The 57,671-nt window shown below is 51.1% G+C and carries 41 protein-coding genes and 1 other RNA gene (1 of these 42 running past the window's edge); 24 read left to right on the top strand and 18 right to left on the bottom strand.

From position 1 onward, the window contains the following. The 6 genes from B7989_RS09670 to B7989_RS09645 form a co-directional block, all read left to right on the top strand. Positions 1-881, top strand: the 3' portion of a protein-coding gene (locus B7989_RS09670) for a beta-ketoacyl synthase (protein WP_088628303.1). 316 nt of this gene lie to the left of the window's left edge; the window shows 881 of its 1,197 coding nt (coding positions 317-1,197); the start codon falls outside the window, past its left edge; it ends in the stop codon at positions 879-881. An 18-nt stretch (positions 882-899) separates the two neighbouring features. Next, positions 900-1,106: a hypothetical protein gene (locus B7989_RS09665; RefSeq protein WP_088628302.1), complete on the top strand. Its 207-nt coding sequence runs from the start codon at positions 900-902 to the stop codon at positions 1,104-1,106. Between the two features lie 112 nt (positions 1,107-1,218). Further along, entirely contained in the window at positions 1,219-2,997 is a 1,779-nt protein-coding gene (locus B7989_RS09660; RefSeq protein WP_088628301.1) for a hypothetical protein, read from the top strand. A 129-nt stretch (positions 2,998-3,126) separates the two neighbouring features. Further along, positions 3,127-4,371 (top strand): endo-1,4-beta-xylanase, encoded by a 1,245-nt coding sequence (locus B7989_RS09655; protein WP_088628300.1) that lies wholly within the window; start codon positions 3,127-3,129, stop codon positions 4,369-4,371. Positions 4,372-4,508: 137 nt separating this feature from the next. Further along, on the top strand, positions 4,509-5,600 hold the full coding sequence (gene leuB, locus B7989_RS09650; RefSeq protein ID WP_073321933.1) for a 3-isopropylmalate dehydrogenase: 1,092 nt from the start codon (positions 4,509-4,511) through the stop codon (positions 5,598-5,600). Beyond that, positions 5,600-6,091 (top strand): 8-oxo-dGTP diphosphatase, encoded by a 492-nt coding sequence (locus tag B7989_RS09645; RefSeq protein WP_088628299.1) that lies wholly within the window; start codon positions 5,600-5,602, stop codon positions 6,089-6,091. Before leuB ends, B7989_RS09645 begins: the two co-directional genes overlap by 1 nt. Positions 6,092-6,272: 181 nt before the next feature. Here the strand turns inward: B7989_RS09645 and lptE are convergent, their stop codons facing one another. Together lptE and B7989_RS09635 are read right to left on the bottom strand one after the other, a co-directional pair. Beyond that, positions 6,273-6,770, bottom strand: coding sequence for an LPS assembly lipoprotein LptE (gene lptE, locus B7989_RS09640; RefSeq protein ID WP_233144352.1), 498 nt, complete (start codon positions 6,768-6,770; stop codon positions 6,273-6,275). Between the two features lie 78 nt (positions 6,771-6,848). Beyond that, complete coding sequence (locus B7989_RS09635; RefSeq protein WP_088628297.1) at positions 6,849-7,994, bottom strand: PHB depolymerase family esterase; 1,146 nt, start codon at positions 7,992-7,994, stop codon at positions 6,849-6,851. A gap of 211 nt (positions 7,995-8,205) precedes the next feature. Here B7989_RS09635 and serS point away from each other — a divergent pair, with 211 nt between their 5' ends. The 4 genes from serS to B7989_RS09615 all read left to right on the top strand — a co-directional run bounded on the left by serS (position 8,206) and on the right by B7989_RS09615 (position 12,932). Then, positions 8,206-9,492 (top strand): serine--tRNA ligase, encoded by a 1,287-nt coding sequence (gene serS / locus B7989_RS09630; RefSeq protein WP_088628296.1) that lies wholly within the window; start codon positions 8,206-8,208, stop codon positions 9,490-9,492. 336 nt (positions 9,493-9,828) lie between these two features. Continuing rightward, positions 9,829-11,184, top strand: coding sequence for a hypothetical protein (locus tag B7989_RS09625; protein ID WP_088628295.1), 1,356 nt, complete (start codon positions 9,829-9,831; stop codon positions 11,182-11,184). Positions 11,185-11,194: 10 nt separating this feature from the next. Beyond that, the gene (locus tag B7989_RS09620; RefSeq protein WP_088628294.1) at positions 11,195-11,611 is read left to right on the top strand and encodes a hypothetical protein; all 417 of its coding nucleotides are present in this window, start codon (positions 11,195-11,197) and stop codon (positions 11,609-11,611) included. Between the two features lie 76 nt (positions 11,612-11,687). Next, a complete protein-coding gene (locus B7989_RS09615; protein ID WP_088628438.1) occupies positions 11,688-12,932 on the top strand; it encodes a nucleoside recognition domain-containing protein in 1,245 nt (414 codons plus the stop codon). A gap of 7 nt (positions 12,933-12,939) precedes the next feature. Here the strand turns inward: B7989_RS09615 and B7989_RS09610 are convergent, their stop codons facing one another. Next, a complete protein-coding gene (locus B7989_RS09610; protein WP_088628293.1) occupies positions 12,940-13,908 on the bottom strand; it encodes a calcium/sodium antiporter in 969 nt (322 codons plus the stop codon). A 3-nt stretch (positions 13,909-13,911) separates the two neighbouring features. Beyond that, positions 13,912-14,955, bottom strand: coding sequence for an outer membrane beta-barrel protein (locus B7989_RS09605; RefSeq protein WP_088628292.1), 1,044 nt, complete (start codon positions 14,953-14,955; stop codon positions 13,912-13,914). Positions 14,956-15,089: 134 nt separating this feature from the next. Between B7989_RS09605 and B7989_RS09600 the strand changes: the two genes are divergently transcribed. Both B7989_RS09600 and guaA read left to right on the top strand, forming a co-directional pair. Continuing rightward, positions 15,090-16,556 carry a M17 family metallopeptidase gene (locus B7989_RS09600; protein ID WP_088628291.1) on the top strand — a complete coding sequence of 489 codons (1,467 nt, stop codon included), beginning with the start codon at positions 15,090-15,092 and terminating at the stop codon, positions 16,554-16,556. 20 nt (positions 16,557-16,576) lie between these two features. Beyond that, positions 16,577-18,412 (top strand): glutamine-hydrolyzing GMP synthase, encoded by a 1,836-nt coding sequence (guaA, locus tag B7989_RS09595; RefSeq protein WP_088628290.1) that lies wholly within the window; start codon positions 16,577-16,579, stop codon positions 18,410-18,412. Positions 18,413-18,480: 68 nt separating this feature from the next. Here the strand turns inward: guaA and B7989_RS09590 are convergent, their stop codons facing one another. The 4 genes from B7989_RS09590 to B7989_RS09575 all read right to left on the bottom strand — a co-directional run bounded on the left by B7989_RS09590 (position 18,481) and on the right by B7989_RS09575 (position 25,684). Then, positions 18,481-21,354: a DEAD/DEAH box helicase family protein gene (locus tag B7989_RS09590; protein ID WP_088628289.1), complete on the bottom strand. Its 2,874-nt coding sequence runs from the start codon at positions 21,352-21,354 to the stop codon at positions 18,481-18,483. A gap of 47 nt (positions 21,355-21,401) precedes the next feature. Continuing rightward, the gene (locus B7989_RS09585) at positions 21,402-22,766 is read right to left on the bottom strand and encodes an ATP-binding protein (RefSeq protein ID WP_088628437.1); all 1,365 of its coding nucleotides are present in this window, start codon (positions 22,764-22,766) and stop codon (positions 21,402-21,404) included. A gap of 129 nt (positions 22,767-22,895) precedes the next feature. After that, complete coding sequence (locus tag B7989_RS09580) at positions 22,896-24,005, bottom strand: restriction endonuclease subunit S (RefSeq protein WP_088628288.1); 1,110 nt, start codon at positions 24,003-24,005, stop codon at positions 22,896-22,898. Positions 24,006-24,190: 185 nt separating this feature from the next. After that, complete coding sequence (locus B7989_RS09575) at positions 24,191-25,684, bottom strand: class I SAM-dependent DNA methyltransferase (protein ID WP_088628287.1); 1,494 nt, start codon at positions 25,682-25,684, stop codon at positions 24,191-24,193. 135 nt (positions 25,685-25,819) lie between these two features. Between B7989_RS09575 and B7989_RS09570 the strand changes: the two genes are divergently transcribed. From B7989_RS09570 to B7989_RS09555, 4 genes are all read left to right on the top strand, one after another. After that, positions 25,820-26,419: a TIGR01440 family protein gene (locus tag B7989_RS09570; protein WP_088628286.1), complete on the top strand. Its 600-nt coding sequence runs from the start codon at positions 25,820-25,822 to the stop codon at positions 26,417-26,419. Positions 26,420-26,754: 335 nt separating this feature from the next. Next, on the top strand, positions 26,755-28,347 hold the full coding sequence (locus B7989_RS09565) for an EAL domain-containing protein (RefSeq protein ID WP_158212890.1): 1,593 nt from the start codon (positions 26,755-26,757) through the stop codon (positions 28,345-28,347). A 127-nt stretch (positions 28,348-28,474) separates the two neighbouring features. Then, entirely contained in the window at positions 28,475-28,681 is a 207-nt protein-coding gene (locus B7989_RS09560; protein ID WP_073054201.1) for a hypothetical protein, read from the top strand. A 101-nt stretch (positions 28,682-28,782) separates the two neighbouring features. Further along, positions 28,783-29,274 (top strand): phosphatidylglycerophosphatase A, encoded by a 492-nt coding sequence (locus B7989_RS09555; RefSeq protein ID WP_233144364.1) that lies wholly within the window; start codon positions 28,783-28,785, stop codon positions 29,272-29,274. A 63-nt stretch (positions 29,275-29,337) separates the two neighbouring features. Here B7989_RS09555 and purB read toward each other — a convergent pair whose 3' ends face one another. Continuing rightward, positions 29,338-30,780: an adenylosuccinate lyase gene (gene purB, locus B7989_RS09550; protein ID WP_088628283.1), complete on the bottom strand. Its 1,443-nt coding sequence runs from the start codon at positions 30,778-30,780 to the stop codon at positions 29,338-29,340. Positions 30,781-30,824: 44 nt separating this feature from the next. Beyond that, the gene (locus B7989_RS09545) at positions 30,825-32,300 is read right to left on the bottom strand and encodes a BamA/TamA family outer membrane protein (protein WP_088628282.1); all 1,476 of its coding nucleotides are present in this window, start codon (positions 32,298-32,300) and stop codon (positions 30,825-30,827) included. Between the two features lie 55 nt (positions 32,301-32,355). On the opposite strand from B7989_RS09545, the gene B7989_RS09540 reads away from it, so the two are divergent. The 5 genes from B7989_RS09540 to B7989_RS09520 all read left to right on the top strand — a co-directional run bounded on the left by B7989_RS09540 (position 32,356) and on the right by B7989_RS09520 (position 40,127). Beyond that, positions 32,356-34,782 carry an MMPL family transporter gene (locus tag B7989_RS09540; RefSeq protein ID WP_088628281.1) on the top strand — a complete coding sequence of 809 codons (2,427 nt, stop codon included), beginning with the start codon at positions 32,356-32,358 and terminating at the stop codon, positions 34,780-34,782. Further along, the gene (locus tag B7989_RS09535) at positions 34,754-35,947 is read left to right on the top strand and encodes a pyridoxal phosphate-dependent aminotransferase (protein ID WP_088628280.1); all 1,194 of its coding nucleotides are present in this window, start codon (positions 34,754-34,756) and stop codon (positions 35,945-35,947) included. The genes B7989_RS09540 and B7989_RS09535 overlap by 29 nt, the downstream gene beginning before the upstream one ends. Before the next feature lie 100 nt (positions 35,948-36,047). Beyond that, entirely contained in the window at positions 36,048-38,138 is a 2,091-nt protein-coding gene (locus B7989_RS09530; protein ID WP_088628279.1) for an ATP-binding cassette domain-containing protein, read from the top strand. After that, a complete protein-coding gene (locus B7989_RS09525) occupies positions 38,135-39,640 on the top strand; it encodes a serine/threonine-protein kinase (protein ID WP_088628278.1) in 1,506 nt (501 codons plus the stop codon). Before B7989_RS09530 ends, B7989_RS09525 begins: the two co-directional genes overlap by 4 nt. A gap of 91 nt (positions 39,641-39,731) precedes the next feature. Further along, the gene (locus B7989_RS09520) at positions 39,732-40,127 is read left to right on the top strand and encodes a YraN family protein (RefSeq protein WP_088628277.1); all 396 of its coding nucleotides are present in this window, start codon (positions 39,732-39,734) and stop codon (positions 40,125-40,127) included. 61 nt (positions 40,128-40,188) lie between these two features. Here B7989_RS09520 and B7989_RS09515 read toward each other — a convergent pair whose 3' ends face one another. Together B7989_RS09515 and B7989_RS09510 are read right to left on the bottom strand one after the other, a co-directional pair. After that, a complete protein-coding gene (locus B7989_RS09515; RefSeq protein WP_088628276.1) occupies positions 40,189-40,623 on the bottom strand; it encodes a PIN domain-containing protein in 435 nt (144 codons plus the stop codon). Beyond that, on the bottom strand, positions 40,616-41,671 hold the full coding sequence (locus tag B7989_RS09510; protein WP_233144350.1) for a hypothetical protein: 1,056 nt from the start codon (positions 41,669-41,671) through the stop codon (positions 40,616-40,618). The genes B7989_RS09515 and B7989_RS09510 overlap by 8 nt, the downstream gene beginning before the upstream one ends. A gap of 147 nt (positions 41,672-41,818) precedes the next feature. Between B7989_RS09510 and B7989_RS09505 the strand changes: the two genes are divergently transcribed. Further along, positions 41,819-43,456: a hypothetical protein gene (locus B7989_RS09505; protein ID WP_088628274.1), complete on the top strand. Its 1,638-nt coding sequence runs from the start codon at positions 41,819-41,821 to the stop codon at positions 43,454-43,456. A gap of 72 nt (positions 43,457-43,528) precedes the next feature. Here B7989_RS09505 and B7989_RS09500 read toward each other — a convergent pair whose 3' ends face one another. Next, the gene (locus B7989_RS09500) at positions 43,529-43,726 is read right to left on the bottom strand and encodes a hypothetical protein (protein WP_088628273.1); all 198 of its coding nucleotides are present in this window, start codon (positions 43,724-43,726) and stop codon (positions 43,529-43,531) included. Between the two features lie 122 nt (positions 43,727-43,848). Here B7989_RS09500 and B7989_RS09495 point away from each other — a divergent pair, with 122 nt between their 5' ends. After that, positions 43,849-44,589 carry a TatD family hydrolase gene (locus tag B7989_RS09495; protein WP_088628272.1) on the top strand — a complete coding sequence of 247 codons (741 nt, stop codon included), beginning with the start codon at positions 43,849-43,851 and terminating at the stop codon, positions 44,587-44,589. A 10-nt stretch (positions 44,590-44,599) separates the two neighbouring features. On the opposite strand, the gene mfd is transcribed toward B7989_RS09495, so the two are convergent. Then, positions 44,600-47,977 carry a transcription-repair coupling factor gene (gene mfd, locus B7989_RS09490; RefSeq protein WP_233144349.1) on the bottom strand — a complete coding sequence of 1,126 codons (3,378 nt, stop codon included), beginning with the start codon at positions 47,975-47,977 and terminating at the stop codon, positions 44,600-44,602. A 22-nt stretch (positions 47,978-47,999) separates the two neighbouring features. Further along, on the bottom strand, positions 48,000-51,083 hold the full coding sequence (locus B7989_RS09485; RefSeq protein ID WP_088628271.1) for an FISUMP domain-containing protein: 3,084 nt from the start codon (positions 51,081-51,083) through the stop codon (positions 48,000-48,002). A 340-nt stretch (positions 51,084-51,423) separates the two neighbouring features. Between B7989_RS09485 and ssrA the strand changes: the two genes are divergently transcribed. Continuing rightward, positions 51,424-51,783, top strand: a transfer-messenger RNA (tmRNA) gene (gene ssrA / locus B7989_RS09480). Positions 51,784-51,839: 56 nt separating this feature from the next. Here ssrA and B7989_RS14000 read toward each other — a convergent pair. The 3 genes from B7989_RS14000 to B7989_RS13995 form a co-directional block, all read right to left on the bottom strand. Further along, complete coding sequence (locus B7989_RS14000; protein WP_158212889.1) at positions 51,840-52,010, bottom strand: hypothetical protein; 171 nt, start codon at positions 52,008-52,010, stop codon at positions 51,840-51,842. Further along, positions 51,994-52,125 carry a hypothetical protein gene (locus B7989_RS14250; protein ID WP_255406421.1) on the bottom strand — a complete coding sequence of 44 codons (132 nt, stop codon included), beginning with the start codon at positions 52,123-52,125 and terminating at the stop codon, positions 51,994-51,996. Before B7989_RS14250 ends, B7989_RS14000 begins: the two co-directional genes overlap by 17 nt. Before the next feature lie 8 nt (positions 52,126-52,133). Beyond that, on the bottom strand, positions 52,134-57,671 hold a 5,538-nt coding region (locus B7989_RS13995), incomplete at its 5' end, for a hypothetical protein (protein ID WP_088628270.1).

Raw genomic sequence — 57,671 nt, 5'->3', positions numbered from 1 at the left:
CGATGGACGCCGAAGACATCCTGATGGCCCACAACACGGTAAAGGAAGGCCGACGTCTCCATCCGTCATCGAACCCCAAATCGATGGCCAACGCCGTGCCCGCCTGGATTTCAATCCTGTTCGGAATTCACGGGCGTTCCCAAGTCATTTCGACCGCCTGCGCATCGGGAACGGACGCCATCGGCGCCGCATACGAACACATTTGCATGGGCAAAGCCAAGATGGCCGTCTGCGGTGGCGCAGACCAGATGAGTTGCAGTTCGGAACTCTTCTTCCGTTCCTTTGACGTACTCGGCGCCTTGACCCATTCGCCCGATGGTTACCCTCGCCCGTTTTCCGAGGAACGCAGCGGATTCCTGTTCAGCGAAGGCGGAGCCTGCGTGCTGATTCTCGAAGAATATGAATCGGCCGTGGCACGCGGAGCAAGAATCTATGCCGAAATCACGGATTTTCAAGCTTGCTGCGACGCCTATCATATCGTAAAAATGCCCGAAAACCCCGAGCAAGTCATATCGATGTTCAAAAACATGGTCCAGGGCAAAACGATCGACTATTACAACGCCCACGGAACGGCAACACCCGTCAATGACCAGATGGAAGCCACCGCTTTGCGGGAGGTATTCGGTTCGGAACTCGGCCACATTCTCGTGAACGCCACCAAGAGCATGACCGGACACGCCATCGGTACTTCCGGCGCTTTGGAGGCTGCCGTAACAGCTTATTCCATCAAGAATGGAATTGTTCACGGAAATATGATCGGAACACCGATGGAAGGCCTAAACCTTCCTCGAGAAACGCAAAAATGCGAAATTCACCGCGCAATTACGGCATCATTCGGTTTCGGTGGACACAATTCCGCCCTGATGCTCGAAAAAATCTAAAAACAAGGAAAACAAACTATGACGCTTGCTGAATTCAACGCCCTTTTGGAAAAATACAATGTAAAGCCCCAAGCCGAACCGACCGAAGACTTGCCCGTCGTTAAGTTGGGAATCGACTCCTTCGACATTTTGATGATTATCGGCGATTTGGAAGAATCTACCGGAAAAACACTCAACCTTTCGCTGGATTGCACTATCGGCGAGCTCTTAAGCAAGCTTGACTAACAAACTCCATTCAACTTTACTCCCTAACAAACGATTTATTCTGGCGTAAACAGATTTGACGCCTCGCTAAATTCTAGATATATTTGAACAAAATATAAAAGCAGAGGCTAAAATGAAAAAAATTTCATTCCTTTTGTTTCCTGCACTCACTGCAGCCGCTTTTTTCGTTGCCTGTAGCGACGACGACTCTTCTAGCCGCAAGGTGATTACCGAAGTCAACTCGATTTACGAACTCGGAATTTGCGGAGAAGACAACCAAGGCGATACCGTCTACGCCAAAAAAGAAGACGCCCAGTATTACTGCGACGACGCGAACTGGATTCCCGTTGCCACCAAGGAATCGACAGGTTCCTCAAGTTCGTCTAGCCAAAAAGCAAGTTCCTCGTCCATGACCAAGGCGGAACTCGATAAATTTACCGAATTGTGCAAGGCTTCCGGCGGCAAGGTAAAAGACGGTGCCTGCTCCTGTAAAAACGAGCTCTGCGACGTCGGTGCTGTCTGTAACACCATCACGGGCATCTGCGGCAACCAGAGCAAACCAACTGACATAGACTCCACCGCCAGTTCTTCCTCGACCGCGACCACATTCGCCGACTTGTGCAAGGCATCTGGCGGTACGGCAAAAGACGGGGCTTGCGTCTGCGACGAAGTCTCCTGCGACGAAGGCGTTCTCTGCAACACCAAGAGCAAGGAATGTGCGAACAAGGACGCTGTTGAAATCGAGTGCGACGACAGCTACAAGAGTACATGCTCCGACAGCCCTGCAAGCATCGGCATTGTCAAGGAATGCGTGAAGGGAATCGTCGTGAACCGCTCGTGCGGCACGGTCTCTTGCAACGAAAAGGGCACGGACTGCGGCGAATGCCTCAATGACGTACAGACCTGTGCCGAGGACAAGAACTTCAAGGCGACGGTCACCCGCTGCGAAAAGGGCAAGAAAGTAAATGAAAGTTGTGACGGAAAATCCTGTGACCCGCGCGACAACGGTTGCGGCGAGTGCACGAACTACGAACACACATGCACCAACGATGACGAAGGAAAGGGAACCGTCTACGAGTGCGTCGCCGGCGAAGCCAAGAAGGCCGTTTCCATATGCGGCAACAAGTCGTGCCGTACCGACAAGGCCATCTGCGGCGAGTGCCTGAACGGCGAACTGAGGTGCGACAACGACATCAACAACAACGCCATCATGTACAGGTGCGTCGACGGGCAATGGGAACGGCTCCATAACAAGTTCGACCCGCTCGACAAGGACAATTACAAATGTCCCGTCGCTTGTAGAGAGGGCACCGATCCACAGAAGATGGAAATCGAATGCGACATAGACCAATGTTCTGATTGTGATCCATGCTGGGGTGAACCAATGGTGGGAGCTCCCTCCAATCCGAATCCCTGCTACAACGAGGAACGTTGCAAACAAATTCTCAAGGATGAAGACCCCGCCTACCCTCCGTTCAGGGATTTCGAAACGAAAAATAAATGGAAGGCCCTGATTCCCGAAGAAAAAATGGCCGTGAAGACCGTTACAGGATACAACTGGAAAGACTATACCCACACAGACGTTAATGACCGAGTGGGGCCTTTCGAGTTTGACCTTACAAACGAGACGCGCCGCGTATCGTGCAACGCCTTGGGAACCTACTTCGGCAAATGCCACAACACCCTGCAGACCTGCATTAACAAGGCTTATCACACTGGGGGATTCATGGTGGTCTGCGCTAACGGTGAACTTATCGACGAAGAGAAGGAAGGAGACGGAATCGCTTGCAATTGCGAAATAACAACTAACAACGCCGAGGGATGTTGTTACACCAGAAGTGCCTGCTTCAAGCAAACCAACTGGTCTAGGGACCGCTGCGCTAAGCCCCAGAGCACCGCTGCCGACGAATAATTTCAAAGCCAAAACAAGCAGAAAGGAACCGCAAGGTTCCTTTTTTGCATATTGACGTATTGTCCACGATAAACGGCGCCGCCCTGGGAATTTATCCCTAAAGGGAATATATGTTTATAATGGATAGCTATGACTTCTCGAATTTTAAAAATTGTCGCTCTTGCACTTTTATACGCATTTACGGGTGTATTTGCCGGCCCCGGCCTGGCCGACGGTGCCGCCAAATTTGTCGGCAACATTCCGGTTGATGGCGAAGTTCCGTCTGATTTCGCGAAATACTGGAACCAGATTACCCCTGAATACGAATGCCTGTGGGTTCAAATTGAAAAAAATCGTGGCGAATTCGACTTTTCCAAGTGCGATGCGATTTACAACTGGGCAAAAGAGAACGGAGTCCTATTCAAGTTCAACACACTCGTATGGGGCTCACGCTACCCAGGTTGGGTCAGTCAACTTAATGTTGAAGAAACCAAGGATGCCATTACCGCCTGGTTTGATGCTGTCGCGGAGCATTACCCCGACCTAGAAATGATCGATGTGGTAACCGAGGCTGGCCGATCAGCGACAAACCAGTACCACTCTGGATTCGGTAGAGGCAATCTCTTTATCGATGCCCTAGGCGGTGACAACGATGGCGACTACAATTTCGTCACTACGGCCTTCAAGATGGCTCGCGAGCGCTGGCCCAAGGCGATCCTCATTTACAACGACTACAATACGTTCCAATGGCAAAGAGATGTCGGAATAAATCTTATCAATACCATCAAAAAGAACGGTGCGCCAGTCGACGGCTACGGAATGAAAGGACATGATTTAATGGCTATGGGCTCCAGCCCGACAAACTGTCTCAACTTCAATATCCTAAAAAAATACCTACAAGAAATTATAGACAGTACGCAGATTTCATTGTTCATTACCGAATACGATATTGCGACTTTGGACGATGAAATTCAGAAAAGATGCTATTCAGAACAAATCCCCCTCTTCATGGAAGAGGAGCATATTGCTGGCATTACCCTTTGGGGCTATATCTACGGCAAGACATGGGCATCTTGCAACGCAAGGGAACAAGGGTGTTCCGGCATTATCAGGGATGGCATAGACCGCCCGGCAATGACCTGGCTCAAGGAGTATTTCAATTTTCAGGAAGATAGCACAACTGCAATCAATGGCAGAGTCCATCTGCAGGCAAATACCCTTCAGGCATACGACGTGTTTGACCTGAACGGCAACCGCCTCGGCCGCCTGCGCGCCTACACCATGGACGACGCCGTTTCAGTGCTCCAGAATACAAGCGACATCAAGAACCAAGGTATCTACATGCTCCGCTCCGTGAAGAACGGCTCAGTAAAGCAAGTGCTGATTGCACGATAGAAGCATTTTTTCTACATTGGCGCTCTTTCAGAGCGCAGATAGTGCGGCTCGGTCATATCAAAACAATAAATTGTTTTGCCGCGACTCTCACCATTTACTATCTTTGCCTTGGTCAAAATTTAAACCAAGGAATAACAATGAGCAAGAATTACAAGATTGCAGTGCTTCCGGGCGACGGTATCGGCCCCGAAGTGATGAAAGAAGCTGTCCGCGTGCTGGACGTCGTTTCTAAGAAGTTCGGTTTCGACGTGAACGCCGAATGGGCAAACGTCGGTGGTGCCGCATACGACGAAAGCGGTTCCCCGCTGCCGGAAAGCACCCTCAAGCTGGGCGAAGCTTCTGACTGTATTCTTTTCGGTTCCGTGGGTGGCCCGAAGTGGGAACACCTCCCCCCGAACCTGCAGCCGGAACGCGGTGCACTCCTCCCGCTCCGTAAGCACTTCAAGCTTTTCTGCAACCTCCGCCCGGCCCGCGTCTATAAGGAACTCGCTGGCGCATGCCCGCTCCGCGCCGATATCGTTGGCGACGGCTTCAACATCCTCACCGTCCGCGAACTGACGGGTGACGTTTACTTTGGCCAGCCGAAGGGCCGCGAAGGCGTTCCGGGCTCCAAGGAAGAAATCGGTTTCGACACCATGAAGTACAGCCGCTACGAAGTCGAACGCATTGCCCGCTTCGCTTTCGACGCCGCCATGCTCCGCAACAAGAAGGTTGCCTCCATCGACAAGGCCAACGTGCTCACCACGAGCGTGCTCTGGCGCGAAGTCGTGAACGAAGTCATCAAGGACTATCCGGAACTGACTCTCGAACACCTCTACGTCGATAACGCAGCCATGCAGCTCCTGAAGCGCCCGCGTGAATTCGACGTGCTCCTTTGCCCGAACCTCTTCGGCGACATCCTCACCGACGAATGCGCAATGCTCACCGGTTCCATGGGCCTCCTCCCGTCCGCTTCTATCGCCGAAGGAAGCTTCGGTCTGTACGAACCGGCCGGTGGTTCCGCTCCGGACATCGCTGGCAAGGGTATCGCTAACCCGCTCGCCCAGATCCTCTCCGTGGCATTGATGCTTCGCTACACCTTCAAGGAAGAAGAAGCGGCCAAGGCTATCGAAGCGGCTTGCGAAAAGGTCATCGCTCAGGGCTTCCGCACTGGCGATATCTACCAGGAAGGCTGCACCAAGGTCGGCACGACCGGCATGGGCGACGCTATCATCAAGGCATTGGGTTAATGCTCAACACAACCCTCTGCTACATCGAACAAGACGGCAAGTACTTGCTGCTCCACCGCGTCAAGAAGAAAAACGACATCAACAAGGACAAGTGGATCGGCATTGGCGGCAAGTTCGAGGAATGGGAATCTCCCGAGGACTGTATCAAGCGCGAGGCTCTCGAAGAAACGGGCCTCACGCTGATTCGCCCGAAGTACAGAGGGATTGTCACCTTCATTAGCGACGGCATGGACCAGACCGAGTTCATGCACCTGTTCACGGCAACCGAATTTACCGGCACGCTCAAGGACTGCGACGAAGGCACGCTCGAATGGGTACCCAAGGAAAACGTGGCCAAACTCCCCCACTGGGACGGCGACCTGATATTCCTGGCGTTACTTGAAAGGGGCGAGCCTTTCTTTTCGCTCAAGCTGACCTACAAGGGCAGCTCCTTGACCGAAGCCCTGCTGAACGAGGAACCCGTGACTGTGAGCGATGTCACTCAAGGCTGATTGAGCCCTTTAAAAAACGGGTAAAAAAGTTACATTTGGGCTCGTTGAAAGTTTGTAAGTCTTTGTGAAAAAATATTTTACGTTATAGTTTAGAACTATTAACATAAAAAGTTCTATTTTATTAATACTCCAAACCAACCCCTAGCACCGCCAGCGACTCGTTCAAAGGCGGTGTATTTTTTTACCACTTTGCCAATGCATTTGTGATAATCAGGTCTTGGAGTTTTTCGATGGCACGGGCCTGGCCATGGCGGTCTTCGGTCTCGTTCGCCTGGACGTCGTAGGTGCCTTCGGCACTCAGCGACTTGGATTCGTAAATCACCTTATCCTTCACGTTGTCGTAGAACTTGACACTCACGCGGATTGTCACGCGGTAGGTTTCGACATCGCTATTGCTGTTGTAGTTTTCAGGCTTGTTCGTATAGCTCAAGAGAGTCATCTCGAAGTCTGCCGTGGCATCACCGGTTACAAGACGCACGCCGCCAGCATTCTTGCGGAACATTTCGACTACGCCTTCGCGAATGTTGTTGGCTAGCACCGGGTCAAGAGTCTTGTCTTCGACTTCGTGAATCTTGACCGTCTTGATATGGCTCGGAAGCGTGGATGCCGTAAAGCTGTAGCAACCACTCAGGAGCCCCACAAACAGGGTGACCGCGACTAAACAAAGTATACGAGACACGTTCCTTGAAAACATACTGCAAATTTAAAAAAAACACTCCCAGAGGGAGTGCCTTTTAGTCATCAATTACACAAATTCTTAGAGCGCGGTTTTGAAAGTCCTGGAACCGACCTTCACTATGTACACGCCCCTGGCTCCGGTATATACCTTCTGCACGTTCCCGATACCGCGGGTTGTACGGACGATATGGCCGAGGCTGTTGAACACCGTGATGGACTTGCCCTGGGCATTCGAAACCATGATGCTGTTGTCAGAAGAATTGTAGACAGAGATCGACGCCAAGCTTGCATCTAAGGCCAAAGCTTCGGTTCCTTCGCTAGAAGACGACTGCTTATGGGATTCGCTGCTAGAAGACTTCGGAGCTTCAGACGACGAAGAAGCAATTTCGCTAGAAGAGGATTCCGGTTCAGGCTTTTCGCTAATAAGGCCGTTTACATCCCACTGCTTGATGAAGTTCCAGATATCGGAAACATCGGCCTTGGAGGGACTATGCTGACGGCCCTCGAGCTTCAGGTGCTTCACATAGATACCATTTTCGCAGGGGCCCCAAGTGTAAAGCGTAGCCCTGTTCTCGCTATTCGGGTGGTTGCTCTCAACTTCCGCCTGAGACGGGCACTTGAACTGGTCGCGGTAATTCTTCAGGTTGTTTTCGAGACCATCATAGCCCACCACGTTGTCGCTGGTTCCGTGAGTATGGAAAATAGGCACTGGACGCTGAGCCGTGCCGGCACCCATCATCAGGTAGCCGGAGCAGGGAGCAAAGGCAGCAATCTTGTCGGCTATCTTACCCATGGCATGGTAAGATAGCATACCGCCCATGGAGAAGCCCGACATGTACACGCGCTTTTTGTCGATTTTGTAGTCGTTGGCCAACTGGTCGATAATCTGCGTAATCCATTTGGTATCCTGGTCACCGCCGATATCCCAGGTACTGTAACCCGTTGCGCCCTTGGGATAGGCTACAACAAAGCCCGCCGTATCGGCAACGGCTTCCCAGTGGGTATTGGACTGCTGATAACTGGGGTCCTGGTCCATGCCGTGGAACGACATGAGCAACGGACTATTGTCGGCGATACCGGACGGAGCATAGACGTAGACATCTCGGCCCGAAACAGACACCTTTTTATAGTCATTGATGGATTTTCCACCACCACCGTTGCCCCAGCCGCCCCATTGGGCAAAAGACATCGACACTGCTGCCAAAATTGGTAACAAGTATTTCATTATTCACTCCCTATGTATATGATACCTAGGGATAATATATACCGAAAAAATAGGATTAAAACATTCCACAATCCAATTGTGTTGTTGCAAAAGACAACACAGAAAATTAATTTGCACTCCTTTTTTCTGCATTTTGAAATCCGAATTTCGAAATCAGAATCCCGAATTAACTATCTTTTCCGCGTAAAATTTTTATCATCCGAGGCATAAAATGCTTGACATCAAGAAAATCCGTGAAAATCCGGAATACTACATTGCTGAAACCGAAAAGAAATATACGACCGTAAGCCTTCGTGACGTGCTGGCTGTCGATAACGAACGCCGCCCGCTCCTCACCGAAGTCGAACGCCTCAAGAGCGAACGCAACGCCCAGTCCAAGCGCATTGGCGAACTCAAGAAGAAGGGCGAAAACGCCGACGAAGCCCAGGCCGCCACGCGCGAACTCGGCAACAAGATCGACGAACTCGACAAGAAGCTCAAGGAACTCGACTACAAGCAGACCGAAATGCTCATGCACGTGCCGAACATCGCCCCGCGTTCTCCGGAAGGCAAGGACAGCTCGGACAACGTTGTTGAAAAGGACGGCCCGATTCCCGCCGACTACTACACCAAGAACGATGACTTCGCCCGCGTGGACCACAAGACCTTGGGCGAACGCCTCGGCATTTTTGACTTTGAACGTGGCGCCAAGATTTCCGGTTCCGGCTTCCCGGTTTACCGCGGCTGGGGCTCTCGCCTTGAACGCGCCCTCATCCAGTTCTTCCTCGACGAACACATGAAGAACGGCTTCGAAGAATTCACTCCGCCGTACCTGGTGACCCGCAATACCATGCGCGGCACGGGCCAGCTCCCGAAGTTCGAAGAAGACATGTACCGCTGCGACAAGGACGACGACCTGTTCCTCATCCCGACCGCCGAAGTGCCGCTGACCAACCTTTATGCCGGCGAAGTGATTCCGGAATCTGAACTTCCGAAGCGCATTTGCGCCTACTCCGCCTGCTTCCGCCGCGAAGCTGGTAGCTACGGTAAGGACACCCGCGGTCTTCTCCGCTTGCACCAGTTCAACAAGGTCGAAATGGTTTACTTCGCCCATCCGGATCGCAGCTACGAAGACCACGAAGAACTCACCCGCTTCGGTGAAAAGCTTCTCGAAAAGCTCGGCCTCCCCTACCACCGTCTCGCCCTCTGTAAGGGTGACCTCGGTTTCGGAGCAGCCAAGTGCTACGACCTCGAAGTTTACGCGCCGGTCGAAAAGAAATGGCTCGAAGTCAGCTCCTGCTCCAACTTCGAAGACTACCAGGCTCGCCGCGCCAACATCAAGACCAAAATCGGCGGCAAGAACGTCTACGTTCACACGCTGAACGGTTCTGGCCTCGCCACACCGCGCGTGATGGTCGGTATCTGCGACAACTACCAGCAGAAAGACGGCTCCCTCAAGATCCCCGAAGTGCTGCGTCCGTACATGGGTGGGCTTGAGGTTATTGAACCGAAAGCCTAACCATGAGTGAAGATTTTTAGAATAAAAATCTGAGTGCGAGGTTTCGTAAGAAACCTCGCTTGCTCGTTAGGGTGGAATGGAAGTGATCGAACCGAAAAACTAGTTTTACGTGAGCCACAAGCGACTGATTCAATTCAGTCGTGGTGGCGAGAGCGAGTGCTTATCATATTTTTTCATTTGACTCTAGCACGAGCGGTCTCATAAGTAAACTTTTTTCAATACAAACGTATTGAAGGCTGAGTACAAAGTATATGGTCATGGCTTGCATAGTCATGACCATTTTATTATCTTTCACTTAAAATCAACCCCCCAATCCTCTCTCGAAAGGAGATACGAATGAACATTAAGCTTATTTCTGTCGTCTCTGCGCTCGCAGTGTCTGCTGCAGTCGCTCAGGATTATGATGACGAATACGAAGAATCCACCTCCTCTACCGAAAGCGCTCAGGAAGAAGCTCCTGCCGCTCCGGCACCGGAACCGGCACCTGTTGCCGAATCTTCCACTTCTTCCAGCTTCGAAGCTCCTGCTGCCTCTGAAAACGTTCCGACTCCGGCTGCAACCGGCACGTTCAACGTTCTTCATGGCAACGCCTACAACATGGTCGGCAACCAGTTCGGTGCCTCCACCATCGATGGCGATATGGAAGCTGTCTACAAGATGAGCGGTCGTAAATTGTTCTACGTCGAACCGTCTGGCGAAGAAGGCGTTCTCGCTCTCGGTTCTGGCTCTATGACCTATCTCCTCGCTTTTGACAACAACACCACTCACAAGACCAACGTGACCCCGGCCGGCGTCAACCACCGCGGTGATTACGTCAACATGGGTCTGTTGACCGCCGGTATCGCAACTCCGGCATTCGGTGTCGCTGTCGATGTAGCTATTGACAAGGCATGGCAGTCCGAAGAAGAAAAGGGCCCGAACAACAAGGAAACCGAAGATCGTTCTACGACCGAAGCCGGTGACTACATCAACGTGAAGTTCGGTGCTCCGCTCGGTGCCTTCGACATCGTTGCTAACGTCTACTGGCTGACCTTCCGTCAGGAAGTGGACGTCGAAACCGACGACAACGGTGCCAAGACCGAAAACGATCCGGACTTCTGGGATATCGGCGCAAGCCTGACTCTTTCCAACGGTCCTTCCGCCAAGAACCTCGCCTGGGCAGTTGGCCTCGACTTCTTGCGCCAGAAGAGCGACAGCCGCGTGAAGGTTGCTAACACCACGACCGAAACCACCAACAACGACGCTTTCATCTTCATCCAGCCGCGCTTCAACTTTGCTCTGCCGGTATTCACTGCTGAAAACGCTCAGGTGTTCCTCGGCCTCAATACCCGCTTGCCGATCTTCATCTTCGATGAAATCGAAAACGGCAACCAGACCACCAACACCTACGACTTCGGTCTCTTCTCTACCCCGAACGTTCTCGCCGAAATGTCCCTCAACGAACACTGGATCCTCTTCGGTGGCGCAGCCTTCACTTGGAAGGTCATCGACTACAAGACCGAATGTGTTGAAGCCGGTCCGGCATCTGACGACACCTCCATCATTTCTATGCGTACCAACGCTACCAACGCAAACGCCGGTCTCCGCTTCAGCTATGACCACTTGGTCATCGAAGCTTCTGTTGCCGACCAGCTTGGTTCTGCCGCATGGAGTGGCCTCGTTGGCAACCTCGGCATTTTCCTGATGTTCTAAGAGAGGCTTTATGAAGACCCTTGCAAAGATTATTTTGGCATCTAGCCTGATTACTCTTGCGGCTTGTTCCGGCAAGGGTTCTGGCGAATCTCGCATTCACAACATTCCGTCTGACGAAGACGAAAATCCGGCTCCGCAGGTCATCGACGACGAAGAAGTTATTCCTTCTGAAACTCCGTCTGGCGAAGATGGCCCGAAGGGCAATGTCATTGCATGCAGAGACATGTCTGGAGCTTACTGCGCCGAAACGACTGACATGTCGCTGAAAAGCGAATGCGACCCGGACGACGGAGAAATGCTCTTGGACAAGTGTCCCTCTGGCGGTACGAAGTGTAATCTCGATATTCCCGACGTTACCTTCTACGTCTACAATGGACTTGTGGATTGCAAGACCCTCGAAGCGTTCATGAACGCCGATTGGGATTAATCCGAATAACCTCTTAAACATTCAAGGCGAACCTTTGAGAAATCAAAAGGTTCGCCTTTTTTTTATTTTTTCGGACATGGTTCTGAATATAATTTGGCTCGTTTTCTTCTTTGGCGCATTTGTCGCCTGCATGGTCCAGTGGATTGCCTTCGGCGATTCGGGAATATTCAACAAGGCAATTCTTGGCGCCTTCGACATGTCCAAGACGGCATTTGAAATCGCCATCGGGCTTACCGGTATTCTTTCGCTCTGGCTCGGCATCATGAAGATTGGCGAAAAGGCCGGCGCCGTCCAGATTCTCGCAAAGATTGTCTCGCCGCTGTTCAGCCGCCTCTTCCCCGAAATTCCGAAGAACCACCCGGTGATCGGTACCATGCTCATGAACATCAGCGCCAACATGCTCGGGCTCGATAACGCAGCCACCCCCATGGGCTTGCAGGCCATGAAGCAGCTGCAAGAAATCAACCCGAACGAAGACAAGTCTGTGGCCAGCAATTCCCAGATCATGTTCCTCGTGCTGAACGCCAGCGGCCTTACGCTGATTCCGGTGAGCATTATGACTTACCGCGCCCAGATGGGAGCAGCCAACCCGAGTGACGTGTTCTTGCCGCTTTTGCTTTCTACCTTCTTCAGCACCTTGGCCGGTATTTTCGCCCTCAGCTTTTTCCAGAAAGTCAAGCTCAAGGACCCTGTCACGGTGGCCTGGCTCGCCGGACTTTCGGCCTGCGTTATTTCGATCATGGTGTACTTCAGCCACTTGAGCGCCGAAGCGATTGGCACCACCAGCCTCTTGATTAGCGGCATCGCCTTGTTCGGAATCATTGTCGCCTTCCTTGGACTTGCCGTGTACAAGAAGGTGCAAGCCTACGAAGCCTTTGTCGAAGGCGCCAAGGACGGATTCCACACCGCCGTCATGATTATCCCGAACCTGGTCGCCATTCTTGTGGGCGTGGCCGTATTCCGTGCAAGCGGCGCGATGGATTTGTTGCTGAATGGTGTTTCCTGGATTCTCGGCCTTTGCGGCGTGGGTAACGACATCGTTCCCGCACTCCCCACCGCCATCATGAAGCCTTTGAGCGGTAGCGGTGCCCGCGGCATGATGATCGATGCCATGAAGACACTCGGCCCGGACAGCTTTGCAGGCCGCCTGAGTTGCATGTTCCAGGGAGCAGCCGACACGACGTTCTACATTATCGCCGTCTATTTCGGTTCTGTCGGTGTTAAAAAGACTCGCCACGCAGTCACTTGCGCATTAATTGCAGATGCTGCCGGCGTGATTGCGGCAATCGCAATCGCCTACCTGTTCTTCCCGCCCAATTAAAAAGCTACTAGCCTTTTGCCTGCACAATAAGCAGGGCGAGGTAGCCGATATAGACGGCTAAAAGAATGGCGCCGGCGATACGATTCAAACGGCCATCGCCTTTACGCCTAAAACCAAGCACAATCAAGGCAACCGTCAAAGCGGTCATTAAAGGCATGTCACGGTAAGTGACAGCCTTTTCAATTTCATCCATCGGAGAAATAGTTGCGGCAAGGCCCACCACGGCAAGCGTATTGAACAGGTTCGATCCGATGATATTGCCAAGAGCCAAGTCGTTTTCACCCTTACGGGCAGCGGCAATGGAGCTCGCCAATTCTGGCAAAGACGTGCCGATAGCCACAATGGTAAGGCCAATCAACAAATCGCTCACGCCAAGCGTACGGGCAATTTCGACAGCCCCCCAAACGAGAGCTCGAGAACTAGCCACCAGCAAGGCAAGCCCCAAAACAAGCCACATAATGGACTTGCCCAAAGATGCCTTTTCGGCAGACTCTTCTTTGACCGATTCTGTTGCCTCGGCATGCGCCTTGCGCAGTTCACGCCAAATGCTGTACCCCATGACCAGCGCAAAGACAACCAGCAAAAGCACGCCATTCCAGCGCACCACGCTACCATCCCACACTAATGCAATAGAAAGCAACGACACAGCGATCAGAATCGGCAAATCACCACGGATTACCGAACGCTGCATCAAAATCGGAGAAATAAGCGCTGTCGCGCCAAGAATCAAAGCGATATTTGCAATGTTGCTGCCATAAGCGTTACCCAGCGCTAGCTCGGGGTTGCCTTGCCCCGCCGAAAGCGCAGAGACAGTAAGTTCAGGAGCAGAAGTTCCAAAGCCTACGATAACCATTCCTATGAGGAGCGTCGACATACCACAATATTCGGCAATACCGACAGCTCCGTCAACAAATTTGTCTGCACTCCAAACAAGAACGGCAAGGCCAATAACTACAGCAACAATTGCAAGAATCATATATTAGAACGGATAGACAGTAATTCCCAGATTCAGCGAAGAGGCATCCAGGTTCATGTTCATGTATTTGAGATGACCATCGTACAGGTCGGACACGCCAAGGTTAGCCGCGATATCGAGCGAAAGGTAATCGTTCGCCATCACAGAGAAACCAAAGACAAATGCGCAATCCAGGCTAGAACGGTAATCGTCCATCAAGTCAATCTTGTTAGAATGCTTGACATCCTTGGAATCAGTATAGGAAATGCGAAGATCGTCAGTCAGAGGGACAGACATTTCTACACCGAGATCAAAGAAGATTCTAGAAGTAGCGGCCTTGAAGGTAAAGAGAACCGGCACATCGATCTTCTTCTGGGAGAATCTGAAGTTTGTCGGCACATCGTTAATGTAGTACGATTCGCTAGCCTTGCTCTGTTCATAAAGAACACCTAGCTTGATACCCATGGTGTAGGCATTCAGCGGAATGATCGACACGAGACCGGCTCTCCAGCTAATGCCATTGTACTGATCGCTGTCCCAATCGTTACCGGCCAACTGGTAAGCACCCACAGAACCGCGGGCACCGATCTTGAACTTCATCGGAGAAAGTCCCCTGAGTTCGTCGAAGGAAACCGTGTCCTTGCCTTCGCGTTCGGCAACATAGACGGTACGAACGGGAACACCATCTTCACGGGTATAAACAGTTTCGTAAAGGACTGTATTTCTTGCATCGCGGAATTGTTCAACCGCTCTAGCAGATGCAGCCGTCTTATCGGCATCGTCTGCACCGCGAACTGCCTTCGGGGCTACAACCACGGCAGGTTCAGCGACCGGTTCTTCAGCGGGGGCTGCGGGAGCAGCAGCTACAGCAGCGGGAGCAGCCTGTTCAGCAGGGGCAGCAGCCGGAGCGGTGGCATCGGCACCACGGACAGCTACAGGGGCAGCTTCTTCAGCAGGAGCCTGTTCAGCAGGAGCAGCAGTTGCAGCAGGGGCGGCTGCGGGAGCCTGGGCAAAAGACATCGCCGAAAGGGCAAGAACGCTAAGAATACCAGTAAGTTTACGATTCATTTGAACCTCCATTTTTACAACTTCATTATAGCATTTTTTCATATAGTTTGCAAAAAGAATGGTAAAAAAAGCGACTAGACGGCAATTTACGCGGATAGAGCCACCCACGCCCCTAGTTTTACTACATTTGAGACATGAATCTGAATATCGTTTCCTCTGAAAATCTCAAAAATACTGACAACAAGGCTTACGCCCTCTTTTTTGTCAAGCAATCCATTCAATTTTCCACCGTTCTCACTGACGAAGGCACAGAACAGGTCGAAACCATTCTCAAGGGCATGAACGACGGCCCCTTCGAAGACCTGGAATACCTTGAAATTGACGGCTGCAACACCTTCTTTGTAGACGCCGCCAAGGAACGCGGCCTTTCCGCCCTCGACCACCTGCGTATGGCCGCCTACCGCCTGGCCAATCGCGCCATGAAAAAACAGATTGCCACCGTGAGCCTGTTCCTGGCCGACGCCGCCGATGAACAATTCAAGTCCATTCTCCACGGTCTTTACTACGCAAACTACAAGTTCGATGCCTACAAGAGCAAGCAGAAAGAAAACTTCCAGGTGACTTACGAAATCGTCGCCGGCGAACATACCGCCGCCTTCAAGAAGATTGCCGAAGAAGTCGCCGTGGAACAGAAGGCGATTACGCTCGCCAAGAACTTGATCAACACTTGCGCCGCCGACCTCTACCCCGCCGAATTCGTGGAACGCGCCAAGACGGTCGCCAAGTACACCGAAGGCTTGAGCATCAAGGTCCGTAACATGAAGCAACTCGAAAAGGAAGGCTTCATGGGCCACGTGACAGTCGGCAAGGGCAGCTCTCACGAGCCGCACATGATTACGCTCGAATACAAGCCCGCCAAGCGCACGTCCAAGGATCACTTAGTGATTGTCGGTAAGGGCCTCACTTTTGATACCGGCGGCCTCTGCCTGAAACCGCCTAAATCCATGCCCGAAATGATTAGCGACATGAGTGGCGCAGCGACTGCGCTTGCCGCCATCCAGGCAATTGCAACGCTCAAGCTCCCGATTCGCGTGAGCGCCGTCTGCTGCCTCGCCGAAAACGCCATCGGTAACAAGTCCGTGCTGCCGGGCGATATCTTTACCGCCAAGAACGGCAAGACCGTCATGGTCGACAACACCGACGCCGAAGGCCGTCTGGTTCTTAGCGACGGACTTGCCGAAGCCGGCGAAATCGGTGCCACCCACATTGTGGACCTCGCCACCCTTACGGGCGCCATGGTCCGCGCCCTCGGCTACGCCGTCACGGGATTCTTCAGCAACGACGACGATCTCGGCCTCAAGGTGATCAACTGCGGCGAAGCCTGCTGCGAAAAATTCTGGAGCATGCCGCTCGAAGAAGAATATGCCGACGCCCTCAAGGACAAGTTCGCCGACCTCAAGAATACCGGCAGCGACGCAGGTGCCATTTCTGCAGCCCTCTTCCTCCAGGAATTCGTGCCCGAAAACACCGCCTGGACTCACTGGGACATTGCCGGTACCGCTTTCGTTGACAAAAAATGGAAATACACCGAATACGGAGCTACCGGCTTTGGCGTGCAGACGCTTATCCAGCTTGCCCGCGAAATGAGTTGCGCTGAGTAAATTTCTATCTTTGGAATTGTATGAAGAACGTTGATACGATTGCCGTTTTGGACTTTGGCGGGCAGTACGCCCACCTGATCGCGAACCGCGTGCGCCGCCTGGGCGTGTTTACCGAAATCCACTCCCCCGCCGCTCCCGTCAGCGAGCTCGAAGGCGTGAAGGGAATCATCTACAGTGGCGGCCCCAGCAGCGTTTACGCGGCCGACGCCCCGGAATACAATCCCGAAATTTTGGACCTTCCGGTGCCGAAGCTCGGCATCTGCTACGGTCACCAGCTCATCGCCCAGCAGTTGGGCGGGCACGTGGAACCGGGCAAGGTCAAGGAATACGGTATTGCCGACCTTATCGTGGGCGACGAAAAGTGCCCGCTTTTGAAGGGCCTCCCGAAGGCCAGCCCCATGTGGATGAGCCACGGCGACCAGGTCACCAAGCTCCCCGAGGGCTACAAGATTGTGGCCAGCACCAAGGACTGCGAAATCGCCGCCGTCGCTTTTGACAGCGACAAGCCCGAACGCCAGATTTTCGGTATCCAGTTCCACCCGGAAGTCACGCACAGCAAGTTCGGCATGAAGTTGCTCGAAAACTTCATTGACTTCACGGGCGCCAAGAAGACTTGGAACATGAAGAGCTACCTGCCGCTTATCACGCAGCGCATCAAGGACCAGGTCAAGGACCGCAAGGTGTTCCTGCTCGTGTCTGGCGGCGTGGACTCCACCGTGGCATTCGTGCTTTTGAACCGCGTGCTCGGACCGGAAAAGGTCTTGGGCCTGCACGTGGATAACGGCATGATGCGCCTCGGCGAATCCCAGAAGATTATGGACTTCCTCACGAAGGAAGGTATGAACAACTTGAAGGTGCGCGACGCTAGCGAACACTTCCTTGCAAAGCTCAAGGGCGTGACCGCTCCGGAAACCAAGCGCGGCATCATCGGTAAGGAATTCCTGACGGTGAAGGACGAGGAAATGGCGAAACTCAACCTCGATCCGAACCAGTGGATGATGGCACAGGGCACTATCTACCCCGACACCATCGAAAGCGGCGGCACCAAGAACGCCGACAAGATCAAAACGCACCACAACCGCGTGCAAGAAGTTTTGGACCTCATGGAAAAGGGCCTGGTACTGGAACCCCTCGCCGACCTGTACAAGGACGAAGTCCGCGCCCTCGGCGAAGAGCTGGGCATTCCGCACAACCTCGTGTGGCGTCACCCGTTCCCGGGTCCGGGCCTCGGCGTGCGCCTGCTCTGCAGCGAAGGCAAGCTCTCCGATGACATGGTGAAGTTCGAAGACGTGAAGGACACCGCAGGCAACAGCCTCGCCGACTACCTGAAGGCAAACAACATTGCAGGCCGACTGCTCCCCATCAAGAGCGTGGGCGTCCAGGGCGATGGCCGTACGTACGCACAACCGTTCCTCATCACCACTCCGGGCCTCAGCTGGAAGGATTGTGAAAAGTTCTCGACCGAACTTGCTAACCGCTTCAAGGCAATCAACCGCGTCATCTACCAGATTGGCAGCGTGGCCGATGAAGACCCGAAGCTTGTCGAACAGTACGCCACTCGCGAAAACTTCGATACGCTCCGCAAGTTCGACAACATCTGCACCGAATTCCTGCAGGCCAACGACCTGTACGAAAAGATTTGGCAGATGCCCGTCGTGCTCGTTCCGCTCCGCACGGCAAAAAAGCCCTGCATCGTGATGCGCCCGGTGAACTCCACCGAAGCCATGACGGCAAACTTCGCCGAAATCGACCAGGGAATGCTCGCAGGTCTCTGGCGCAAGTTCGAAGCCGAAGGTGCTGGCAGCCTGTGGTACGACGTGACACACAAGCCGCCCGGAACCATTGAGTGGGAGTAAAAATTTAAAGCCGAATGAGATGAACTCACTCGGCTTTTTCATTTGGACAAAGTAGAACCGCCTCCCCCCTACCCCTGCATTCCTGCGGGGTCGACAACTTCATGGATATTCTCAAGGTATCGCCTTAGCGGTATCATCTTGTCGTTAAACACTTCCAAACGCTCGTCAAACGGAGCGTCATTCACGATGGTTTCCGGCTTGATGTCACCGTTCTCGCAAACGTACGAGATAATATCGTTCAGGAATTCTTCCTGGTCGGAATTGAGCTTGCTCCCCGAAAGGAACGCGTTGAAGCGTTCAAGCGCCTGCTTGCGGTCAACACCAATAAACGAACGAATCAATATGGCCACATTCCCATCACAGGGCCTGCCGTCGGCAAACTTCTCGAAGTCTTCCTTGCTACCCAATTCAGACCACATTATTCGCTGCAGTTCCAGCACGTCGTCATTTGTGAGCGGCTCCAGATTGTAGATTTTCTGGAGCACGGGATTGTAGTCCTTTTGGGCAAGGTAATCCATCACCTTCTGCCTGTAGGTCACGCGGGTCTCTACGCCGGCGCTCTCGCCATCATCGGTAACGACATCGTCGATGTCAATCGTGAACGTCTTGCCGCCATCGCCCACCAAGAACTTCATGAGGTCGCGGAGTTCGGTGCGCACCTTCTCGAGCCACTGCAGGCTCCTGTTTTCCCACGAAGTCTGGTTCAGCACTTCCTTGATGGTCCCCATCTTGGCAACCACCTGCGGGATTGTCGCCTTAGAAAGCAGGCGTTCGGCAAGCCCGCATACACTTGCAATAGGCTTGCTCGCATTATATTCGCTATTCACGAATTCAAGTTCTATCGCCAAGACAAGCACGTCAAACTTCTTGGCATTTTCGTCTTGCGTGTTATGCGGCAACAGCGGTGCAATATCAAACTTCAACGTCTGCACATCGGTGGCAGTCAAGCACACCCACGCATCGTCACTCTTGAAATGGCAAACGGCGGCCCAGCGGTTCCGCACCGAAATATGGGCATCCGACAGCGTAGCAACCTGTGCTTTCAAGGCGGCCTTCAAATCGTCATGAAGGCTTTTCGCAAATTCATCTTCCTGGTACGTCTGGTGCTGCAGGTAGAATGCCACCTCGGCACGCAGGGCAAACAGACGCTCCGTCAGCGACATGCTCTGCTGCACAATCTTGCCGTCCGGATTCTGCTCGAAGTACTCGAAATTCCTGCACCAGTCAAAGATATAGAAACATTCCTTGTCCTTGCCCGCCCCGTAGATATCTTCAGAAAGGCGCGTGCCACGGCCAATCATCTGCATGAACTTGATTTTCGACTTGACCGGCTTGAAGAACACAAGGTTCAGTACATCGGGCACGTCGATTCCCGTATCCAGCATATCCACAGACACGGCAACCTGCGGGTTCCCGTCGCGAACTTCGAACTTGTCAATCAAATCCTGCGAATAGGTCACGTAGTTATCAATCAACGCGCAAAAATCGGAGCCGTATTCAGGATAAAGCTTGTGGAACCTCTCCACGATAAGTTTGGCATGCTCGTGGTTGTACGCGAAAATAATACTCTTGCCGATACGTTCGCCGCTCTGGACCTTCAGGCCTTTCGTCATCAGGTCCTGCAGCACGTTATCTACCGTACCTTCGTTGTAGATGTACTTGAAGATTTCCTCGCTGCCGATATCGCGCCCGCGGGTATTTCCGCCCGCTTCCGGCGGCACAGCACCCGGGCCAAGTTCCTGCAGTGTCTCTTCGTAATCCCACACCTGCTCCAGCTGTTCCCTTTCCTCTTCCGAAAGGTCACTGTACTTGATACCGTCTTTCAGAATCATGGAGCCGCGCTTGAACCCGTGATAATTCACCAGGAAGCCATCGGCCACAGCATCATCGAGTTCGTAGGCGTAATTCGGGCAGCCGTTCTCCATCTCGAAAATATCGTAGGTGCTCTTGTCCACCTCGTCACGAGGGGTCGCCGTAAGCCCGAGCAGCAGGCTGTCGAAATAGTTGAAGATGGCGCCGAACTTGCCAAAGATACTGCGGTGCGCCTCGTCAATGATAATCAGGTCGAATCGCCCCACCGAGAAAGGCTTCTTCTCGGTATCGACGCAGTTGATCATCGTCTGGTAGGTACTGAACACGATTCGGGCATTGACCTCGACCACTTCGCCGTTTTTATCTCGAATAATGTTCTCATCACTGGAATCGCTCAAAACGGCAACAGGGGTATTCGGCAATAGCTTCGCAAAATTCTTCTTCGCCTGGCCCACCAGCGACGTGCGGTCGGCAAGGAACAGCACATTCTTGACCCAGCCGTTCCGCATGAGCACATCTACCGTAGAAATCGCGACGCGGGTCTTGCCCGTACCAGTTGCCATCACCAAGAGACCGCGACGGTGCTTGCCGTTGAACCATTCGCACACGGACTTGATGGCCATCTTCTGGTAATGTCGGTCGGTAATGTAGCCCTTCACGCTAAAGTCGCTGATATCCTTGCGGCCCCGCTTCTGAATCAGGAGTTCAAGGTCGCTCTCGGTATGGAACGCGTAGAGCCGCCTCGGCGGGTAGCCAAGACCGTCGATAATGTTCGTCTCGTAACCGTTGGTGTAATAGATTACAGGGCGGCGGCCATATTGCTTTTCGAGGCAGTCCGCATAAAGTTCCGCCTGGTGCTTGCCCTTTATTGGTGAAACCGTCGTCTTTTTCGCCTCGATTACAGCCAGCGGGAGCCCGTCCGCACCAAAAAGCACGTAATCGGCAAAACCGACACCCTCACCGTTCGGCATCCCTTCCACTTCGACTTCGATACACGCCTTCGAAGGCTTCACGACCCCCTTGGCCGTAAGCACAGTCCACCCCGCCTCGCGGAGCATGCGGTCAATCAGGACCCGGCGGGTTTCCGCCTCGGACTCGGGCGTTCCATCGATGTCGTCAGGTTTAGCCATCGTTTTCAATATAAATAATATATTTCAAGATTTTCGTGTAACCAAGCCTATTTTATCAACGAAATCGCATAGAGCGGGCAAATTTGAACGTGCCGGATTGCGTTTTCGGCTTCGGTATCGCAATAGTCCAGCTGGCCAAAGTTTTCCAGGGAAAGCCGGTAGGCATTCGTGAGTTTTTTTTCGCGCATCATAGACCACAGACTCTTCATTCCCCCTTGAACCTCGGCCTTGACCTCGATAGGCATGACTTTCCCGCCAAGGGTTTCTATGTAATCCACCTCGGCCAGGCTATTCTTTTGCATCCGCGTCCAGTAGAACATTTCATGACGCATGTTTGGAGTTTTGTTCCGCAAAAGTTCAAGCCCCGCGACCATCTCGGCCAAAGACCCCTTGTTCACAAGATCTGCCGCACTTGCAGTAAGAATTGCAGTGACTGTTTCTGAAATATCGCCAAGAGACATATTCATTAGCCGCAGCTGCAAACCGGAATCGAGAAGCAAGTACTTCTGATAAGACGAATCCGCTTCGCTCCCCAAGGGGAGCCCGTTTGCTGCAGTATGCGTTACGGGAATGATAATACCTGCAAGGGTAAGCAACTGCATGGCTTCACGGATTTTTTCTGTCCTGTAGCCGTGCCCCACCTTGGCATATGTGAATTTCTTTGTAATCTGCAACGCTGCACTCCGGAACGCGGACCTAAGCAGCACGGGGTCAACATTCTTCTTGTATTTTGCAAAGTCGTCTTCGTACGAAATCAGGATATCGTCTTGGATAGATTGACACTGCAGATAATCTCTGCTGTCCACCCATTTGGCAACCGCTTCCGGCATTCCGCCAACCATGAGGTAAGTCCTGAAAAGCTCCACGAACTTGCCGTGGATTGGAGCCGGCAACGGATTTGCAAAAGATGCCGCGTTCCGAATTTCCAAAAGCTTGTCAAAACCGTTTGCAAGCGCAAACTCGTCAAAAGTCATGGGGTGCATGAACATAGAATGGATGCGGCCAACGCCAAAGGTCGGGAGTTCCTGCAGGGCGAATTCCAACAGCGACCCGGCGGCAATCACATGCAAATCAGGCAAGTTTTCTTTGAAAAAACGGAGCGACATAATCGCTTCGGCACAAAGCTGGACCTCGTCTAAAAAAAGGAGAGTCTGGCCGGGAACAATAGGCTTGGCGCTCATGGCGGAAATTTCCGACACGATTCTATTTACGTCTAGATTCTTGCAGAACACCTCTTTGTATTCCGGATCCTTTTCGAAATTGATGCTGACGCAATTTCCGAAATGTTCGCCCAGATGCTCCACCGAACTGGATTTTCCCACTTGGCGTGCCCCACGCAGCAGTAGCGGCTTGTGGTCTTTTTGTTTGGACCATTCCAGCAAGAATCTGTCTATTTTTCGCTCAAAATACATCTCCAGACTCCTTTTTGACATTTTCCAAAGAAAAATATAGTCAATTTTTGTAATTTTCCAAACAAATAATTTTATATTTTTTGACATTTCCCAAACAAATAATTAGAAAAATGTCGATTTTTGCAAAATTCAGCCAAAATATTTGTCCATGGTATAGTCGAGGAGCTTTTGCGTGTCGGCGATGGAGGCGCGGATGGTTTCTTTTTGCTTTTCGATGGACTGGATTTTTTCGGCAAAGGATTGCTGGAGAGCGAGGGGCGGGACAGCCACTCTAAAGGATTTTAGTTTAGTAAGAGTTAAACGAGTAATAGCCGCGCCACCCATATTTGAACGAGCAGCCTTATAAACGGAATCACTATTTAAAAAACCAGTAATAAAATACGGATTCGCAACAGCCTTATCAAGTTTTAATAACGCAACACTTGATAACAAGGAAAATTCAAAATCAAGCACATTGACTTGTGCTATTCCGGTCGTTATTCCATCCTTTATATACAATACGTCACCATACTCAGGATTGCATCTAGAATATATCTCTTGATGGATTTCTTTTGTAACATAAGTTAAATCAGAAAGATCAATTCCATTCTTTCGGATATTTTTAGCTGTGATATACGGATAATCCCCAGATAAAGTATTTATCGGAGAATTGTGAGTCCCATCAGTCAATTTTACACATAAATCACCAAGATTCTTGACATCCCAGCGTTTGGGGTTTTCAATTGGGTCGCCGAACATGTCGTAGAAGATGGCCTGAGCGAGGTTGTCCAGTTCCTTGAGCTGCGCATTCCGCTTGTCGATAATACCCGTCAGCAAATCCAACTCCGCAACGATACGAGATTGCTCTTCAAGCGGCGGGACGGGAACATCTTTTTCTCTTAGGAGCTTATAATGGCGCGAGTAACCTAAAGACGGAATATCTGCACTTTTCACGAAATAATACAGAAATTTTGGATTAAGAAAATCCTTGGGAGATAGAATTTTAACGCCGTCGGCACCAACAACAAAATCAAAGTCGATATACTTAACAACTCTTGAATGGTCTCCAAACACAACTACTGGATGTAACAAACGAACTACATCAGAATCATTATTCCAATAGCCACTTATATAATCCACTTCTTGCGATACAATTGGAAATTTACCTTTCGGCAAAAAGTCTTTCGTCTGTAATTTTGATACTACAGTGACCTTTTCTAGACATTCTTCGATATTCTTGTATTCCCAATTACGCTTCATTTCGTTTTCTCATCTAATGGATTCTATCGCTTCGCTCCAGAATGACATGCTGGTTAGAGATTGCTTCGTCGTTACACTCCTCGCAATGACAAGTCATGTCTGGATTCTTCGACTACGCTACGCTTCGCTCAGAATGACACCTCTTTCGTCTTTCGTCTATAGGATCGCCAGGTCCGTTCTATCGTCTATAAGTATTTCTCCTTGAATTCGTTCATGGCGGTGTTGATTTCGTCCTGGAGTTTCGTAATGCGCATGAATACGGTCTTGGGGTTTTCGTATTCCACCTTGACTTTTTCCACTTCCTTGTACTTGTTGATGCTGAGGTCGTAATCGTTTGCGACGATTTCTTCTACCGGCACAAAGAACGACTGTTCCTTGCGGGTGCGGCTTTCTTCGGCAGCGAGGTTCTTCCAGCGTGCGACAATGTCGGGAATGTCGTTTTCCTTGCATTCGGTGCGCTTCTGGTCCAGCGTGTAGCCGTCGGCCTTCATGTCGTAGAACCAGACCTTGTCCGTGCCGCCCGCGTTTGTCTTGGTAAACACGAGAATCGCCGTCGAAACGCCGCTGTAGGGCTGGAACACGCCGCTCGGCATGCTGATAACTGCCTGCAAGCGCTGATTCTCGATAAGTTCCTTGCGGATAGATTTGTGCCCCGTACTATTGCCGAACAGCACGCCATCGGGCACAATGGAGGCACAGCGGCCGCCCGGTCTGAGCATTCGCACGAACAGCGCGAGGAACAAGAGTTCCGTCTTCTTGGTCTTGGTAATGGCAAGCACGCTCTTGCTTACCACCTCGTAGTCGAGGCTGCCCGCAAACGGCGGGTTCGCAAGGCAAAGCGTATAAAGGTTCTCGTCGGTGTTTTCGGAACTCAGGCTGTCGCGGTAGGCAATTTCGGGGTTATCGACGCCATGCAGCATCAGGTTCATCGCCCCAATGCGCAACATCGTCTGGTCGGTATCGAACCCGTGGAACATCTCGCCGCGGTAATGGTCCGAATTTTCCTTCTTGAGGAGTTCCTTCTTGTGGTGCTCCTGCACAAACTTCGCCGCCTCCACGATGAACCCCGCCGAACCCATCGCCGGGTCGCAAACGGTATCCTTCAGGGAGGGCTGCATCATATCCACCATCATGCGGATAATGTGGCGCGGGGTACGGAACTGCCCGTTGGTGCCGCTGGCCGCCATCTTGCCCAAGATGTATTCATAGACATCGCCCATGGTGTCGCGGTTGTTCATGTCGAGCCCGTCAATACCTTCCACGATTTTCGTGAGCGTGCGCGCACTCTGAATCATGAACGTCGCATTGTTCATAAAGCGGCTGTAGGCGCTCTCCTTGCCGTCGTTCAGAGTCTTGATGAACGTGAACACATCGCGGGAAACCGTCGCGTACATCGCCTCGGATTCCATGTTCTTGAACACGCTCCAGCGCAGGTTACTGTAAGGGACATCGCGGTCGAAATCGGGGTTGTGCCACTTGCCCGCCTTAAAGACCGGATCCTTGACCTTCACGCCCATGGCGTTCGCCGCCGCTTCTTTCTTTTTCTGGGCGTCGTCCAGCATCTTCATAAAGAAGAGGTAGGTCATCTGCTCCAAAATGGTGATGGAGTTGGTGATGCCGCCCGTCCAGAAAGTGTCCCAGATAGAATCGATGCGGTTCTTGATTTCGCCAGTAATCATGTAAATGTCCAGTGGTAGTGTTTGCCAAGGAATATAGTAAAAAACTATTTTTAAAAAAGATCCCCGGTCAAGCCGGGGATGACAAGTGTGAATAGGAGATCCCCGCCTCCGCGGGGATGACAATGAGGTTTTAAGATGGCAGGCATTACATACGAGATAAACGACAAGAACATTGTCGAGCAGATTCGTAACGACGCGATGAACGCCGCGAAGGAACTTGTGGAAAAAGCTCACCTCACGGCGGGCCAGATTGTAGTTATCGGTTGCAGCACGAGTTCCACGCTCGGAAACGACATCGGTAGCCACTCCGTGCCCGAAGTCGGCAAGGCGATTTTCGAAGGGCTCTCGTCCGTATTCAAGCCGCTCGGCATCAACATCGCGGCGCAGTGCTGCGAGCACCTGAACCGAGCCATCATCGTCGAGCACGCGGCCGTGCCCAATGCCGAAATCGTGAACGTGGTGCCGCAACCCAAGGCCGGGGGCTCTTTTGCCACCGCCTGCTACAACGCCTTCGAGCATCCGGTTGCCATCGAGCATATCAAGGCCGACGCAGGCCTCGACATCGGCGGAACGCTTATCGGCATGCACCTGAAAGAAGTCGCCGTTCCTGTACACATGCAGCAAACTCATATCGGCAAGGCAATCCTGATTGCGGCACGCACGCGCCCGAAATTCATCGGCGGAGAACGCGCCCACTACGACGAAAGTCTCAAGGACGGCTACCCGAAATTCTAAAAAAAACGAATATTCCAAATTGGAGTAAGAAAATCGTAATAAAACGGGACTTTTTTCAAAGGAAAGTCCCTTTTTCCATTTTCTTTAGTTAAATTGACGATATAATACAGGAGAAAATGGTAGTGATGCAAGGTGGTCCCAATATGACACCTCCAAATGGAGCAAATCCCCCTCAATATGCAGGTGGGCCAGGTCCTGGTGGCTCCGCTTTTCCAAAGCCCGAAAAAGTCGACCCCATAACCGGTCTGGATCTTGTGGCGTGGTTTTTTGCTCAAACTCAAAAAGACCCTAATTTTTACCCGCTTCACAAATCGACCATTACGTTCTTTAACGTAATGAACTTCAAGACCATTAACCAAAGATTTTCTTACCCGGGCGGAAACACCTACCTTTGCAAATTCAGGGACGAGCTCAAGCGCCTTTTTGAAGGAGAAACCGTTTTACGCGCCGGAGCAGACCACCTGGTCGTCATTAGCTTGAATCTTACCGTTGAAGATATCGTCAACCGAGTCAAAGAATTGAACCTGGTGATGGGCCACTTTGAAGGCGGTCTCCGAAACCAGATCAAGGCAGGCATCTACATTGCCGACGGAACTCCGCAAAAACCCATTGTCATGATGGACCGAGCCTCCCTCGCCTGTCGAGAAGTCCATGGCATTTTTAACAGGGAATACGCCGTCTTTGACGAGGAACTCAACAAGAAACATGAACAGCAGCAATATGTGCTGGAGCATTTTGAAGAGGCGTTCGAAAAAGGATACTTCAAGGTTTTTTATCAGCCCGTTGTTCGAGCACTTACAGGCAAAGTCTGTGGTTACGAAGCCCTCGCCCGCTGGATAGACCCCGTGCGCGGCATCATTCCGCCATTCATTTTTATCGAAATTTTTGAAAAATTCCACCTGATTCACAGGCTGGATGCTCTTATTATCGAACAGGCTTGCAAAGACATTCGCGACGACATGGATAGCGGGTACGCCTACGAACCCGTTTCAGTAAACCTGTCACGACTGGATTTTGAACTCAGTGATATAAAAAAAATTGTTGACGATGCGGTCGCCAAGTACAACATCCCCAAAAAGTATCTGAACCTAGAAGTCACCGAAAGCGCCTTTTCGTCGCAAAATACAAACCTTGCCGAGACCATTAAAGCTTTTAGGGCCGACGGCTACGAGGTTTGGCTTGACGACTTTGGTTCTGGTTTCAGCTCATTCGGCAACCTGCAGTCCTACGATTTCGATCTATTGAAAATCGACATGAGTTTTTTGCGTACATTCGACACAAACCCAAAATCCAAGCTCATTATCGCCTCGATTGTCGACATGGCCAAGAAACTCGGCATCCATACGCTTGCCGAAGGCGTCGAAACCAAGGAACAGTATGAATACCTTAAAATGATCGGCTGCGAAATTATCCAGGGGTACTATTTTGGTAAGCCCATGCCTGTCGAAGAATATCAGAACAACAGGGAAAAGTATTGCAGATATGAAGTAAGCGAGCCATCAGAACTCAAGGAATACTACGATACGATAGGGACCGTGAACCTTTTGGACAACCGTCCCCTGATTATTAACCGCAATACGATAGTCAACTTTATGCCAACCGCCCTGTTCGAACTGATCGACGGGAAGTTCCAGTTCATTTATACAAACAAAGCCTTCTCTGACTTCATGGCATCCATCGGCGCTAGAACGCATGAGCAAATCATTAACGAATTTATTGACAAATTCCCAGAAGAACGCGCCATGCTACGACAGGCCATGCTTGACACGGAGGAACAAAAAATCCCTATAGATTGCGCCATGACCATTTATTCTTGCAAATTGATTGTCGCAGTAAAGTTCCTCAATAGAACAGGAAGCCGGACTTCGTTTGTGCTGACCTGCCGCAATTTAAGCAAAATCAAGAAGCCTAAATACGGCCATTTATAGCAAATTAGGACATTTTGTACAAAAAAATGATTTTTTTTCACTTTTTTTGAAAAAAATCTCCTTTTTTACAAAAAATTTTATAATATAGCGGTAAAGAATACGAAAACGCCTTCACCAAGGAGAAAATATGGCTGGAAAGAAGAGCAAGAACGCGCTGGATGACGATCCGATCATTCCGAACGACGACCTCGAAATGGAAGAAGCTTCCATCTTCGAAGAAGAGGACGACGATTCCGAAGACAAGGGCATTGACGAAATCCTCGGCGGTGCAACTCTTGGCCGTGCCGCGGGCGACCTCGACGGCTGGGGCAGCTCCGAATATGAGGATAATTAAGCAAGGACAAATAATTTCTCGTGAACCGCGAGGAACTTAAAGAAAAATATGGCAAAAAACGAGTGCCCCACGAGTGGCGGGGCACCGATTTCTTGTCTATAGTGGTTACCACGTTCTTTGGTTCAGGCATGAGCCCGAAGGCTCCGGGCACCATGGGAAGTTTGGCAGCGGCAATTGTCGCCTACCCCATGGCCTTTTTCGCCATAAAATTCGATTCCATTTTTTACGGGCTCAACCCGTTATTTTTGGTTGCAGCAATCATTGTTTTCTTTGCTGCGATTCCCTTCGTGAACAAAGCCATGAAAGACACCGGCACCGAAGATCCCGGTTGGATTGTCATTGACGAGGTTTGCGGAATCTTTATGACATTCGCGCTCGTCAATCCCTACGTTATCGTAGATAACCCCATTTTGCTTCTTGTCGGCTTTGGCTTGTTCCGATTCTTCGATATTCTCAAGCCGCTGGGCATTCACCGTTTCGAGAAATTCCCCGGAGCATGGGGCGTCATGGCAGACGACTTACTCGGCGGTATATATGCGGGAATCCTGATGATTCCCATCAGCATTGCGATTGACTGCGTCGAGATGTTTTAAGACAAAAGAAGACCCCGGACCTAGTCCGGGGTGACATCCTAGATAATTCGGCTTAGAGGCAAATTAGACCTTGAGCTCTCCAGCATCAATATTGTTCCAATCAGGGATTGCTTCAATGGCAGGACGCACTTCCTCAGAAACGAATTTGACAACCTGTCCCGGAGCGCGCCCCACGAACTTGCGGAGGTCGAGGATTTCCTTGAGCTTCGCTTCGGTGATGCCGAGCTTCTGGAACTTTTCGTTCTTCAGCACGCGTTCAAGCAAGTCGTTGTCCTTGCCCTGTTCCTTCACGACCTTGCCCGCTTCCATGGACATCACGCGGATTTCTTCGTGGAGTTCCTGACGGTCGCCGCCATTCTTCACGCCTTCCATGATGATGTTTTCGGTAGCCATGAACGGGAGTTCAGCCATGATGCGCTTTTCGATAACCTTCGGGTAAACCACGAGGCCGTTCGTGACGTTTTCAGCGATGATGAGCATAGCATCCATGGCGAGGAATGCTTCAGGAATGGCGAGGCGCTTGTTGGCGCTGTCATCAAGCGTACGTTCGAACCACTGCGTTGCCTGAGTGAAGGCGGTGCTGTTGACCTGAGCCATCACGAAACGAGCGAGGGAGCAAATACGTTCGCTACGCATGGGGTTACGCTTGTAAGCCATGGCGCTGGAGCCGATCTGGGTCTTTTCGAACGGTTCTTCCACTTCCTTGACACCCTGCATGAGGCGCATATCGGTAGCGAACTTGTGCAGAGACTGAGCGATGGAGCTGAGCACCTGGTTCACGCGGTTGTCCCACTTGCGGGTGTAGGTCTGACCGGTGATGGTGAGCACGCGCTTGAAGCCAGCCTTGGCGGTCACGCGACGGTCAAGTTCCATAATCTTTTCTTCGTCGCCATTGAACAGGTCCATGAAGCTGGCCTGCGTACCGGTGGTGCCCTTCACGCCGCGGAACGGGAGAACTTCGATGAGGAAGTTCAATTCTTCGAGGTCGATGAGCATGTCCTGGAGCCAGAGGCAAGCGCGCTTACCCACGGTGGTGAGCTGGGCGGCCTGAAAGTGGGTGGCGCCGAGTTGGGCCATGTCCTTGTATTCCATGGCAAACTTGGAAAGCTTGTCCATCACGCGGCAGAGACGCTTGCGCACGAGGATCATGGCCTGCTGCATCTGGATAAGGTCGGTGTTGTCGCCGACGAAAGCAGACGTTGCTCCCAAGTGGATGATGCCCTTGGCTTTGGGGCACTGCACGCCATAAGCGTAAACGTGGCTCATCACGTCGTGACGGCGGCGCTTTTCTTCTTCTTCGGCAACTTCGAAGTTGATGTCCTTTTCGTGGGCCTTCAGTTCGTCCACCTGCTCCTGAGTAATGGGGAGGCCGAGTTCCATTTCGGATTCGGCAAGGTAAATCCACAGCTTGCGCCAAGTCTGGAACTTGTACTGCGGGCTGAAGATGAAACTCATTTCTTTGGAAGCATAACGCTTGATGAGCGGGCTTTCGAATTGATCACGCATGATTTATCCTTGGTTTTAATTTTTGCAAGGATAAATGTAGAAAATTACCTGAATTCAGGAGCGATGGTCATGATCATGTTCACGCCATGCAGGCCATGGAAACCGAACTGCAGGCGGAAAAGGTAAAGGTTCGGCTGGCGAACGCGAATGCCGAAGCCCCAGGAATTGTAATAGTGATCCAAGCTCCACTTGTCTATTTTCGGGGCAATCAAGGCGTATTCATTGAAAAGCACGCCATCGACCAGGCGGTCTACCGGCCAGCGGTATTCCATGCTCAAAGTCATCAGGTTATGGGTTGTCCATTTATCGCCGTAACCGCGCAAAGGAGACCTTGCGTTCAACGTGATAAACGCATTGTGCGGGGCACCGCCCTCTTCGACTTCCCAAAGGTTCACCATGCGGTATTGAACCGCTATAACGCGGCGTTCAAAAAGCGTATTGCGCACCTGTTCCGGACGCCACACGCGAACCGCCTCGTCCCACGAAAAGTCCGTATAGAACCTGCGGGTTTCTCGCCCTTCTTTTGCCGAAAGCACGTACTTTTTAGCATTTCCCAAATAAAAATAGTGCTGGAAAATGAATTCCGTGATAATGAAATCATGGTTCAGGCCGCCGTCCTTGATGATTTCATCTTTATCATCTTCAGGCTCAATTCCCAAATCCTCGTAGCGGACACCCGAATATTCACCCACCACCGTATAATTTCCGTTCAACACGACACGGGTGCCGCGCGAAGGGGCATACGGGCAATCCAGATTGTCGTACACGAACGAAAGCCCGACCGGAATCTGCGTTACGTTCTGGTATAGGCCTCTGTCTTCAATTTTGTATTCGTCGCTAATCAAGACCGAATCCTGAACGTCGGGGTGACTGGTGCGGCTAAAATACAGCGATGTCGAAAGTTCAACATTCCAGTTCGAGGTGTAAGCAATCGGAGCGCCCAAGCGCCAGGTAAACTGGAAGCTGGAATCGGGCTGCAGGTAATTTTGCTTTGTTTCGGGAATGGTAAAACGGCTATCGCGATCCAGGTCAATGTCGTAACGGAATCCGCCAAAGAAAGGGGTTCCAAACAGGGATTGCTTGTTGTAGCGGGCCGTAAAGCCGACATCACCGTTGGCGTAATACTCCCCTTGCAGCACCAAGTAGTCTCTATTGAAAAACACACTGCGATGTCGGTAATTCGCTCCCACCATGGTTCGTGAACCCGGCTTGAAATTGAAGCTCGGGTAGATCATGATCTTGTAATCTTCGCCAAAAGAAATCAATTCGACAGACTTTTCGACAATACCGTTCTTGATGGCGTAGTCCATAGGCTTCGCCACCGGGTAAATCAGGCCGTTCAAGAAAGGCTGGATAATGTATTCGAGCGGCCACGACATGGCCGACTTTTCAGTATTTTCAGAAACTTGTTCGGTCGAATCTGAAGGAGTTTCGTCTTCGGCATAGGAAGATACCGCGCCAACAAACCATAGCGCGGCCAATACCCAAACAAAGAGACGTTGCGACTCCCTTTTTACCATGCCTACAATTTAGTTTATTAATTCAAACAAAGCGTATAATAGTTATATTATTTATATGTTTTCGGCTTTTGCCAAATTGATTCGAAAGATTGCCCATTATCCTAAAGCGATGATCGGGTTGTTTCTTGCGATTACCTTGTTGTGTATTTACCCCATCGAAAATCTTCGTTGGGAAATCCAGTTGCAAGATACTCTGAAAGGTCATCAAGTCGAAGCCGATTACCAGGCAATCGAAAACGCTTTCGGCGGACTCGGAAGTTTGACGATTGTCATCCAGTCCAAAGACAGCGCCGCCAATTTCAAGTTTGCCCAAAATCTCGCAAAGTACCTTGAAGACGACCCGCAAGTTCATTACGCCGAATACGCGACCGATTTGGATTTTTTCAAGAAAAACAAGCTTTTATACGCAAGCGAAAGCGATCTGGACCAGGTCATTGAAAAACTGGACAGCCTAAGGGCAGTTGAAATCAACAGGCACAATCCCCTGCTTGTCGACTTGACCGACAGCAATCCGGCACCGGCCGCCGCCCCTGCCCGCGACACCATTGAAATCATTTCGCAAATCGAGTCCAAATATTTCAAAAGTCTGCAACAGGATTTTTCGAACCAGCAAGGGTCTATCCGCGTAGTTGACGTCTACCCCACTACATCGGTTTCGGACTTGCAGGCTAACCGTGAACTTTTGCGAAAGGTCAAAAAATTTGTCGAAGACAACGGAAAGGGCATTAACGTCTACTATACCGGGAAAGTCTACGATTCCATTAAAGCCGGAAAGGCGTTGTTGCCCGAAGCGAAGTTTGCGGGCGGAATGGCAGCCCTGATTATTCTCGTTCTTTTGATCATCAACTTTTACAGGCAACCCCAGCTAATTTTCATTTCGGCGGTTCCGCTTGCCATTCCGACGGTCTTTACGCTGGCCTGCGCCTACCTGCTGTTCGGGCGAATCAACCTGTTTACGCTTTCACTCGGGCTCCTGTTACCGGGGCATGCCTGCCAGATTCTTACGCATGTCTACACCAGGTACTTCCATGAACGCGAACAGAAACTGAGCCCCGCCCTCTGTATCGAAAGCGCCTTGCTCGGAATCGGGCCTGTAGTTGCCGCCTCTTCGCTTGTGATGGCAAGCCTGTTCATCGCCTTTATTCTGGTACCTCTGCCCGGACTTCGCGAATTCGGAATTCTCGGTGCCATCGGAAGCCTACTCAACCTTATCGTCTGCCCGTTGCTGACGGCATCGCTCTTGCTGCTCCTGCAACAAAAGAAGCCCTTTGACATCAGTTTCAGCAGCAATACCCCCAACTACCGCAAGCGCCTGTTTTCGTTCAAGACGAACTGGATTATCATTGTCGTTATCAGTATTGTAAGTGCGGTCGCATGGCTTTACAGCGGCACGAATCTGACCTTCCTCTACGATTTCAAGAAGACCGAAATGCAACTGGACGAACGCGAAGCGAGAGCCTTGATTGCAGAAACGGGCTTTTCCACCTACGACCCGATTATCGTCATGCTCCCCGATTCGTCTTACAACGATGACCTGGTCGAAAACTTCGAGCACTTGCAACAGAAAGGCCGTCTGAACGATCTCGGCAAGATTTACACCCAGTACCAGTTCTTGCCCAAGGTCAGTGTCGAGAAAAAGCATAAAATCGAAACGCTGAAAAAACTGATTTCGGAAGATATTCTTTCTAGGCTCAGTCCCAAGGACAGCGCTTCCATTGTCGAGATGTTCGACAATTACGAAAACGAAATCAAGGATTTCGTCTTGTCCGAAAACATACGCCGCAAGTTCGCAGACAAAAAAGACAATCCGGGTGTATTCGCCTTCATTATCCCCAGTTCCGACCCGAACAACGGACTCACCTGCCGCCACATTGCAAAGCAGTTGCTGCAGCTTGACGGAATCCACGACAAGACCTTCAAGATTTGCGGCACACCGATTTTGAGAGCCTCGCTCCTGGACACCATTCTCGGAAACATCAACAAGTCCATACTCTTGGGCACCGTACTGCTCTGGATCATTCTCTTGATGTTCTACAACAAATTGAGCCGCGCGTTCTTTACCTTGCTGCCGTCGCTATTTGCCATGAGCTGGGTAACCATTCTGGTTCACGTGTTCAACATCCAGATTTCGGCATACAGTTCTATCGCGTTTGTCCTCTTGATTGGCGCCAGTGTTGACGGATCATTGCAACTTTGGTCTTCGTACTACGAAAAGCAAGGCGGAAATGCTTGGAGTGTTTTGCAAACGAAATTGATTTCGGTCATGATTGCGCAGGGCGCGTCATTCATCGGTGCAATCGCCATGCTGTTCTCGTCACACCCGGGAATTAACGGCGTGGGACTCGTTGCAGCGCTCGGACTTATTTGCATCTTTATTTCGCATTTTACCATTTACCCCTTGGTGGCCAGCACCTTGGACGCCTACCGCATTTTGAAAAAGGCTAAACTCAGACATGAAAGACTTATCCACAAGAACTCTTAATATCGCCGCTTCTTTAACCGTCGCCATCGACACCTTGGCAAAGCAGATGATTGCCGACGGCAAGGACGTTGTAAGCCTGGGTGCAGGCGAACCCGATTTTCCGACTCCGACACCGATTCAAGATGCTGCCTGCAAGGCCATTCGCGAAGGAAAGACCCGCTACACCGCTCCCGTAGGAATTCTCGAAGTGCGCAAAGCCGTGGCCGAAAAGCTCAAAGTCGAAAACGGTCTGGACTATAAGCCCGAACAGATTATCATGACCAGCGGTGCCAAGCACGCCGTGTTCAATTCTCTTGCCGCCTTGGTGAACGAAGGTGACGAAGTGATTATCCCGGCCCCGTACTGGGTGACATACCCCGAACTGGTGAAATGGCTTGGCGGAAAGCCAGTGATTGTGAACACCAAGATTGAAGACGGATTCAAAATCAAGCCCGAAGCCTTGAAAGCGACCATTACCGCAAAGACAAAGGCGATTCTCTTGAACAACCCCTGCAACCCGACAGGTGCCGTTTACAGCAAGGCCGAACTCGAAGCGCTTGCCAAGGTGATTGTCGAATGCGACATCTACTGCATTTCGGACGAAGTGTACGAATACTTCACCTACGACACGGAATTCTGCTCTGCAGCAGCACTGCCCGGCATGGCCGAGCGCACCATCGTGATTAACGGTTTCTCCAAGTCGCACTGCATGACCGGCTGGCGTATCGGTTACGATGCCGCGCCCGCCGAAATCGCAAAGATTATCGGAAAGATTCAGGGCCAGGCCACGCACCACCCAAGCAACGTGGCTCAGTACGCCGCCCTCGGAGCATTGCAGATGGACAAGAGCAACGTTCACGCCATGCAGGCCGCCTTCCGCAAGCGCCGCGACTACATGCTCAAACGCACTGCCGAAATTCTGCCGGAACCATGCCGCGCTCCCGAAGGCGCATTCTACCTGTTCGCGCCCGTCAAGAGTTTCTATGGCAAGAAGACGCCCGCAGGTAAAGTGATTGGCGGTTCCATTGAACTCTGCGAATACTTGTTGCAGTCGCAGGGTCTCGCCATTGTGCCGGGAGCCGCCTTCGGTGACGACAGCTGCGTGCGATTCTCTTATGCCGCCAGCGACGAAACCTTGCAGAAGGCATGCGACAGATTTATAAGGGGACTGAGCAATCTAAAATAACTATCGTGAAATGTGAAATGTGAAATGTGTGATGTGTAATGTGTAATTAAAAATCCATCAAACATCTCTCATTCAACATTTCTCATTCCTCATTAACCATATGCAGTCGTTTAGAATTATCACTCCGCAAATTGGCGAACCGTTTACCATCGGTCGCAAGCCAGATAATTCTCTGGTGCTCGACAACCCGATGGTTTCGCGCTACCATGCGGTGCTGGAATTCGAAGACAAACATTGGAACCTGAAGAACCTCACGCAGAACAGCGTGACTCAAGTCAACGGGAATGATGTCGAATCGGCCGTGCTTGAAGATGGCGATACCATTCAGATTGGCCCGATGCAGCTCCGCGCCACCCTCAAGCGCGGGCACTTGCAGCTTTTGCTGATGGAATCGGTCGAGCGCGACCTGGTGCAAACCAAGAGCCTGAATGACGCTTGGGAATCTCTCGATAGCCTGCACATGGATATTCCCGAAGGCACCAGCGCAAGACTCCATGCCGGAAAAGCCGAAATCAGCTTTAAGGACAAGATTGTCAATACGCAAGGGAAATCCACCCGCTTGATTCAGCTGGAAGAAGGCCGAATGATTCGCCTGCCGGGCTGCACCATGAGCTACGCGCAGGGCGAACTCACTTGCAAGAACTTGCCTCTCGGATTCGATGTCGAAATCGAGAACCTGGACGTATTCGCCGGAAAAAAGCAATTGCTTTCGGGCATTGACTTTAAACTGCACGCCGGAGAAATTCTTGCGATTATCGGGCGTTCGGGCCAGGGCAAGTCTACCCTTTTGCGCTTGTTGCAAGGCAAGCATAAAAGCGGTCAAGATTCCTTTGTGAGCATCGGGAAACTCGATTACCGCAACGAAGAAATCCGAAAGCATATCGCCTTCCTGGAGCAGGATCCGGAACTGCGCCGCGACTTGACCGTTAAAGAAACGCTCTTGGACGGCGCAAGAGTCGGAATGTCCAAGCTCGATTTCAAGCGCAACGCGAACGGGCGACTGGAAAAGTTCAGCGAACTTTTCGGGCTGAGCGCGCGGCTCGACAACCCCATTCGCACGCTCAGCGGCGGCGAATGCCGCCGGGTCGCCCTGGCCAAGGAACTCATGGGAAATCCGGGCCTGATTGTGCTCGACGAGCCGCTTTCTGGCCTCGACCCATACAACTCCAAGATTCTCTGCACGCATTTAAAGCAGCTCGCCTTCCTCGGGCACACGATTATCCTGACCACGCACAGCTACGAAGCGCTGGAAATCGCCGACAAGGTTCTCGTGCTGCACCAGGGCAAGCAGGCATTCTACGGCACCCCGAAAGAAGCTTACCGCTACTTCGACAGCGAAGACCCCGAAACGATCCTCACGAACCTGAACGACGACACCGCCTCCAACTGGCAAACCATTCTGCAGAACCGCGTCGGCGCCGTCAGAAGCACCTCGGCTCTCGAAGCGCTGGTTCCCAGCTTTTTCCCCAAGACCAACCTGTCGCCCGTTTTCTTGTACAAGATTTCAATTACCGCAAAGCAGTGGTTCAGGGACAAAGGCAAGTTCCTCACGCTCCTCTTGCAGCCGCTGATTATCGGTTTCTTGTTCTCTCAAATATTCTCGGACGCCACATCGCTTTGGATTGTCGCGTTTGCAATCATCCTCTCGGCAAACTGGCTTTCGCTTTCACTCTCGATCCGAGAAATCGTACAGGAAAAAGAAATCCTGCAGGCGGAATTCCGCAAGGGAGTCCCGATTCTCCCGACTATTTTCGCCAAGGCGATTCTCCCTACAACGGTCGCCTTTATCCAGACTTTTATCGTATTCGCCTTTGTCGGATTCCGCACGCATATCTGGCCCTCTCCCCTGCCACTTTTGGCTGTAATCTTGCTGATGGTTCTCCCGCCTGTAGCCGTAGGCCTTGCCGTAAGTTCGCTTTCCAAAAATGCCGGGCAGGCAAACGCCATGCTACCGCTTTTAATTATTCCGCAGGTTGCCTTGGCCGGAGCCCTGGTGCCCTTGGACCAGATGCAAGCTATCGGGCGCATTCTTTCGACGGTGATTTGGTCCCGTTACAACCAGGCAAGCCTTTTAAACCTGCTCCTAGAGCGCAAAGACGCTATCGAAAACACAATTCTTGCCCTCGTAATCACATTATGTTTTTATATTGTGGTTGCAATAAAACTAAACTGGTCTAAGAAAGCAAAATGATCGCCCCGCAAAAGTCTGAAGCATTTCCGCGTCCCTTTAATGAAAACTATGATCTCATTGGCACCCTCGGTAAAGGGGGCATGGGAAACGTATACAAGGCCATAGACAAGCGCCTTGGCCGCGTGGTTGCATTCAAGATTTTGGACGCCTCTTCCGATGAAGAAGCGATCAAGCGTTTCTACATGGAAGCGCAGGCCATGAAAGAACTGGACCACCAGAATATTGTTCATGTATTCGACTTCGGTCAGCAGAACAACCAGCTCTTTATCGCCATGACCTATGTGGAAGGCACGAACCTCGCTGACATTCTCCACAACAAGGAACAGCTTTCGTTCGAAGCCATCGAAGTCATTATCCGCCAGATTGCCCGCGGTCTTCTCTCTGCCCACAACAAGGGAATTGTCCACCGCGACGTCAAACCCTCGAACATCATGCTCACGCGCGACAACCGCGTGTTCATCATGGACTTCGGCATTTCTTACATCCAGGAAATGGAAAAGGATCGACTCACGCGCACGGGCATGACCATGGGTACGCCCGAATACATGAGCCCTGAACAATGCCACGGTGACAACGTGACCATTCAGTCTGACATTTACAGCATGGGCGTGATTCTTTACGAAATGACCTGCGGACGACTCCCGTTCGAAGGTAACCGCCCGGTAGAAATTGCCCTGAAGCACGTTCAGGAACAGCCGCCTGCACCGGAACTTTTCCGCAAGGACATGCCTCCTGGACTTTCTCAGCTGATTCTCAAGTGCCTCAAGAAAAAACTGAACGAACGCTTCCACGACATGCAGGAATTCCTGGACGCTTGCGACCAGGTGTTCCCCACCGAAAAGACGGCACCGCAGCGCCCCACCATGGGCCACACGCCGCTCCGCCGCCGCACGGCATCGATTGCCGAAATGGCAAACATCATCACGCCGCGCGCCCGCATGCTTCAAAAGAAGCTTACGGCCCTCGCCATTTTCATTTTCCCGCTCATCATCATGCTCTTGATTTTGCTGATGCTGACGCACAAGCCCGAAAGCACCTTGCGCGAGCTGGAATGGAGCGAAGCTCTTGGCAATTACGAGACCAAGGCTCTCGAAATTGACGAAAGCAACGGCTACCCGCTCAAGAACTTGAACGACAACGATTTTAAGACGGCATGGCTCTATACGATGCCGCAAAAGCCGCAGAATCCGGTACTTACGCTCTACTTTGACGGCAACGCCATCGTGACGCACTTCGGCATCGCCATCGGTTACCAGAAATCCGTAGACGACGCCTTCGGCGACCGTTTCCGCATTTTCAAGAAGCCGAAGATCGTAACGCTCGAAACCAAGGACGGCTTCAAGCAGAAAATCAAGCTTGAAAACATCCGCGGAATGCAGTACCCGAATATTCAGGCCATGGAAACCAGCGAACTCAAGGTTTATCTTGATGACGTCTACGAAGGAGAAAACGAAGACTTCGCCATTTCTGAAATTCGCCTCTTGGGCATGGAACTGCCCTAGTCCAAGATTTTTTTTTAGATCATTCCTAGATAACCCGCATGCAAAAAACATTTGCAGGCGTTTTGAACTATTCATTTCTAAGGATTGATTTATGGAAAACAACAAGCCCAAAGGCAACTACATCGAAACTCTCGCTTCGGCCTATTTAAGCCGCGAAGGCTACCAGGTTATCGCCCGCAATTACGCCTACATGGGCGGTGAATTGGACATTGTCGCCCGCGATGGAGACACACTCGTCTTTGTAGAAGTCAAGTCCGTATGGAACAACCAGCAAGGCAATCCGGCCGCCCGCGTAAACGCCCTGAAGCAAAAGAAAATCTGGAAGACAGCGTGCCATTTTCTAGCCACCCAGAAAGAGCATGCGCCTAAGGGATTTGACACCCCCTGTCGATTCGATGTGTTGACTGCGAGAGTCTACCAAAAGCCGCTGCAATTCATGCATTACAAGAATGCCTTCGAAGGCTCGCAAGTCATACCGCAAGTATAATGACTGATGTGCGATGAGTGATGTGTGATTTTTCATTCCACATCACACATTCCACATTGCACTATTCTACTTCGTCGAGCAAGACAGCGGGAATATCCGTCATATCACGGAACTTGACGCAGTCCGTCAGAATGCAGTCGGCACCGCAAACGTAAGCGGTCGCCAAGCGCATGGATTCTTCGGTCGAAAGATTCTTCGCCGCAAACTCGGCCGCCTTCACGGCAATCTCACCCGTGACCTCGCAGGCCTTGACATTGCGGGAATGCTCGAAGAATTCGCGGTACTGGCGCGACAACAAGCCCTCGCCCGCAGCAAAGGCTTTCTTTGAAATTTCAAACAAGGTAACGTTTGAAACGAGAACCGTCAAATTGTTTTCGTAGGCAAAGTCAAGAACCGAAGACACGACCGGATAGTAATCCGGGTGCATCTGCAGCAAGCGCACGACCGCGCCTGTATCCAGAAAGAGGACTCTCGACTTTTCAAGCGCCTTATTCATAGATTTCCATGTAGGCGATATCTTCGCGCATGCCGGCACGAACCATCTTGAATCGCTGGGCATTCGGATAGAAGTACCAGATCATCCACTCGCCCGCCATATCGGTACGCTTAGTCTTGATGGCAATGGGCTTTTCGCCGTTATAGAAGTCGCGCTTGTGCGGAATCACGTGTTCGAACGGACGGTAAGTATGAACGTCATCGCCAGCGGCGCGTTCAATGAATCCGTTGCCGCCCTTACTCCAGGTAATGGTCACGACACCGTTGTCGTCCTTGACTTTTTCGCAGCTGTCGAAGCCGCTCCCGCACCACAGGTACTTCTTGTACTTGAAGCTCTGTTCGGGCATGTTGAAGGTTTCCACCGTGCGGCGGTTACCCTTGTAGTTGTTATATTCGCCTTCCAGTTTGTACTTGCCGGAATTATATTCGTTGCAACCACGCTGGGCAACCCTCACCTTACGATCCGCAATGGCGATATCAACCGTACAGCCTTCTTCGGAATAAGTCAAGCGGGCATGTCCGTTAGCTTCGCGGAGTTCCAGGTTGCTGGCTTCGAGTTCTGCACGGTAGCCGAAGGGGCCGTTCTGAATGACAAACGAGAAATAGCGAGGATTGGTCGGAGACTTCTTGAGGAACACGCTACCGGTAGACGAAGCGTATTCACCACTCAGGTCTATGGATGCCTGTTGGAACCTGGCAAGGTCTGCGCGCTTGACCCAGACTTCGCCAAGTTTACACTGGATAGGCACAAAACGCGGCGGTTCCTTGGGTTCGACCTTTTCCCAAATGGTAACACGACGTTTTTTCACCTTGTATTTGGGGCGGCCCTTTTTGTCTTTTTTGACATTGCCCTTGCGGTCCTTGACTTCAATCGAGTCCTTAACGACAATCACCTTTTTGACGGAATCCATCGGGGGAGGAAGTTCCCTAATCTGGTCTGTGAAAACAAGTGAACCTGCAGGTGTATTTTCGTCGATACCGGTTGCGGTTTTCTTATAAACTGTCAAAGTTTCCTGAGCAAACGAAAGTGAGCAACAGAGAGAAATCAAAATCGTAAAAAATGGGATTTTTTTCAAAACAAAACCTCTTTGTGGGAGTAAAGTTAACTTTTTATATGAAAAAAGGGTTAAAAAATGATTAGGGAAAGAAATTTTTACTAAAATTAGTCTCGTGGAATATATAAAGGAGTTCCTTTTATGAAGAAGATGTTTATCGCCTCTTGCATTATGGCAGCAGCCGTGTTTGCTGCTCCGGCAGCAAAGGCCCCTGCAGCAGCCCCCGCCGCTGCAGCCCCGGCAAAAACTGCTGAACCTGCAGCCGCTCCGGCTAAGACTGAAGCCAAGGCCGAACAGCCGAAGGCTGAAGCTAAGGCCGCTGCTCCGGCCAAGGCTGAAGCTAAGGCCGCTGCTCCCGCCAAGGCCGAAGCCAAGACAGAACAGCCGAAGGCTGACGCCAAGGCAGCCGCTCCGGCTAAGACCGAAGCCAAGGCAGAACAGCCAAAGGCTGACGCCAAGGCTGCCGAACCCGCCAAGGCTGAAGCAAAGCCTGCTGCAGAAGCGAAGGCTGAACAGCCGAAGGCCGATGCAAAGGCTGAAGAACCGAAGGCCGCCGAAGCCCCGAAGGCTGAAGCCAAGGCCGAACAGCCCAAGGAAGAAGCCAAGGCTGAAGAAGTGAAGCCCGCCGAAACCCCGAAGGCTGAAGCTAAGGCTGAACCGAAGAAGGAAGAAGCCAAGGCCGAAGTAAAGGCTGAAGAAGCCGCTCCGGCAGCCGAAGTCGCCGCCGCTGAACCGGCAAAGAAGCCGGCCAAGAAGAAAAAGCGCAAAAAGAAAAAAATGATCCAGAACGCCGTGATGTCGGCTAACCAGATCAACTTCGACATCAACGCTGACTTCGAACTCGAAGCCGGCAAGGTTCTCTGGACCAGCGAAGACGACGAAATGGGCGACAACTTCGAAACGTGGAATGGCGAAGCCAACTTTGCCGTGCTCGCCGAAGCCGAAGATTTCAAGGGCAAGATTGCAGTTGCATTCTACCCCGCTGACCTCAGGTCTGACGACAACATGGACAAGATGACCAAGAAGGCCGAACTCCGCGAAGGTACCCGCCAGTACGGTGACGACTACTATTCTCTGGACGAAGCATGGGCCATGCAGGAAACTGACCTGTTCACCTTCAAGGTCGGTCGTTGGGACAACACCGACAAGAGCGGTGACTACTTCGGTGGTTACATCGATGGTTACCTGGCCGGCTTCCTTTCCACCCAGCCGTCTGAAAACCAGTTGATGTTCGGTTTCACTCCGTCTGAAAACATGTCCGGTTTCATTTCCTTGATCAGCAAGTCTGAAAACCTCAACAAGGGTGACCTGCGTGCTGCATTCAACTTCCACAACCTCGCCGGCATTTCTGCCCTCAAGGTTCAGCTCGCTTACCGTAGCAACATGTTCGACGTCGTTTACGACAGCAAGGCCGACATCAAGCACAACGCTTCTTTGAAGGCTAACTTGCCGATCGTCACCAACACGGTGGACATCTTCGCAGAAGCAGCCCTCATGGACATGGCCGATGACCTCGTGATTCCTGTTACCGGCGGTGTCGCAATCTACACTCCGGTTGTCGACAGAATCCTTGTCGAAGCCGAATACGTTGGCGACCGTCATGAACACCGCGACTTCTGGGGCATGAACAAGAAGCCCAAGCACATCAAGGATGTCTTGGCAGCTCTCTACCTCGAAAAGGCCTTCACCAGCCGCTTCAGCCTGTCTGCAGGTCTCCACAGCTACGGCTGCACCAAGGACTACACCATCTCGGGTAACTTGGTTGGCCGTATTAACTAGGCTAAAAAACAGACCATTAAAAAACGGCCCGCTTCAAAAGCGGGTCGTTTTTTTTAAATCCAAATTGGAATATTACAAGCCTTTGCGTTCCAGGTCAAGCAAAAGGGACTGCAAAGAGTCTTCAACGGTGGTGCGGAAATTAGCCGAACCGAGACTGCAGGATGCAACGACATCGGCCCCTTTAGTAATGCGGATTACAGCAAAGCCGCCTTCGTTCGTAAAAGAAACACCTAGACCCTTATTTAAGGCTTTTTCCAAAAGATCGCGCATAAAAACTCCTTTTTAACGCTAGAAACATCATTACCCTTAAATTAGGCTTTTTCTAACAAAAAAACAAGAACTTTTTTGGATTTATTTGGATAAAACGCGATTTTTGGGAGTATATTAAGGATATGTATGACTTTCACCTTCATTTGGCACGGCTTCCGCAGCCGACAACGCTAGCCCGGACCTTATCGGAACGGGGGTTGCATTTCAATGCAATCGCTTGCGAGCCCTATGAATGGGAAATTCTCCAGAAGATGAGCGCCTCGCTTTTCGAAGGATCCACCCGCAGTTACGGCATTCATCCGATGGCTATTGCCGACGTGACGGAAGCTGACTGGGAACGTCTGGAATCTCTTCTGGACAACTACCCCGATGCCAATGTCGGTGAATGCGGACTGGACAAGCGCTACGACGGCTACGCCGAAGGCGGCATCCAGGAACAGGCTTTCAGAAGACAAGTCGAACTCGCCCGCAACCTGCACCGCGATCTGCATATTCATTGCGTCGGCGATTACGGGCGCGTTATCAAGATTCTCGAGGAATGCGGTTATCCCGGCAAGAAATCGAATATCAAGTCTCGCCAAAGAGCCCCGAAAATCCACGTGACGTTCCACCGCTTTGGCGGCGACATTTCGATTGTAAAAGCCGCGCAGGAACTCAATCCGATTTTCTCGCTGCACCTCGATTCCTTCCATAAGAAATCGACACTTGCCGCCATTCCGCAGATTCCTGCTGAACAAATCCGTTTCGAAACCGATGCAGACGAAACATTCTGCACGGCAAATCTGCTCAAGAACGAATCCGTCGATAAAATTGCGAAAGCCTTGATTGAGCAATTGAAAGAAACGGAACAACTCGTTCGCTAAATCTCGTTCACTAGTTCGTCTGAGCCGGCGAATTCGTACTCTTCACGACCACAGACTCGGCCTTAATCACCGCAAACGCTCGGAATTCCTTGAGCGCCTTTTCGGCGAGTTCTATAGCATTTCCCTTACCGAGTTCAATCACGACTTGCAGCGGCGAGCCGCCCATAATGCGCATGGGGAACTGCGTATTCGCATACATTTCGCTAATGATTCGCGGATCGGGCGGCGGGAATTCCACGAAGGTGGCCGCCAGCATTCCCTTGCGCTGCACCAGGCCTTGAATGCGGAGCCGCCCCGCCAAGAGCCCGATTTCGGTAACCAAGAGTAACATCTTGGCGGCTTCGGGCACGGGCCCGAAACGATCCGCGAGTTCCTGCGCAAGGCCCGCGATTTCGTCGGTATGCGACACGCGAGAAATCCGCTGGTACATCGAGATTCGAGTAAGGCCATCCTGAATGTAGTCTTCGGGCAAGTAGGCGTCTACGCCGAGTTCTACGCGAGGCTGAATCGGCTTTTCGGACGGTCCACCGCGCAGCTGTTCCACCGCCTCGCGCACCAGGCGCACATAAGTTTCAAAGCCCACTTCGGCGATAAAGCCATGCTGTTCCTGGCCGAGCAAGTTACCCGCACCGCGGATTTCCAAGTCGCGCATGGCCAGCTGATAACCGCTACCGAGGTCGGTAAACTGTTCCAACGCCTTCAAGCGGCGCATGGATTCCGGAGAAATTTCATGCTGCGAAGGAATCACCAACAAGGCCTTCGCCAGCACGCTACTGCGGCCCACGCGCCCGCGCATCTGGTAAAGCTGGCTTATGCCAAAGTGATGCGCGTTCATGATGATAATCGTATTCGCGTTCGGAACATCCAAGCCCGATTCAATAATACTCGTGCTCACAAGAATATCGAACTTGCGAGAGATAAAAGCTTCCATCGCATTTTCGAGGTCGCGGTCATTCATCTGCCCGTGGGCAATACCGATGTGCGCTTCAGGCACGAGCTGTTCAATATCGTCGGCCAATTCGTAAATGCTTTGAACGCGGTCGTTCACAATGAACACCTGGCCGCCGCGGGCCAGCTCGTCTTCAATCGCCTGCTTGATGACCATGTCATCGCGCTTCATGAGCTTGGTTTCGACCGGCAAGCGGTTCATGGGCGGCGTATTAATCAACGAAATATCGCGCACGCCCGTCATGCTCAAATGCAACGAGCGCGGAATCGGCGTGGCACTCATACTGAGCGTATCGACAGCAAGGCGCATTTCACGCAGTTTTTCCTTCTGCTTCACGCCGAATTTCTGTTCTTCGTCGATGATTAGAAGGCCCAAATCCTTGAACTGGTTCTTTTCAGAAAGCAGGCTATGCGTACCGACCAGAATGTCGACCTTGCCTTCGCTCACCTGCTTGAAAATTTCCTTCTTTTCCTTGGCACTCTTGTAGCGGTTCACCAGCGCGATATTCACGCCGAAACCGGCAAAGCGGTCCATGAAGTTTTCATAGTGCTGGGCCGCCAGAATCGTCGTCGGCACCAAGAGCACCACCTGCTTCTTGCTCACCACGCACTTGAAAGCCGCACGCATGGCAACTTCGGTCTTTCCAAAGCCCACGTCGCCACAAATCAGGCGGTCCATCGGGCGGCGCGATTCCATGTCGCGCTTGATATCTTCGGTAGCCTTCACCTGGTCGGGCGTCGGTTCGTAATCAAAGGCGTCTTCAAATTCTTTTTGCAACTTACCATCGGGCGGGAAATCAAAGCCTTCCACCAATTCGCGCTTGGCGTAAAGTTCCACCAGTTCGCGCGCAATCTGAATAACCTTCTTCTTGACGCGTTCCTTGAGGTTTTCCCAAGCCTTGCCGCCCAGGCGATCAAGCTTGGGAGGATTCTCCTGCGTATCGAGGCGTTCAATCTTCTGCAAGTCCGCCACAGGGAACTTGAGCTTGTCACCGCCGGCGTATTCCAGCAAGGCGCAGTCCACCATACCGCCATTCACGTTCACGCGTACAAGCCCTAAGTACTTGCCCACGCCATGGTCTTCGTGCGAAACAAAATCGCCGCGGTTCAGGGATTCAATCATCAGGGCGCTGGAAACAGAGCCTGCGATTTTGCGTTTGCGGGTCTTGTTCGAATGGCGATTGAAAATGCGGGTCTCGGTCAAGAAGGCGATTCCGTCGTCTTCGAGCCAGAAACCTTCGGACATGTTGCCGACAATGTAGTCTTCGACCGGCAAGCCTTCAAGCATCTGCTTGATTCGCCCAAGCGCACCCGCCGTCGGGGCAACCACGTAAACGGTTCCGCCTCGAGCGGCAAATTCCTCGATTTCCTTGGCGACCGAATCCGTGCCGTTCGACGAGAAATCTTGCGGTTTGCAATTCAGTTCGTGACTGTTGCCGTCATTGAGCTGCACGCGGGAAACATCCATGGAGGTGCGGCCCACAAACTGTCGCGAGAGCTCGCCCATCTTGAACCAAGTATGCGCCGGGTCCACCGCCTCGGTATCGACTTCGCGGACTTCCCTGAAGGTGTTTTCGCAGTTCAAGTAATACTTGGAAGCCGTTTCTGACAGCAGCGACAATTCTTCGAACACCAGCGAGGCATTCGGCAAATAATCAAGCAAGCTGGAATTCAGCGTCTGGTAACGCCCGCGGTGCCACCAGAGCCCCGAAAGGTCGCCGTTATAGCAAGCAGCTTCATGTTCCTTGACCGTAAACTCGCCCATCGGGAAAAGCTTCACCGACTTCATGGTCTCTACGGAACGCTGCGAGAAAATATCGAAGCTACGGATCGATTCAATCTCGTCGCCAAAGAATTCGATACGGATCGGATGCGGGTACAGAAGGCAGTTCACGTCGACAATGCAGCCGCGAATGGAAAACTCCCCCACGCCCGAAACCACGGGCTGTTCCACAAAGCCGTGATCCAAAAACCAGGGGCGTAGCGACGAAGGTTCGGCAACGCCACCCACCTTGAGTTCAAGGCAATCCTTCATCACCGTATGCGGTGCCGGGAGCCGCATCAAGAACGAATCCAGCGGACAGACCGTAATAAACGGGTTTTCGCCTTCTACATCGCGGAAAAACTTGAGGCGTTCTTCGACAACGCCTTCGAACGGCACCTTCTTTTCGTAAGGTTTCAAGCCAATCGAAGGGAAAAACCGGACAGAATCTTCGCCCAAAAGCCCTTCCAGATTCTCGACCCAGTTCTCGGCACTCTTGTAGTCCTTCGCCACCACCAGAATCGGCTTTAGCTTTTTAAGGAAGCGCGTCGCCACCATCATGGCAGCCGCCGGAACAGTCGCCCCGTTTACATGAATCGCGCCCCCTTCAGCCTTGCTGAAGAGGTTAAGCGTTTCAGAACGTGCAAATGTTATGAATTCAGAAAGGGATTCTACCACGCCCGCAAAGATAGAATATTTATCATTTCTTTATGCAGCGTATGGCAACCTTAGTCACCCTGGCATCTTGACCCTGGCCGGATCCGCCACCCACCTGCATCGACATACTTCCCCAACTTCTGATAGACCCGTCGATATTCCAGAATGCCGCAACAGCAGCTTCGCTACGTTTCGTCATCGGGTCATGACCGTTCTGCATGAAGAAATATTCAAAGCCGGTCGGTTGCACTGCAAGCCCGTAAATATCCTCGGTCGGATTCCAGAAGGCGCTCCCTCCAATCGACTTGATATGAGTGCTATCCACGGATTTCACATACTTGAACAGAGCGTTCCATGATGCGGTATCGGGCAATGTCCAGCCAGACGGGCAAGCATTCTTTGCGACACTGAATCCGTACAATCTTCCGTTTTCGTCGCAAGACGTGGTTCCATCGATACAATCCGAAGAATCCGCCGTGGCGTAATTCAGGTTGTCGAGCATCCAAGTCACCCCGTTGATTTTCAGGGTTCGATACGTTTGGGCTGGCGTCCTGGAATCCGTCAAGGTTTCGGTTACGCCGACCCATTGTTCATCAACGCAAAGACTGTAATTGATGCCATTGAACATCTTGTGGCCTTCTCGGGCAACGGTGCATACACCCATGAATTCACGATAACCGACCTTAGTCCAAGCATTATAGGTACCCGCCTTTTTGCACAGATAATGGTCGTTCTGGTAGGTAATCGTATCGCCAAGGCGCTTGTTACTGCAATAGCCACGAAGGGTATCGATCGTGGACAATTGATGCCAGCCCTTGCCAAGAGCCGCCGAGTCGCAAACGTATTCCTTGTTGTTGTACACGACCTGCTTTGAGGCAATCCTGTAATCGCACTTACCAAAGACCTGCTCGATCGAAGTCGTCGCCGTCCATCCGTAGTTATGGCAAGCGTAGTAAATTCCACCCGGAGTCGTCTTGTAAACGGTAGAATCCTTATAGGTGCATTCACCCAGCGAAGCAACCTGGTCACCCGTTTTTGACCAACCATTCGTTGTACAGATATACCCGTCACCGTCAACCTTGATTACCGTGCCCTGATTCTTCTTGGAGCACACGCCATTTGTCTTTTCAAATTCCTTCAGAATTTCCCAACTGGTGGTCTTGCACGCGTATTCCTTGTCGGCGTATTCCACAATTTTTCCCCATTGGCTAGAATCGCACTTGGGCAGCGCCTCGTAATAATCCATCAGCTTCCATTGGCTCTTGGTGCACTTGTACTTTTCAGGACCTCCCTTACTCTCAATATCGCCTTCTCGATTTGATTTGCAAACCCCGAACAGCACATCAAAATGAGAAATGGGAATCCAAATGGAATCGCAGATATAATATATAGTTGTAAATCCCGGTATCGAGTCTATTCTACCTTTATAAGTATCTGTGCAAATTCCAATGGTTTCATCAAGTTCCGAGATGTAGTCCCATATGGACCTGTTGCAATAGAACTTCGTTCCAGCAACATCGATAATCTTGTCTTGTTTAGCGGCAGTGCACTCACCACCTATATCTTTGGGCTTTACATAGCGCCACGACAGGCTATCGCAAATGCGAACCGACTTGCTCTTGGTCGTGTCGATCTTGCCCTGAAGAGCGGCCGTGCAAATTCCCAATTCCGCTTCGATTTCAGAGAGCTTATCCCAAGACGAATCGCGACAAATGTACTTGTCGCCGCCGTAAGGCAAAATCTTGTTTTCGATTTTCGGAACACAATCGCCCAAGTAATCGTGCTTGGTCGCAGTGCGCCAGGACTTTTCGTCGCAAATATATGCGACATCGCTTTCGGTGGTGTCAATAACGCCCTGTTTCTTGGGAGAGCAAATACCGATTTCGCTTTCCAGCTTTGTAAAGGTATCCCACACGCCCTTTCGGCAAACGTAGCGAATTTCATGCAGCTTGCGTTCCTTGAATTCGGTGGTGCTGTCGCATTCACCCATGTAGTCGCTCAGGCGCGCCGTACGCCAGCCCGTAGAATCGCAGGTGTAAAACGCGTACGAATCGTAAGGCCTGACTTCGTTCGAATAATAATTGGACTGCGTCGACGAAGTCGTCGTTTCGAGTGAATCGAGAGTCCCGATCATGCTGGGCCTGCAATAGCCCAGTTTCAGTTCCAGATTCTTGAGCGCACGCCAATCGCCATCTTCGCAAGCGTACAAATCGCCGTTGAACAAGTAGGTAGTGCGGTCGTTTTTGTCGGTACATTCGTCCTTGGAATCCGAGATATCGGCAACCTGCCATTCACGGAACTTGCAGATATACATGGTGTCGTTGTATACGGCAGACATCCCGTTTTCGGCACTGCTACAGTTATTCGTAAAATCGTCCACCCAGCGCGTGCCGGAGCACTTGTAGTTGGTCTTTTCGCTCATGACAAAGAACGGCTGCAGGGTGTTGCGGCTTACAGAATCGCAATGCGGAAGATCTTCGACCGTCGCAACGAGGTAGGTGTACTTTACGCAGCGCAGCTGGTAAAAGTTTTCTTCATCCGCCTTCCTGAACGAAACCGAGCGGCCCTTGACAACGGCAACTGAGCTGTCGCCCGCCAGGTAGTAGCCCGCCTTGTCCAAGTCCGTACAGGCGACCCCGTGCAAGCCCTCGTAGCAATAACCGCCCATCGAAAATCCGAACGAAGAAGCGACTTCGGGGTACTTGGAAATGTAAGCCATGGTTTTGGACCAGTCATCCTTGGTCGGAACCGAGAATCCGCTCGGGCAGCGGCCATAACCCGGGTGATACATACGACCGTACGCATAGCAGTTATCGGGGTCGTCATCGTAACACATGGTATTACCGTAAGAGCCGCTTTCGGTGGCATTGTCCTCTAGCCAGATGTACATGCCGAACTGGACCGTATTCAAGTAAGAACCGATGCTGGAATCGTAGATCTTATCCTTGGTAATCGTCGCGTCAGAAACCTTGTTGTCGACGCCGGCTTCTTTTGCCGGGTGAACATCGCCTTCGGAATCGTCAGGTGCACCGGAACTGCTGGAATCACCTCCGCAAGCAGAGACCAAAACGCACGTACACGCAAATAAAAGCGCAAAAAGACTCGTGGTCTTTTGAAAAGCTCTCATGTTATCCTCGTTCGTATTTAGAAAAGCGTTTAATAACGTTTTCCGCCCTTTATCTGTAAAAATAAGATAGAAACACACAATCGCTTTGTCAAAAAGTTTACAAAGGGGAATGCATTGATGTTATCTAATTTGACAAATCTTTGAAAAAGGGCGATATATTTGTATATTTGTGAACAAACAGCACCGAATGTGCTTTGGTTTGCCTCGAATAAAGCTATACGCTTTATTCTCGCCCCTTCGGGGCCTTGCGCTCACTTAGTGAGCTTAAGGGCTTAAACGCTCCTTATAGTCGCGTTTAATCGACAGGTCTCAACCAGAGCACCCCCGGTGCGAAGCACACGGGGGTGCTCTGGTTTCGACAGGGTTACCGAAGTGTTAGTTGCAAGCCGAGGTCTCAGACGAGGGCACTCGTAAAAAAGTCTGAAAAAAAATAAGTGCTGACGAAAACTACGCACTCGCTGCCTAATTAGCGGCAACGCCGGGCCTCATTCCGCTCCCATCGGGGTGTACGTCCGGACGCAATATGGGATAGGATTCTTGCATGCCTGGGGCTAGAGTCCGAGATTCACTAGGCTGGTCAAAGTCCGCGCCGACCTTCTTGGGCGTAGATCAGACGAGACCTTAAATACGAAGGGAAAGCTTGTAGGAACGTGCATGGACGTGATTTTGGACAGGGGTTCGACTCCCCTCACCTCCAGAACAAAGAAAGGAACTCTTCAAGAGTTCCTTTCTTTTTATACGGGTTTATGGAATGGATTAGTCGAATGAACCACCTGTAAGGACATTAGGTGTATCCGCATCATCTTGTTTTGCGGTTGAGCTCCCCTGCAAAAGAGATGTTTTGACGACATATTCAAACACATCCATTTGAGGAACGACATATTCTTTTTTCTTTTCCATATTTTTTTCTTTATCCTTCTTCTTCAATTCCGTAATCGTCCTTTTCAGCCGGATCACCACAATTGCTTAAACACAATAGCAAGTCATCCTGATGTCCCATTTCAACGATTTCCATCTTTGGAGCGGTGTATTCTTTTTTCATTGTTTCTCCTATTTCCTTATAACTTTTTTCCCATAATAAGCCTTGTGAACGTTGGGCTTGCCATTCAGCTTGCGACCCTTGATGTCATAGCTGGGTAGCATCTTAAATTCGCCTGTACGCGTGTTGTAGCGTCCGATAACGGTGGTATTCTCGCCGTTTTCGTCATCGTCTTCAACGATATCGAATTCGTCAGGAATATCCATCGGAGCAATATACTCGTAAGTGTATGCTGAGCCATTCAGGCTCGGCCTTCCGCTAGCCTGCTTCGGCTCAGGCTTCAGCAAGTAAGCTCGCAAAGGTTTAACACTCACATTCGAACCAGCCTTCACAAACTGATTGTCCTTAAAGCCGTACACAAGAGGATCTCCATCGGGCCATTCATGATAAGCGAGCGTTCCGATGAATTTCCAGTTACAGTTCTCAGCCATCGCGATGGGTTCAACGGTCTTTTTCAGCGTCACGCCACCGCGGATACCCAGAGTTGCATCATCCATCACCACCAGGTAAGGCGAATTTGCACTGATGTCAATATCACGACCAATAGAATCCGTTGTCCAAACGCGTTTCATACGAACAACCCAGGATTCATCTTCTTTCTGCTTGAAGCCGTTGAAACGAAGCACCTTCTGAGCGCCCGTAAGACTATCAGCCTTGAAGTCCGCCGGGAACACAATCGTGGAATACACATCCGTAGTGAACTTGCGAGCGAAATTGATCGAATCGACATCAACGTCTTCAAGAATGTTAAGAGAAGCAGTCATGTCGTCATCCTTAACCAAAGCCAGTTTATGGACCTTTTCAGATTCTGTCCAGAAATGGGCGTCATCGTAAACAACCGATACGGAGCCTCCGACAGAAAGGGATTTCAAGAGCTCCACTTTCAAATCAAGACCTGCTGCATTATCAGTTTCACCGGATTCAAAATCAATCCTCAAGAGAGCTGTATTTGAATAGGTGCCAATATCTACAGGCTTACCATCTGCAGAGCCTTCGTAAGTGTAGAATTCTTTTCCAACAAAAACCGCATGTGCATAGATGGAAAGTTTATCCCCTTCTCGAGCGGCAACGGTTCCAGACACCTTCAATCCACCCCAATTCGAGGCGCCATTAGCAACCGTAATGTTCAGTTTGCCCTGAACGTTATGGCTATAATTTCCATCCTTGCCGCCATCGTCATACACCTTGAACGAGGCCACGTTTTCAGGTATATAGACATCGGTCATCCCGGTTTTCGGCACATTCACGTAAAGATCGTTCACCGCAGAGAACTTCGGCGTAACAGTCACAGAATTTGCCGGCATCGAGAACGTGACAACATTTTCAGATACACCAGAATACCAATGGATATCCTTGCCCAAGGCAATTGAATTCCCATCAGCATCTTCGACGGATACGCCATCGAAAAGATAACCTTCTTCAGCGGTAGCAGTCAAGGTAACAGTTTCTCCCGAAGAAGCAATTTCCTTGTCACTCGTCATAGCACCACCCGTGACCTTAGCAATATTAATCGTCAAACGAACAAGTGTTACCGTTAAGTCAAGACCGCTCATTACAGAAACACCATCGGAATAGAAGAACAAGGTCAAATTACGACCTGAACTGCGAACCGTTCCAACATTTGCCGACCCAGTAATCTGATTACGCACAATATTGGCATTTTTATCGGCACCATCGTAAACATTCAAATAATCATAAATTTTTGTCTCAGAATACGGATTCTCGGTAACCAAAGTTCCGCTCAATTCCAAAGCATAGCCCTCGGGCGCAGTCAGTACAAGCATACCATTGCAATAATTGCTGTAGGCATTGTCCTTGCCACCATCGTCATATACCTTGAACGACTTCACATTTGCAGGAATCTCGGCGTTAATCGTTCCTGTTACAGGCATATTGATGTAAAGTCCATCATCTCCTGTTGCAGTCAAGTTATTCGTAAAGGTCGGGGTGACAGTTACAGATTTTCCCGGCATGACGAAGCTTGCGTTAGCACCAGAATACCAGCCGCCATTGACAACAACCTTATTGTTGGAAGCATCCTTGACATCAATATCCCTAATCAAATAACCAGTCGTATAAACCCAAGATAGATTGACAATTGAATCCTTGGCCGCCTTCTTTACGCTACTCGAAACACGACCATTTGCAGCATCAGCAATCGCAATAACGTAGGTAATCGGTTCAACAGAAACCTTCAAGTTGAACCCCGAATAAACTACCGTACCATCCGACTTGAAACGGAAAGTCAAACTTTCTCCGGAACTTGTTATTGTGGGAATACTATATGATGAGCCCTTAGTCGTACTAGTTCCACCGAACAACTTGGTTGCACTTGTATTTTTTCCATCAAAAATGTAAAGAGAATCACATCCCGTTTCTAATGCAATCGTACCAGTCACGACTAGATAGAAACCTGTTGGAGCATTAAGAGTCAAAGTATCCTTACTAGAGTTTTCATACCTACCATTTTTGCCGCCATTATCGTACAAATTGAACGATTTAATTCCGCTCGGAATATTTACATCCGCCCTTACGTTCCTTGGCATATCGAGATGCATTCCGCCTTCAGCTGTCAAATTAGTTGTCCATGTAGGATAGACATCCACATTGCTTGTAGGCATCGTAAATACAGCTCGGTCAAAAGAATGCATTAGAGCAACAGCGCCAGCACCACTGGCAGTGACGTAAGTGGCTTCACTCAACCTATATCCCGATGTCGGAATGCCATTCAGAGAGACTTCAGTTCCATATACAGCCTTTGTTACATTGCTATAGAGTGTTCCACCAGTAACCGACTTAAGCGTAATCGTATAATTAATCTTTTCAAGCGTCACCGTCAGGTCAAGACCTTCATATTCATTACTTCCATCGGACTTAAATCGTAACGTCATATACTCACCGGTGCTAGAAATGCTACCAACACTTGTTTCCGTATTACTTGTAGCACTGGAGGCACCAAACAATTTATATTCATTATCAGTATTCGCTCCATCAAAGACATACAAGGAATCCCATCCCTTTTCTGTCTTTATATTACCAGTCACAGTCAAACGATACCCGGTAGGAGCCTTGAGTACGATGGTGTCGCGACTACTTGATTCATAGTTTTTATCCTTGCCACCATTATCGTAGATCTTAAATGAAGCAACTCCACTCGGAATATTAACCTCGTTCTTCTTATTTCGAACAAAATCGAGATGCAAGCCTCCAGCCGCAGTAAAGGTATTTGTAAATGTCGGAGTAACACTTACATCACTTGCAGGCATTGTAAACACAGCCGTGGTAAACGATGAATTATTGGACTTTATAACATTCTCGGACGCATCCTTAACCGTCACGCCACTAAACATGTAACCGCTATTAGGCGTTGCCGTTAAGGTAATAACATCATTTGTAATTGCAGAATTCTTGCTGCTAACTACAGTGCCACCTGCAGCAGAATTGATAGCAATGGCGAATTTAACAACCTTTACGGTCAAATCGAGGCCGGAAGAGCTATATCCCGTTGCATTAGACTTGAAGACAAGCGTCATGCTCTGTCCGCTGCTCTGGAGCCTACTCAACGATGTATTTGTCGGACCACCCGAAGTCGTACAGTTACTAGTCTTATTTGAAAGCAGCGATGTCGCTGTCGTGCTCGAACCGTTATACACGCTCAGGTTGTCGTTCGCGTTGCAGGTATAGGGATTTGAACTGCCATACTCCCAGTTCGCGTAGCCGGTCCTTATGTCTCCCGTCAACTGGAGAACGTAGCCCGACGGGGCTGTCAGCACGAGCGTATCGTTGACTCCCTTCATATAGTCGTCATTCTTGCCGCCATCGTCATACACCTTGAACGTAGTCACGCCATCCGGAATGGTCAGTGTCGCATTGTGCTTGGCGACCATATCCACGTACTTGTTGCCATTGCCGTCCTCGGCCAAGTCCAGGGCGAGCTTATGCAACTTTACAGTCAAGTTGAGACCGTCAGAGGCGTAACCCGTTCCGTTTGACTTGAAGTTTAACGTCAGGGTATTGCCACGACTAATAATTCGACCCAGAGAGCTGTTTGACGGGCCGCTTGACGCTGTGCAACCGGTCTTCGCCGATACAAGAGCGGTAGCCGAAATGCTGGAACCGTCATACACGCTTAGGTTGTCGTTTGCATTGCAGGTATAGGGATTTGAACTGCCATACTCCCAGTTCGTGTAGCCGGTCTTTACGTTTCCCGTCAACTCGAACACATAGCCCGTCGGAGCCGTCAGCACGAGCGTACCGTTGCTGCTCTTGCTGTAGTCTTTGGAGCTTCCGCCATCGTCATAGACCTTGAACGACTTGACACCGGCAGGGATGCTCGCATTTACCGTACCCGTCTTCGGCATGTCTATGTAAAGACCGCCTGCGGCACTCCAGTCATTCGTATAGGTCGATTTAACAGTCACTTTGCTAGGCGGCATCGTGAAAGTAGCAGTCTTGTTCTTATACCAGCCACCAGAAGCCTTGACCGCATCGCCATTTTCGGCAACGACCTTGATGTCGCTAACCAGGTAACCACTGGAATAGCTGTAGGTGTAATTGACTGTCGCACCAATATTGGCTGTTGTCGGCGAGGACGACGTGACGGAGCCGCCAGCATTCGTATTCTCATACACGATTTGGTTTACGATTGGCACAACTTTCACAGTCAAATCGAGGCCATTAGAAGAATATCCCGTTGCATTAGACTTGAAGACAAGCGTCATGCTCTGTCCGCTGCTCTGGAGCCTACTCAACGATGTATTTGTCGGACCACCCGAAGTCGTACAGTTACTAGTCTTATTTGAAAGCAGCGATGTCGCTGTCGTGCTCGAACCGTTATACACGCTCAGGTTGTCGTTCGCGTTGCAGGTATAGGGATTTGAACTGCCATACTCCCAGTTCGCGTAGCCGGTCCTTATGTCTCCCGTCAACTGGAGAACGTAGCCCGACGGGGCTGTCAGCACGAGCGTATCGTTGACTCCCTTCATATAGTCGTCATTCTTGCCGCCATCGTCATACACCTTGAACGTAGTCACGCCATCCGGAATGGTCAGTGTCGCATTGTGCTTGGCGACCATATCCACGTACTTGTTGCCATTGCCGTCCTCGGCCAAGTCCAGGGCGAGCTTATGCAACTTTACAGTCAAGTTGAGACCGTCAGAGGCGTAACCCGTTCCGTTTGACTTGAAGTTTAACGTCAGGGTATTGCCACGACTAATAATTCGACCCAGAGAGCTGTTTGACGGGCCGCTTGACGCTGTGCAACCGGTCTTCGCCGATACAAGAGCGGTAGCCGAAATGCTGGAACCGTCATACACGCTTAGGTTGTCGTTTGCATTGCAGGTATAGGGATTTGAACTGCCATACTCCCAGTTCGTGTAGCCGGTCTTTACGTTTCCCGTCAACTCGAACACATAGCCCGTCGGAGCCGTCAGCACGAGCGTACCGTTGCTGCTCTTGCTGTAGTCTTTGGAGCTTCCGCCATCGTCATAGACCTTGAACGACTTGACACCGGCAGGGATGCTCGCATTTACCGTACCCGTCTTCGGCAT

This window comes from Fibrobacter sp. UWB5 (assembly GCF_002210295.1).
Lineage (GTDB): Bacteria > Fibrobacterota > Fibrobacteria > Fibrobacterales > Fibrobacteraceae > Fibrobacter.
This window is presented reverse-complemented; position numbering and strand designations above follow the sequence as displayed.

Bases quoted from the DNA above. Each gene is read 5' to 3' on its own strand.
- B7989_RS09665 (WP_088628302.1), top strand. From the start codon at position 900: ATGACGCTTGCTGAATTCAACGCCCTTTTGGAAAAATACAATGTAAAG.
- B7989_RS09660 (WP_088628301.1), top strand. From the start codon at position 1,219: ATGAAAAAAATTTCATTCCTTTTGTTTCCTGCACTCACTGCAGCCGCT.
- B7989_RS09655 (WP_088628300.1), top strand. From the start codon at position 3,127: ATGACTTCTCGAATTTTAAAAATTGTCGCTCTTGCACTTTTATACGCA.
- leuB (WP_073321933.1), top strand. From the start codon at position 4,509: ATGAGCAAGAATTACAAGATTGCAGTGCTTCCGGGCGACGGTATCGGC.
- B7989_RS09645 (WP_088628299.1), top strand. From the start codon at position 5,600: ATGCTCAACACAACCCTCTGCTACATCGAACAAGACGGCAAGTACTTG.
- B7989_RS09635 (WP_088628297.1), bottom strand. From the start codon at position 7,994: ATGAAATACTTGTTACCAATTTTGGCAGCAGTGTCGATGTCTTTTGCC.
- serS (WP_088628296.1), top strand. From the start codon at position 8,206: ATGCTTGACATCAAGAAAATCCGTGAAAATCCGGAATACTACATTGCT.
- B7989_RS09625 (WP_088628295.1), top strand. From the start codon at position 9,829: ATGAACATTAAGCTTATTTCTGTCGTCTCTGCGCTCGCAGTGTCTGCT.
- B7989_RS09620 (WP_088628294.1), top strand. From the start codon at position 11,195: ATGAAGACCCTTGCAAAGATTATTTTGGCATCTAGCCTGATTACTCTT.
- B7989_RS09615 (WP_088628438.1), top strand. From the start codon at position 11,688: ATGGTTCTGAATATAATTTGGCTCGTTTTCTTCTTTGGCGCATTTGTC.
- B7989_RS09610 (WP_088628293.1), bottom strand. From the start codon at position 13,908: ATGATTCTTGCAATTGTTGCTGTAGTTATTGGCCTTGCCGTTCTTGTT.
- B7989_RS09605 (WP_088628292.1), bottom strand. From the start codon at position 14,955: ATGAATCGTAAACTTACTGGTATTCTTAGCGTTCTTGCCCTTTCGGCG.
- B7989_RS09600 (WP_088628291.1), top strand. From the start codon at position 15,090: ATGAATCTGAATATCGTTTCCTCTGAAAATCTCAAAAATACTGACAAC.
- guaA (WP_088628290.1), top strand. From the start codon at position 16,577: ATGAAGAACGTTGATACGATTGCCGTTTTGGACTTTGGCGGGCAGTAC.
- B7989_RS09590 (WP_088628289.1), bottom strand. From the start codon at position 21,354: ATGGCTAAACCTGACGACATCGATGGAACGCCCGAGTCCGAGGCGGAA.
- B7989_RS09585 (WP_088628437.1), bottom strand. From the start codon at position 22,766: ATGTATTTTGAGCGAAAAATAGACAGATTCTTGCTGGAATGGTCCAAA.
- B7989_RS09580 (WP_088628288.1), bottom strand. From the start codon at position 24,005: ATGAAGCGTAATTGGGAATACAAGAATATCGAAGAATGTCTAGAAAAG.
- B7989_RS09575 (WP_088628287.1), bottom strand. From the start codon at position 25,684: ATGATTACTGGCGAAATCAAGAACCGCATCGATTCTATCTGGGACACT.
- B7989_RS09570 (WP_088628286.1), top strand. From the start codon at position 25,820: ATGGCAGGCATTACATACGAGATAAACGACAAGAACATTGTCGAGCAG.
- B7989_RS09565 (WP_158212890.1), top strand. From the start codon at position 26,755: ATGAACTTCAAGACCATTAACCAAAGATTTTCTTACCCGGGCGGAAAC.
- B7989_RS09560 (WP_073054201.1), top strand. From the start codon at position 28,475: ATGGCTGGAAAGAAGAGCAAGAACGCGCTGGATGACGATCCGATCATT.
- purB (WP_088628283.1), bottom strand. From the start codon at position 30,780: ATGCGTGATCAATTCGAAAGCCCGCTCATCAAGCGTTATGCTTCCAAA.
- B7989_RS09545 (WP_088628282.1), bottom strand. From the start codon at position 32,300: ATGGTAAAAAGGGAGTCGCAACGTCTCTTTGTTTGGGTATTGGCCGCG.
- B7989_RS09540 (WP_088628281.1), top strand. From the start codon at position 32,356: ATGTTTTCGGCTTTTGCCAAATTGATTCGAAAGATTGCCCATTATCCT.
- B7989_RS09535 (WP_088628280.1), top strand. From the start codon at position 34,754: ATGAAAGACTTATCCACAAGAACTCTTAATATCGCCGCTTCTTTAACC.
- B7989_RS09530 (WP_088628279.1), top strand. From the start codon at position 36,048: ATGCAGTCGTTTAGAATTATCACTCCGCAAATTGGCGAACCGTTTACC.
- B7989_RS09525 (WP_088628278.1), top strand. From the start codon at position 38,135: ATGATCGCCCCGCAAAAGTCTGAAGCATTTCCGCGTCCCTTTAATGAA.
- B7989_RS09520 (WP_088628277.1), top strand. From the start codon at position 39,732: ATGGAAAACAACAAGCCCAAAGGCAACTACATCGAAACTCTCGCTTCG.
- B7989_RS09515 (WP_088628276.1), bottom strand. From the start codon at position 40,623: ATGAATAAGGCGCTTGAAAAGTCGAGAGTCCTCTTTCTGGATACAGGC.
- B7989_RS09505 (WP_088628274.1), top strand. From the start codon at position 41,819: ATGAAGAAGATGTTTATCGCCTCTTGCATTATGGCAGCAGCCGTGTTT.
- B7989_RS09500 (WP_088628273.1), bottom strand. From the start codon at position 43,726: ATGCGCGATCTTTTGGAAAAAGCCTTAAATAAGGGTCTAGGTGTTTCT.
- B7989_RS09495 (WP_088628272.1), top strand. From the start codon at position 43,849: ATGTATGACTTTCACCTTCATTTGGCACGGCTTCCGCAGCCGACAACG.
- B7989_RS09485 (WP_088628271.1), bottom strand. From the start codon at position 51,083: ATGAGAGCTTTTCAAAAGACCACGAGTCTTTTTGCGCTTTTATTTGCG.
- B7989_RS14250 (WP_255406421.1), bottom strand. From the start codon at position 52,125: ATGAAAAAAGAATACACCGCTCCAAAGATGGAAATCGTTGAAATGGGA.